The organism is Actinomycetota bacterium (assembly GCA_030650795.1).
In the GTDB taxonomy this organism is placed as follows: domain Bacteria; phylum Actinomycetota; class Actinomycetes; order S36-B12; family S36-B12; genus UBA11398.
This window is the reverse complement of the sequence record JAUSDJ010000040.1, coordinates 1-57671: the sequence shown is the minus strand read 5'-3', so window position 1 is coordinate 57671 and position 57671 is coordinate 1. Positions and strand designations below refer to the sequence as shown.

Here is a 57671-nt window from a genome sequence, read left to right as displayed (position 1 = left end):
TCTGGTTCAGGAGCAGTCCCTCGGATACAAGGTAGTTCGCTGCGTCATCGACATCCTCAGCTGCGCCTGCAGGCGTCACACTCTGCATGACCTCGATCGCTGTAGGGATGTCGTCGTACGCCACGATGACGTTCTCTCCTTTTCGATGGAACAAGTCCGGCGCAACAGCGAGGTAGCCGGCGTCGGCCAGGCGCTGGCACACGTCGACGATGTGGTCGGTGACGCCGAAGGCCTCCATGATGACGATGACGCCACCCTTGGGGGTGCCTTCTGGCTTGCGGATGGTCAGCGGTGCAGTCAAGGGGAGCTCCTTCTTCACGGATTGACAGTTGGCATGGCATTTGCGGCGTAGCGGCCACCGGCTGCAGCACCATACGGCGCAATGGCGTCGATTGCAGCCAGTTCATCCGCCGTGAGTTGGATTGTGGCGGCAGCGACGTTTTCATCGAGGTACTTGCGACGCTTGGTGCCAGGAATCGGCACTACATCGGAGCCTTGTGACTGCACCCAGGCGAGGGCGAACTGCGCTGGGGTGACTCCACGAGCCGCGGCGAGCGCACTGAGTTGCTCGACCAGCTTGAGGTTGGCTTGCATCTCCTCGCCTTGGAATCGGGGATTGCTGCGGCGCCAGTCACTGTCAACGAGCTCATCGGTGCTTTGGATGGTGCCGGTCAGGAGTCCTCGACCCAGTGGTGAGTAGGGCACCATCCCGATGCCCAGTTCGCGCGCGGTTGCGAGAAGTTCATTGTTCTCGATGTCGCGCGTGAAGAGCGACCATTCATATTGGCCCGCTGTCATGGGATGAACAGCGTGTGCTCTCCGCATGACATCCGGCGTTGCTTCGCTGATGCCGAGGTAGCGCACCTTGCCAGCCGCGACGAGCTCGGCCAATGCACCCCAGGTCTCTTCGATTGGCACGCGGCGATCGACTCGGTGGTAGTAGTACAGGTCGATCGTGTCGATGCCAAGACGCTTCAGACTGGCGTCACAGCTCTGGCGCACATACGCCGGATCTCCAGTGATCGTCATCTTGCCGTCGACCAGGTGATTGGCGAACTTCGTTGCCAGCGTCACTTCCGAACGATGAGTTTTCAGCACTTCGCCGATGAGTTCTTCATTGTGATGCGGGCCGTAGACGTCCGCGGTGTCCCAGAAGGTCACGCCAAGTTCGAGTGCGCGCAGCAAGGTGGCCGTTGACTCCTCGTTGTCGCGAGTGCCGTAGACGAAGCTCATGCCCATGCAGCCAAGGCCTTGAGCGGATACCTCGAGTGCTGCACTGCCAGAGCCAAGGGTGCGCGTGGGAAGTGACATGCGGTCCTTTCGAGATCAGCGAGGTGCCATGCGGATGGAGCCATCCAGGCGAATGGTCTCGCCGTTGAGCATCGGGTTGTCGATGATGTGCTCCACCAATGCCGCGTACTCCGACGGCTTGCCCAGACGGCTGGGATGGGGCACCTGGTCGCCAAGCGACTTGCGTGCTTCTTCGGGAAGCCCTGCGAGCATCGGCGTCTCGAAGGTTCCCGGAGCAATGGTCATTACGCGAATGAGGAACTGCGCGAGATCTCGAGCCAGCGGCAGAGTCATCCCGGCCACCCCAGCCTTCGATGCGGCGTATGCAGCCTGGCCGACTTGACCATCGAAGGCAGCAACGGAAGCCGTGTTGATGATGACGCCTCGTTCTTCGCCTTCGGGCTCGATCTTGACCATGCGCTCGGTGGCCAGGCGGACCATATTGAAGGTGCCGATCAGATTGATCGATACCACTCGTTCGAAATCCTCAAGTGGAGTCGCAGCGCCTTTGCGCAGCACGCGATTCGGCGTGGCGATTCCAGCGCAGTTCACGAGCAGTCGTAATGGTCCCATCAATTCGGCAGCATCCAGAGCCGCTGCCACTTGTGCCTCGTCACGCACATCTGCAGCAACGAAGGTTGCGGTGGAGCCAATTGCGAGTGCCTCGGCTGCGCCGGCGGATGAGGGCAGGTCGATCAACACGACATTGGCACCGCGGCCGCTGAGCATCTTCGCTGTGGCCAGCCCAAGTCCTGAACCCGCACCGGTGACGCAGGCGCTAATGCCTTGGATTTGCATACTTATAGTTCCTATTCTTCTGTCGGCCCAAGTTCGGCCCGGTCCGCGGCTTTTGATGGGATACTGGGGCACCTTAGCCGCGCGAACACAGGCACGTCATGTTGATGACCAAACCAGCCGACGCATTCTGCAGGCTCAAACTGGAGGCAAGTAGATGACCAGCACGTACTTCAATTCGAACGCGATTGACCTCGCGATGCTCATCATCCGCTTGGCAATTGGTCCCATGATCATCGCCCACGGGTACAACAAGATTTTTGGTGCGGGCGGCTTGACCGGCACGGCAAACTGGTTTGAGGGCTTGGGTCTGAAGCCAGGCTGGGTGCATGCGCGGGTCGCGGCGTTCACCGAGATCTCTGTTGGTATCGCCATCACCATTGGCTTGCTCACCAGCTTCGCTGCCGCAGGAATCATCGGCCTGATGGTCGTTGCCATGTTCACTGACCACCGCGGTAAGGGCTACTTCGTATTCAAGGGCGGCATGGAGTACGTGCTCTTCGTCGCGATGACAGCAGCAGCCCTGGCTTCGGCCGGACCAGGCAAATGGTCAATTGACCACGCGCTTGGTCTGGGCTGGTTCGGCGTGCGCTGGGCCGTGGGTGCCGTCGTGCTCGGTGTTGGCGCCGCGCTGCTCATGCTCGCAGCTTCGTACCGACCGGTGAAGAAGTAGCTAGTTCACGAACCAGGATTCAACAATGGCAGTGTCCGCCCCAAGGGCGCGCGCGGGTGACTTTGCCTTTCGCGCCCTTGGCATTTCTATAGATCGCACGCCGAACTCTGTCTCGACACGCCATCTGCCGTCGGCGAAGTACGGATCGTGATCAGGCTCTAGACCTGCCGTGGCCGCCGCGACATCCGCTAATGCAATGTCGATGAGATGCGTGCCACCGCGCAAGGCCAATGCCGCTGCCGCAACAGCAGCGTGAATACCGGTCAATGGATCAGCAAGTGCATCGGCTACCGGCACTGGCGTGCCGTCGATCCAGCGAACCAGCCCCGCGGCCATAGCAGTGTCGTCACCGAAGCCCACCCAATCCGCTTGCGGGCCGCTCGAGCCGTATGCGCTCAATTGGACCCACACGCCATGCTCTCGACTGGCAAGAAAGCGTTGTGGATCAAGCTCAATGGACGCGAGCCCACGAGGTCGCGCTGACGTGATCACGATGTCGGCGGTGTCCACCAAAGCGTGGAGGAGATCCAGGGAGTTCGGCTCGAAGGTGACCGATGGCTGGCCGGAGTGCAGGAGATCGTCGAAGAGGGGAAGACCTTGTCGGCCGCCGTCTGGACGACTCGCACTTTCCACGCGCATCACTCGAGCTCCGGCAAGTCCCAGCAGATTTCCGCACAAGGGCCCGGCCCACAATGTTGAAAGATCCAGAACGCGCATGTCTCGCAGCGAGCAATGGCGGGGGGATTCCGTGGAGCGGATGCGCATCAACTCGCGCGAATTGACCTCTCCCACGACAGCGGCTGGCAGTCCAAGCAGCCGGCAACGTTCGACAATCTCACCAGCCGTTCGCGCAGCCGCCCACTCATCAACAGCAGCCCAGTCGTTTGCGCTTGCATCTTCGACCAGGGCCGGAAGTATTTCGAAGTCCTCAGCCCGCGCTAGTGAGAGCGCGAGGTAGGCGTCTGCAGCGTGTACCGCGCGACAGTGATTCCCCAATGACCATGGTGCATTGGCTGCCCATTGAGATATCGCGGCGCGTTCGGCAAGCAGCATCTCCCCTTGAATGCCCAGCGGTCCCACAAGCGCATCAAGTGCCAGCAGCCCACCTTGCGCTGCCGTTGCTCCAAAACCTGTTGGTAGCAAAGGGCGTTCGGGATAGCCCGTGATAGCGACCGCACCACTGCGAGCCCAATCTGCGATCGGTGCGCTCTCGCTCGCGCTTGCAATCGTCCTGTCGACTTCGAGAAGTTGGAGCAGCGACCGCGACCACTCTTGCGCACTAATCGATGGCGAGGATGTCATCGATTAGCCCCCAATCGTGGGCTTCCTGCGCCGACAGGATGCTTGCGCTCAACACCAACCACAGGGTTCGCCAGCGTCCAATGCGACGCGGAATGCTGACGCACCCACCTGCGCCGGGTAGCAGCCCCATCTGGAGTTCGGGCAGCAAGAAAGTCGTGTTGGGATCTGCCGAAACCTGACCCGCGAAGGCAGCAATCTCAACGCCCGCGCCAACGCATGGGCCGTGCATGAGCACTCGGGTGCGGTCGGCGATCTGCGAGAGCTGCCAGCCCGGATGCTGAGTCAGGCGCACCGTCCACGCAGTTGCTGGGTCTGGAGTTGTACCGAACTCTCGAAGGTCGCCGCCATTGCTGAAGCAAGGCCCCGCTCCGCTGACTTGCACTTGCAGCTGAGGGTCAGCGATGGCGATTGCAAATGCATCAACCAGAGCGGCTCGCATCGGGGAATCAATCGCGTTGAGTCGAAGCTTTCGCGTCAATCGAACGCTCAGCATTTCGCCGTCAAGCTCAGTCTCGACCCTTGCGGATTCACCTGCCGGGGTCGGCTTGCGCGTGCCCCGCGAGGCGAGCCATTGCGCGAATTCTGGACCAGCCAGCAATGTGGAGTAAGCAGCTGCTTCCGCAGCTATGGCATCGGCCACTGACAACTGCGCGGTCTGCCGCAAGAGTGAGGCAAGCACAAGAACTGCTCTTGGACGCAGTGCACTTGCTTGGGTCAGTTCAGCAATTGCGACATCCAGATCGGACACGGTGATCACCCGGTGATCTTCGGTTTGCTCCGTTGAGAGCACGAGGTCGAGTCGCTCGGCGGCCTCCAGGACCAATGCCGACGGGGCTTGGGTCGTCAGGCCGATCAGCAGGCAGACACGAGAATCCAGAGCCGCGAGTTCTGTCGGGATAGCCGCGTCCAAGTCCACGAAGCGCAGAACTTCAGAAACCCCGCCCTCGAGGGTGATGCGCGGGTACCAGTCGCGGGCGGCGATGAGCTCGGCGAGCGATAGCGGCACAACGCAAGGTTAGGCGCACGGCGTTGTCAGTTGCGTTTGGAGCGGCGGCGGTCGTCGATCTGGCGACCACCACCCCTTTCGCATTTCTCGGCAATGTCCATGGGTGCGCCCGATATACGGCGTAGATATTTCTAGGCGAATCGCGACATATCCGACTTCGGGCATAACGAATTGGTAACAACGGTTACTCCAACAGTTGGGCGAACTACTGTGCAGGCACGCGGTGTCACGGAATCCCTGTGGCCCACGAATCCGTACCCACTCAACTCACCCACAGAGGATTCTGAATGACCAACAACCCACAACGACGAGGCCGAAGTGCGATCGTCATCGGCGGTGTCAGTGCTGCTGTCGCCTTCTCCTTTGCTGCCAGCATGGCAACCGCCGCACCAACACCAGCGCCATCCAAGCCGGCTGCATCGAACAACGCTGCTTGTGCGCCGAGCGAGGGCATAACCCCCACCTCGATCACCCTCGGATACTTTGTACCGAAGACAGGTCCGGCCGCCTCGAACTTTGCCGGCGGCGAGCAGGCCGCTCGCCTGCGCGTGGCACAGGAGAACGCCAAGGGCGGGATCAATGGCCGCAAGATCAACCTGATCGCCTACGACGATCAGGCGAACGCGGCAACGCAGATCACGGTTGCCAACAAGGCACTTGAGAGCGATCACATCTTCGGCTTGATCATGACCTCGGCCAACGATGCCGCATTCCCGACCTTCAAGGCGCAGAACGTTCCCGTCACTGGCTTCAACGTGCTGGCGATGGCAACTGACCGCAACACCTTCTCTGTGGTGGGCCCGACCTCGCCAACAATCATCAGCACCGCCATTGCTGAGCGACTCAAGCAGGCCGGCGTGACCAATGTGGCGCTGATCGCACACAACACTCCGAGCGCTGCGGCCGGAATGATCAACACTTCAAAGGCGCTCGCTGCCAGTGGCACAGGGGTGAAGCAGGCTCTGTTGATCACTGACGAGCCACAGGGTGCGCATGACGCAACCTCTACTGCGCTGCGAGTACGCAACTCGGGTGCCGATGGCGCCTACATGTCGATGTTCGTCGACGGAGTCGTCTCCATCGCACAGGCGTTCAAGCAGCAGGGAGTCAACCTGAAGGGCTCAGTAGGCGCCGGTCTGGTCGATCCAGCAGTGATCGCCAAGGCAGCTGGTCCTCTCGAGGGCATGATCGGCACCACCTACGGCACTATTCCGGCAGGTGTTCCAGGTGCAGCAGGAATGCGCACCTACATCAACGGCATGAAGGCGGCAGGGCTCAACCCCTACAGCCCAACTGCCCCGATCGCCTTTGCTGCCGCGGATCTCATGATCCATGGCCTGAAGCTCGCCGGTAAGTGCCCAACTCGGGCATCCTTCATCGACAACCTGCGCAAGGTGACGAAGTACAACTCGGCAGGCATGATGCCGCAAGCAGTGTCCTTCCAGCCTGGCGTGACTCCGATGGGCTCGCCAGCCAACTGCTCCTGGTACGTGGTGATCAAGAACGGTGTTCCTGTTCCTGACCCCAAGGCCACCTGTGGCAAGTTGGTTGACGCCACGACGGGCCAGGTCGTCGGCTAGTCATATTCACAACGGCAAATGGCGGGCATCGTATTGATGCCCGCCATTTGCATGAATGAAGTTCTTTGGCTAGTAACAGTCGCATAACGCGTGGTGGGCATTGGGAGTTTTCCAATGCCCACAAGTGTTGTCACAGTTGTTCACTGCATTACAAGTTGATCAAGAACAGCCGCAAACCGTAGGCATTTCATCCAACGCGACTTAGCGTTGTTCATACGCAAGAGATTGCGTTGGGTTCATCCCTCTCTAATCCAGTGGGCGTCGAGTGCCAGGCCTTGTCTTGACGCCCACTGCTCCACGTCTCCTCTTGCCCACCCGATGTGGCAACAGGGTGGACCATGATCGAACATGTGCCAGTGAGATTCTCCGCAGCATGCGCTTCGACTGCTGTTGGCGCACTTCTGTTGGCCGGCTGTGGCGCCGCCGCTGAGCCCGATAGCGCTGAGCCGTCAGTAACGCCTATTAATACGTGTGCGCCGGTATCGGGCGTGACAGCTGATTCGGTCACCATTGCTGTGGTCTTCCCGCAGTCAGGCCCGGCTGCGGCGGTCTTCAAGAACTTTGGTGTGGCTGCACAACTGCGAGTTGACGAGCTCAATCGCAAGGAAGGCGTCAATGGCCGGCGCATCATTCTTCGGCTGTATGACGACCGCAATAGTTCCCAGACTCAGAAGCAGGTGGGCAAGCAACTGCTCTCCGATGGGGTCTTCGGGGTAATCGCTGCCTCCCAACAGCAGTCGATGTACCCAGAGTTGGCGCAAGCCGGGGTTCCGGTCACCGGTTTTCCCAACTTGCCCCCGTATGGCACCGATCTCAATGTCTTTGGAGCATTCGGTGCTTTCTCAACGACCTATGCATCGACAGCGGCCGCTCAGCGATTCAAGAGAGCGAAGGCCAGATCCGTTGCCGTCGTGACGGCGAATGCTCCAGGTGCACTTTCGGCGGCAGATGGATTCATCGCGAGCCTGCTTGCAACGAACCTGACTCAGGCGGGTTCGACTTACGTGATCAACCCGAACACGAAGAATCTGGCCCTCGTGGCCGCACAGATCAAGAGTTCTGGTGCAAAGGGCGTGAATGTCATCTCCCTCGTGGGATCGGGCACTTCGCTGCTGAAGTCCTTGAAGAGTCAAAATGCGACGCCAGTGATGACTCTCATCAACGGCCTGGTAAATCCGAAGGATGTGCTCCAGGCCGATGGTGCTTTGGACGGAGCGGTCGGAGCTCCTTATGGATTCGTTCCGCTGCAGTTGGATCACGCTGAGGTCAAGAGGTATGTGGCCGGGATGGCCGCCAAGGGAGTGGACCCCTATTCACTGCTGGCGCCAATTGGCTATGTCTCGTCCGATTTGATGGCAACCGGCCTGGCCGGTGCCGGCGAATGTCCCAATCGCGCTGACTTCATTCGCATCCTGCGCGGTGTCAGTGACTATCTGGGAGCTGGCTTGCTGCCTGGCAAGGTCTCCTTCACCCCTGGAGTAACGCCCGATGGCGATCCGCAGAAGTGCACCTGGTTCCTGACGGTTCGCGGCGAATCGATCCTTCCCGACGACAACGCAACCTGTGGAGTACTGATCAACAGCGACTCAAAGTGATGAATCGGCTCCGGAAATCACCGCACTTCACATTCGTGAACAATAAGGTGTAATCAAATGCGCCATTCCCCTTGACGGGCACTTCCACCCTGCCTAGGCTCGCGACTCAACATCTCGATGGAAATCCGGACAAATGGCCTCGCTACCGCGGCGTCATGCGTGCGGGTGTCCTCAAGGAGCTCTGACGCAACCCGTCCACCTCCGATGCACGGCACGATCAGCCGCACCAATTGCTGATAGCCACCTCGTAATCTCCGGCTCTGGCCCTCGCCAGAGATGGATTCGTTCGGCCCTGACCAGGAGGAACCCAGGTGCTCAGTTTTGCTGTTGCTGGCCTTGCCGTCGGCGCGCTTTATGCGATGTCGGCCATGGCATTGGTCATTACCTATAACGCGTCTCGCGTCTTCAACTTCGCTCAAGGCGGCATGGCCTTCTTCTTGGCCTACTGCTTCTACTACATGAGCAACTCCGATACCGGAATGGGTTTGAACCTGTGGCTGGCGGCAGCCATCGTGGTGCTGATCATCGGACCGCTGCTCGGCCTGTTCCTGTGGTGGCTGCTGCTGGGCAAGCTGGGCAACTTGGCCCCGCTGACCAAGGTCGGCGTCATGATCGGTCTGCAGGTCGCACTCGTTGCGATCACGACCCTGATCTTCGGTCACGATCCCGTGTACTTGGTTTATGGACCGGTCGGCGAACCGTCGGTCATCTTCAACGTCTTCGACGTGAATGTGTCCAATGAGCAGTTCATCATCATCGTGGCTGCTGCGATCGTGGCCCTGGGTGGCTACTGGGTTCTCAACCGCACCATGGCGGGTCTGGTCACCCGCGGTTCGGTCGACTCCGAGCTGATGACGGTTCTCACTGGCACCAACCCCAAGTTTGTCGTTGCTGCCACCTGGATGATTGGCACCGGGATCGCTGGCCTCGCTGGCCTGATGGTGCTTCCCAAGGTGGGCTTGAGCTCCGGCGGCTTCGCCAACCTCATCGCGGCCTCGATGGCCGGTGCGGTGATCGGCAAGTTCACCAACCTCTGGCGCGCATTCTTCGGCGCCTTGATTCTGGGCATCACGCAGGAAGTTCTCGTTCTCTACTTGCCTAGCGATGGTTTGCTCGGCACGGCGCTGCGCCCCAGCCTCCCCTTCCTCTTCATGGTCGGTGCTGTCTTGGTCTACAGCCAGCAGAAGGACGTCAAGGCGGACTCGCAGAAGGTCGAAGTCGCGGCAGTCAACAACGCCTACGAAGTTTCGCTCTCCAAATACCTCAACATCATGCGTAATCCGAAGGGTCACTGGGACCGCTACGTGGGCTACGCCGTGTTGGCCGTGGTACTTGTCGGTATTCCGATCCTGTTCAACGAGTACTGGACAGGCCTGCTGGCCGTCGGCTTCTGCTACACGGTGATCTTCCTGTCCTACCGACTGGTCACGGGTGAGGCAGGCATCATCAGCCTCTCACAGATCAGCTTCGCGGGAATTGGTGTCATCGCTGCGGCTTACGTCGTCAATCACGACACCTGGTTCGGTGCCGCAAACACGACGCCAATTTTGTTTGCCATGCTCGTCGGTGGCATCGTGGCTGGTGTGGTTGGCACGGTCGTTGGTCTGCTCTGCCTGAACCTTGGGCCCTTGTATGCAGCAATCGTCACCTTCGCTTTCGCGCTGCTGGTCGATCAGGCGGTCTACACCCGAGATGAGTTCTCGAACTTCGGCTCGGGACTGCCGTTTGGGCGTCCTGTCCTGTTCGGCTTGACCTTCGATACGCCAAAGACCTTCTACTGGTTTGGTATGGTCGTGATGTTCGCGGTGATGTTCGTGCTCTGGGCCTTGCGTCGCTCCACGACGGGCCTGGTGTTCGCAACCATTCGTGCCAGCCGTGTTCGCGCGGCAACTCTCGGTTTCGACATCTACATCGCACGCGTGGGGGTGTTCGCCCTCGGTGCAGCGGTTGCTGGTATCGGCGGAACCATGGTCGCGAGTTTCCAACTCGTGGCCTTCCCCAACGGCTTCATCATGCAAATCGGACTTGTCTGGTTCGCGCTGGCGGTTGCTCAGGGCACCAGTTCGATGGGTGGTCTTGCCGCAGGCGGTATGACTTTGTTGCTGGCCCCAGCGATCTTCTCGGAGTTCCTGCCCGAGCGACTCGCAGACCTTCCGGTCCTGCTGTTCGGTCTGGTGGCCATCAACATGGTGGTCGATCCGATCGGCATCAACCCGAACCTTCGAGCGCAGTTCCGCCATCTTGCTATCAAGATAAGCGGCGGCACTGTGCACTCTGCGTCATTTGAAGAACCAGAAGAAGAAGAAGCCAATACCAACGTTTCAGCGGGAGTGTGAAGTCATGTCGACAGAAACAATGAAAGCGACTCCCACACTGCGAGCTGAGAACGTCAGCATCCGCTTCGGTGGCGTGCAAGCCTTGGATTCAGTGAGCGTGAGTGCGTTGCCCGGCGAGATCACGGCATTGATCGGTCCGAACGGTGCCGGTAAGAGCACGATGCTCGGCTGCATTTCGGGGACCCTCGACCAGAACCAGGGTCACATCTTCATAGGCGACCATGACGTCAGCAAAGCTTCAGCGCAGAAGCGCGCTGCCATGAACATGGCGCGTACCTTCCAGTCGCCGCAGTTGGTGACTGAGCTGACTGTCCGCCAGCACGTGGTGCTCGCTAGGCGTGCGGGCGCAGAGGTGCGATCTGGCAAGCTCATGACCTCGCTGCGTTTCGTTCTGGCCCTGATCCCGTTCATCTCGCGCGGCATCTCAAAGGAAGAACTCGCCAGTGCGGATGAACTCATCGATGAACTTGGTTTGGGACACGATCGCGACAAGGGCCCTTCGGATCTGACCCTTGGCAAGCGCCGACTCCTTGAGGTCGCGCTCTGCTTGGCGACAGGTGCCGAGATCATGCTCTTCGACGAGCCGTCGGCAGGCCTGGACCGTGCAGAGACCGAGCACCTTGGTCGGTTGATCCAGCACTTGGCCAGCGAGCGCAATATCACCATCGTCCTGGTCGAGCACGATCTGGACTTGGTGTTCAGCATCAGCAGCAAGGTCTTCGTACTCGACTTCGGCAAGCTGATCGACAGCGGTACGCCAGCTGAGATGCGTGCTAGCAAGGCTGTACAGACCGCTTACCTTGGAACAGTGGAGGACTAAATGTCAGAGGCGATGATTGAGGTTAAGAACCTCACGCTCAAGTATGGCGATGCGCTTGCAGTGGAGGATGTTTCCTTCTCCCTGGCCAAGGGTGAATGTCTCACGATTCTTGGTGCCAACGGCGCGGGCAAGAGCAGCATCGGCAAGTCTCTTGCTGGTCTGCTCCCGCCATCCAGTGGCTCCATCATGATGGCCGGTGACGAGATCTCATCCTTGGATCCGTACCTGATCGCTCAGCGCGGCCTCTCATATCTGCCTGAAGGCCGGGCGATCTTCCCGACCCTCTCGGTGGAGGAGAATCTTCAGCTCGGTGCACGCAAGTTGGCAGAGGATCCCAAGTTGGCCGTCGAGAACGCCTACGAACTTTTCTCTCGCCTCGGCGAGCGCCGCAAGCAGCAGGCTCGCACTCTCTCCGGTGGCGAGCAGCAGATGTTGGCGGTTGCCAAGGCACTGATCACCGAGCCTGATGTGCTCGTGGTCGACGAGCTCTCGCTCGGCCTGGCACCGATTGTCATTGCTGATATCTACGCCGCACTCGCTGCGGCTCGTGTGAAGAACAACGTGACGATCGTGCTCATCGAGCAGTACATCGACCGCGCCTTGTCCTTCGCGGACCGCGCCGTGTTGATGGTCCACGGTCACGAGGTCTGGAATGGACCGGCCGACAGCAACGCTGACAGCATCGTGCGCAGCTTCCTCAGTGGAGAAGCCGCCTAGTTCACGCATCGATGAAGGCCTCCGTGCGTTTGCACGGAGGCCTTCATCGTTTTTCTGGTTTCCTCAAATCGTTCGACGATTGCACCTACGATGCCAAACACGTTTGATTCCGGACTTTCCTACATCCGCGCCTGATCATTGGCCTGTTTGAGTGTGAGGTATCCATGAAAATGCTCGATGGCATTCGCGTCCTTGATCTCACCATGTGGGCGTTCTGCCCTTCGGCTGGAGCAGTGCTCGCTGAATGGGGAGCAGATGTCATTCACATTGAGAATCCGCGCTCTCCTGATCCAATGCGGCTCTTCGCTGGTGGCTCGCTGGAACCAAGTGGAGCTCACTGGTTCTTCAAGCATTACAACCGCGGCAAGCGTGCGATGACCTTGGACTTGGCTAGTGATGAAGGCCGCGAAGCCCTCTACGCATTGGTGCGCGAGTCCGACGTGTTCCTGACCAGCTTCCTTCCCAAGACTCGGCAGAAGCTCGGTTTCGACGTTGACCAATTGCGCGCGATCAACCCCAACATCATCTATGCCAAGGGCACAGGTGCCGGTCCGCTTGGGCCCGAAAGCCATCGAGGTGGCTACGACGGTGCGTCGTGGTGGGCACGTGGTTCGCTCGCGTCGGCAGCTATGGAAGTCACGCGCACAAACTCGCCTCCAAGCATGGTTGGTCATGGTGACGGGATGTCGGGCTTGGTCTTTGCCGGCGGCATCTCGGCCGCGCTCTTCAAGCGCGAGCGTTCTGGTGAGGCTGTCGTCGTCGACTCGTCGTTGATGGGGACGGCAGCGTGGTTCAACGCGCCGGCAATTATCGGATCCGGGCTTGGGCCTGATCGGGGAATGCTCGGAAAGTACATCCCTCGAGAAATGGGGCACTGGACTGGCGCGTACTACCGGGCGCAGGATGACCGTTACATCTTGTTCGCCTTCCTGGGTGATCACCAGGACGAGTTCGTCGATCTTTGCCAACTAATCGGGCGACCCGAGCTTGTGCAGGATCCTCGATTCACGACCAACGTCGAGCGGGCAGCCAACACTCTTGAACTGATGGCGATCCTTGACGAGGTCTTCGCCACAAAGCCGCTTGCGGAATGGAAGACAATTCTGCTGCCCTCGAAGGGTGTGTGGGCTCCCGTCCAAACCGTTTTGGAAATGTACGACGATCCTCAGGTACAGGCCAACCGAATGATTCGGATGGTGCCTGATGCAAAGGAAGTCCAGCCGATTGTGATGCCGCCCGTCATGTTCAATGAGGATGCAGGTCCCTGCAATCCGGCTCCAGACTTCAGCGAGCACACCGAAGAGATCCTGCGCGACATCGCTGGGTACGACACAACACGGATTGCTGCTCTACGCGCGGCGGGTGCGATCGTCTAAGTGCACACATGAGCGAACTGAAGAGCGAGCGTCTGCTCACCGGAAAATTCATCCTGCTGCTGGCAGCGGCCTTTGGCGTATTCCTTGCCAACGGCATCATCACGCCTGTCTTGCCGGTCTTCGTCAAGGACGATCTTGGTGGTGGCGACGTCGCAGTTGGCGTGGTTGTTGCTGTGCAGGCAATCTCGGCAATCGCGATTCGTCCTTGGCTGACTCCGAAGTTCAACGAATGGGGAGTCAAGCCGATTCTCATCGGCTCGATCGTCGCGAGCGGACTTTCCTTTGCGCTCAGTGGCTTCGTACCAAATGTGTTCTGCCTGATCATTCTTCGCTTGTTCTTTGGTGCTGGAATGGCGGCGTTGTTCATCGGAGCCCTCACCGCGGTCACCAGTCTGGTTTCACCCGTCAGATCAGGTGAGGCCATTAGCTTGTTCTCGGTTGCGCCGTACTTGAGCATGGGCATCGGCCCGATTGTTGGCCAGGCGATCTTCCACGCCTATGGTTACATCCCAACATTCCTGCTCGCGGGTGGAGTTGCGCTGCTGGGTGTGATTCCCATTCTCTTCTACAAGGCAATGCCCGTCGAGCCGCTGCCTGAAGTTGAGGGGGTCACGCTCAAGCGCTTCTACAAGCCAGCCGTCTGGCCGGGCGTGGTCATTGCTCTCGGTATCGTCGGCATGCTGTCCTTCGGGGCCTTCATGCCACTGTTCGCTCTGCAGATTCCCGGGCTCGAAATCCAGATCTGCTTCTTGATTCTGTCGGTCGCAGTCCTGCTCATGCGTACTCTTGGCAGCCGGCTTCCTGATCGGATGGGACCCAAGAAGACCGGCATTTTCTCCACCACCGCTTTGATCATCGGTATGGCAGGACTGGCCACCACGATGGGTCCCTACTGGGCCTATCTTGCAATTCTGCCCTTCGCGATCGGCCAGGCCTTGCAGTATCCAGGTCTGCTCTCGCTCACTCTTGACGGGATATCGGAACACGATCGCCCGGTTGCCATCTCTACGTTCACCTTGTTCTTTGACCTCTCTCAGGGCTTTGGCGGTTTGATCGTCGGTGTCATTGCTGCAATCGGCGGGTACCGTTCAGTCTTCGCGGCTGCTGCTGTTGCAGCCTTCATCGGCTTGATGATCTTGCTCGCTATCGTGATCCCCAGGTACGAGGCCGCAAGAAAAGCCCGCACCATCGTGACCGCCTGAACCCTGAATTGGGAGTATGACTGTGCGTATCCGCACGCGTTCGACTGCAGCCAGACAGGTAGAGCCACTCGTTACCTTGAAGTTCTTCCTTATTCTGGTTGCTGGCTTTGCCTTCTTCATGGGCGTTGGCATGACTCTGCCGATCCTGCCGGTATTCGTGCATCACGAGCTTGGTGGAACCGATGTAGAAATCGGACTTGTCGTTGCTGTTCAAGCGATTTCAGCAATCCTGGTGCGACCGTGGATCACCCCCCGCATCAATAAGTACGGCGCAGTGCCGGTCATCCTGAGTGGAGCATCGCTGGGGGCATTGAGCATTGCGCTGATGCCGCTGTCCCCGAGTGTGGCAATCCTCATCGTTCTTCGACTGATGCTCGGTGCGGCGCAAGCCGCGATGATGGTCGCGATGCTGTCATCGGTGATGGCATGGGTGAGTGAATTCCGTCGAGCCGAAGCTGCCAGTGTTTTTTCGATTGCTCCATACATTGGCTTGGCTATCGGTCCGGTCGTTGGTCAGTTGATCTACAACTCAGCTGGCTACGAAGCGGCTTTTGGAACAGCCGGAGTCATCGCCTTCCTGGGGGCGTTGCCGGTCTTTACTCTTCGCAAGTCTGATATCCGCATCGCTGATCAGAGTCTTCTCACAGGTGAGAACAAGCCGCCCAGTTTCTACTTGCCGGCAATTCTTCCGGGAGTCGTCTTGGCACTTGGAATCGTTGGCATGGTGGGAATGAACGCCTTCCTTCCGCTCTACGCCCCGACTCTTGGTTACTACCAAGTGCAGTGGTTGTTCTTCTTCTACTCCGCAATCGTGCTGTCCGTTCGGCTCTTTGGTCGCCGGGTTCCCGATCGCGTCGGCCCGCGCGTGACCGGTATTTCAGCCACTGTTTCGATTGTGGTCGGCTTGAGCATCATGGCGATCACGCCTGGCTGGCTCGGGCTGTACCTGGCCATGGTCCCGCTGGCCGTTGGCATCGCATTGCAATACCCCGGATTGATGGCTCTGGTGCTCAGCAATGTTGATGACCGCACCAGGCCCTCGGCGATCTCCACCTTCACGATGTTCTTCGACATCGCTCAGGGGATCGGCGGACTTGTTGTTGGCCTGGCGGCAGCCTTCGGCGGCTACCGCGCGGTGTTCGGCGCCGGCGCCATCTGCTCGATGATTGGCCTTGCTGTGCTTGTGGGTTTGGTGCTTCCTCGATACACCCGAGTGACCGCCGCCAGCTCGTGAATTGCCCGATATCAAACCAGGCCAACTGCTACGTTAAATAACGCCTATGGGTGATCATCGGCAGTTCACGTGGACAGGACAACAGTGACCAATCCAGTCGGAGTACCGCTTGCCCGCGGTATTACTCAGCCTCTTGACGAGTTATGGGCACGCCGACCCAACTCCGTTCGTCGTACCGCGACACTCAGTGCCACACCTGGTCCGCAGTGGTCAGGGTTTGCCGTTGAAGGCGTCGCACGCGATGCGGCCTTCGGCGCCGACGGCGAGCTCCTCAGCTCTCGTAGTGGTCGCTTGAGCGCTCAGGTCGATCCAATGGGCAATCTCGAAAGCATCGAGGTCACTGACGAGTACGGAACTCGATCGCTCACAGAGGCCTTGCGCGGCAAGTCGATAGGTGCAGGATTCAGAGCCCAGCTCTCGCGCCTGGAACCTCCGATTGCCGACTCATCGCTGGTCGGCGCGTTGCTTGATGACCTCTCGGGTATTCGACACATCGCAGGCTATGGACGCATCGTCTCCGAGCCGCAGATTCCAGGCATGCTCGCAAATTCGCCTCAGGTTGGCACTTGTGCCGGATGGATGGCTGGCGGCGTGGCGGCCATGGCCTCCAGCGTGAGCATTCTTGGCGACCTCCCGCCTGCGATGACGATCAAGGAACTGGTCGCGCGCGAGGGTGACTGGCATGACGAAATCGAGTTGCCTGCAGGTTCCATGCAGCGTCGTCGACTGCTCGATGTCATTCCTCAGAGCGACGGCACGACCGAGCTCAATATGTGGTTTCGCGACTCTTTGCACAAGGCCATCGATGACGACGCTGCCCTGCACGAATATGTCGTGCGCGCCCAACTGGATGCCGACGGCCTGCTTGCCGATGCAAAGGCCGAGCCACGTACTCTTCCTATGGGTGATTGTCCGCTTGCAGCCGAGCATGTTGGGCTGCTTGAGGGGCGATCAGGCAGTCAGATCGATGAAGGAGTTCGAGCGCATTTGCGAAGTGAGCTCGGATGCACCCATCTCAACGACGCCATGCGTTTTCTTCGTTCCGCCACGCCAATGCTGAATCAGTTAAGTGAAAGTGAGGCCCACCATGGATGACCTACTAGCCGAGTTGCGCACCTGGCTTGGTGACGCTCTGCCCAAGTGGAAGGCGAAGTGGAACGGGGATACCTCGTGGGATGCCTTGTGCGATTGGCAGCGGATGATGGCTGAAGGCAAGTGGGCCACAGCGAGTTGGCCACTCAAGTACGGCGGCCGCGGACTGGGCACCATGGATGTCCTTGCGATCGAGGATGTCGTTGCGGCTTCGGGCGCTCCGCAGATCCCCGGAATGATCGGCTTGAAGAACGTGGCTCCCACGCTGATGAAGTTCGGCAATGAGGAGCAGCAAAAGTCGGTAGCTCGCATTGGCAGCACCGATGAGGTGTGGTGTCAGGGATTCAGCGAGCCAGGCGCAGGTTCAGATCTTGCCTCGCTGCGCACTCGTGCTGTGATCGATGGCGATGAGTTCGTCATCAACGGGCAGAAGGTCTGGACATCGAATGGCATGCACGCAAGCCACATGCAACTGCTCGCGCGTACTGACCCCGATGCGCCCAAGCACAAGGGCATCTCAGCCATCACCTTGTCGATGAAGACTCCTGGCGTTGAAGTGCGACCGATCAAGCAGATCAATGGTGGTGCTGAATTCGCTGAAGTGTTCTTCACCGACGTTCGCGTGCCGGTTGCGAACCTTCTTGGGCCATTGCACGAGGGCTGGATGGTCACGATGACCACCCTTGGTCACGAACGTGCCGGTGTAGCCGTGTTCGCTGGCCGTCTTGAGCAACGGATTCGAGGACTGATCGAAGAAGTGGCAAAGAGAGACGTGCGAGTCTCGCCGGTGGTTTCCGATGAACTTGCCGAAATGTACGTCGAAGCTCGTGTGCTCGGTGCAATGGCACGTCAGATGCTGAACAAGATTGCGCAGGGCGGAACTCCGGGTTCTGAGCAGTCTGTGATCAAGATGGTGTGGAGCGAGCTCAGCCAGCGCGTTGACACCGTCGTGATGGGCCTTGCTGGAATTGAAGGCGTCACCGGCGAGAACAACAGCGCCACCCTCGGATATCTGAGCGCCCGCTCGGCGACTATCGCCGCCGGCACCTCGGACATCGTGAAGAACATCATCGGTGACCGCGTTCTCGGTCTTCCTCGCGACTAATTGCAACAAGGAAAGGTTCTACAGTGAAGAACGCAACGACAACAGAAGCAGAACGTGCCGAATTCCGGGCCAGTGTTCGTGACTACTTGACCAATGCATCACCTGAGACCCGAGTGCGCGCTGTCATCGACAGCGGAACAGGTCTGGACGCCAGCACCTGGAAGGGCCTGGCTGCCGATCTTGGTGTCGCTGGTCTGCTGATTCCAGAAGAGTTCGGCGGTCAAGGCATGGGAATGGCCGAAATGGCGGTCGCCCTGGAGGAAGCCGCCCGCGCACTCGCGGTAGTACCGCTGCTCTCCTCCAGCGTGCTGTCGACCTTGGCCATCCAGCTCACTGGCGACGAAGAAGCCTTCAAGAAGTACTTGCCAGGCTTGGCTGACGGCAGCGAGATCATGGCCTTCGCCGGCCTCGACGGAGCAGGCACTCACACTCTTGCTCGCGATGAGACATATTGGGGGCTCTACGGCACAAAGACTGCCGTGTTGAACGCGGGTATTGCCTCGCGATTCCTCGTTGTTGCCAGCACACCGGATGGCACTGGCCTGTTCGTTGTAGACGGAGATGCGGGTGGCGTGGTCGTCAACCCTCAGGACGCACTCGACCTCACCCGGCCAACCGCACTTGTCACCTTTGAAGGCACCGAGGGGACCCGCATCGGCGGTGACTTCACCGATGGGCTGAAGTCACTTCGCTCCTTTGGACGCATCGCAACCAGTGCTGAACTGCTGGGAATGTCGGAGCGGCTGATGGAGATCTCTGTCGATTACGCGAAAACTCGCGAGCAGTTTGGCAAGCCGATCGGCGCCTTCCAGGCGATCAAGCACCGTTGCTCAGAAATGTTCGCACATGTTGAATCAATGCGCGCTGCAGTGGCTGCAGCTTCGTTGGTTCAGCCAGAAGACACTGCGGCCTTGCACGAGCAGGCTCTCGTCGTGAAGGCTTACTGCGCTCGTTTCGCGCCGTGGGTCGCCGAGGCAACGATTCAGGTGCACGGTGGAATCGGTTTCACCTGGGAGCATGTCGCACACCTCTACCTGCGGCGCGTGAAGACAGATGAGGTGCTGTTCGGCGATGCTCTCTCCTGTCGTGATGAATTGCAGCAGATTCTGGGGTTGACCGCATGAGCGAGGCCTACATTGTTGACATTGTTCGCACCCCGGTCGCCAAGATGCGACGCGACGGTAGTGCTCTCACCTCGGTGCACCCTGCAGATCTGATGGCAGTTCCATTGCGCGCGCTTGTGGAACGTAATGGCTTTGATCCTGCGCTTGTCGATGATGTGATCGGCGGCTGCGTTACGCAGATCGGGCGCCAGAGCAACAACATCACGCGCAGTGCTGTGCTGTCGGCGGGCTTCCCGCAGTCGGTGCCAGCCACAACCGTTGATCGCCAGTGTGGGTCCTCCATGCAGTCTGTGGTGTTCGGCGCTCAGGGAGTGCAAGCGGGCGCCTATGACCTCGTCATTGGTGCTGGCGTTGAGTCGATGAGCACAACGACCATGTTCAGCAACAAGAATGGCGAAGATCCATTCGGGCCAGCTGTCTCTGCTCGATACGCCGGCGGCGGCCTGGTGGATCAGGGGATCTCAGCGGAGCTGGTGGCGGCTCGTTGGGGTCTGTCGCGCGAGGCCATGGACGCCTACTCACTGCAATCGCACCAGCGCGCTGCAGCCGCACAACTGGCTGGCCTGCTTGCCAAGCAGATCGTGCCTGTCACCCTCGCCGATGGCACCGTGGTGTCAGCTGACGACGGCATTCGCGCAGATAGCACCCTGGAAGGCCTTGCCGCGTTGAAGCCAGCCTTCATGAACGACGAGGCGAAATTGCGCTTCCCGGAAATCGAATGGTCAGTTACTGCTGGCAATGCTTCGCAGATCAGCGATGGCGCCTCCGCTGTCATGATTGTCAGCGAGCAGATGCTCAAGACTTTGGGCCTGACCCCGCGGGCGCGTATCGTTGCCTCGTCCGTCATTGGCGATGACCCTCTTGAGATGCTCTCGGCCATCATTCCGGTTACGAACAAGACCCTGACCAAGGCCGGATTGAAGTTGTCGGACATCGACGCATTCGAGGTGAACGAAGCCTTCGCTGCGCCTGCGCTTGCTTGGCTGAAGGACATCGGCGCTGACATCGAGAAGGTCAATCAGAACGGTGGAGCCATCGCTCTTGGCCATCCTCTGGGTGCGTCCGGTGGACGTCTGATGGCTTCGTTGCTGACGACCTTGGAAGCAACGGGCGGACGCTACGGGTTTCAGACCATGTGCGAGGCCGGCGGCCTTGCAAATGGTCTGATTATCGAGCGTCTGTAAGCGCTAATTTCGCATGTGAAGTGTCGCTCACTTTGTGGGATCGCATAGCCAGCACAGGCAATTTTACCGTAGGGTGACCACCTTGCGAATGGCCCTGCGATTACCCTCGTCTGCCTTCCAGCAGATCCGTGCCGGACACCCTCTGTGAGCACGAATCTGAAGTCTGTCCCCATGTTGAAATACAAGGAGTTGCTGTGAATCTGCTGACGCTGTTGGAAATGGTTACCGGCGGGTATGACGACCGAATCGCGGTCGGCAGCCTGAACGACGGCACAAGCTATGCCCAACTTCGCGCAGCCGCCGCGCGCGGTGGTGCGCTGATCCAGGCGTCGGGCGCAAAGAGCGTGATCTTCTGTGGTGAGAATGGCCCGTCATTCCCAATCGCGTTGTTCGCGGCCTCCTTCGCCGGCCTGCAATTCCTGCCCCTGAACTACCGCCTTGCTGAGGAGTACATCCACAAGGCCATCATGGGCATGCCTGCGCCCTACATTGTTACCGACAACCCGAGCTTGGTGCCCGAAGGCGCAGCTCAGGTCGTGGTGACCTTCGAGGATTGGCTGGCCGTGACCAGCGCCGGTGATGTGCCCGTATTCGACTCCGAGCCGGATCCTGAAGATATCGCGATTCTGCTGCAGACCAGTGGCACGACTTCTGCGCCGAAGAGTGCAGTGCTGCGGCACAAGCACCTGGTCGCCTATGTGCTCGGCTCAGTTGACTTCGCAAGTGCTGATCCCTCGGACGCGATGATCGTTTCGGTGCCGCCGTATCACATCGCAGCAGTCGCCAACCTGCTCTCCAATCTCTACGCAGGCCGTCGCGTGGTCTATCTCGATCGCTTCACCCCAGAGAACTGGCTCGACACGGTGGAGCGCGAAGGTGTCACCAACGCGATGGTCGTGCCCACGATGCTCTCGCGCATCGTGGAGCACATGGAAGCAACCGGTCGCCAAGCCCCGCCAACTCTGCGCGGCTTGAGCTACGGGGGTGCGCGCATTGCGCAGGCAACACTCGAGCGTGCCCTCGGCTTGTTCCCCAACGTTGGCTTCGTCAACGCCTACGGACTGACGGAGACCGCGTCTTCGGTCGCTGTCTTTGGCCCAGAGGATCACCGCGAGTCCTTCAACAGCACCGACCCTGAAGTTCGTGCGCGTCTTGGGTCCGTCGGCAAGGTTCTGCCCCAGGTGCAGATGGAAGTTCGAGATGGCGACGATGAAGTGCTGCCGTTTGGTGAGCCGGGTGCAATCTGGGTCGCGGGCGAGCAGGTCTCCGGCGAGTACCTCGAGAGTGGTCGAGTGGTTGATGATGCGGGCTGGTTTAACACTCGTGACCGCGGATGGCTTGATTCTGGTGGCTTCCTGTTCATTGAGGGTCGCACCGATGACACCATCATTCGCGGCGGCGAGAACATGGCTCCGGCAGAAATCGAAGAGGTTATTCACCGACACCCGGCAGTGCTTGAGTGTGCAGTTGCTGGCGTGCCTGACGAGGAGTGGGGGCAGCGCATCGCTGCCTTCGTTGTCGTACGCGAGGGCATGTCGGTGACTGAACAAGAGATCAAGGATTTTTGTCGCGAAAAACTGCGCTCATCCAAGACCCCCGACTATGTTCGCCTGCGTCACGATCTACTTCCGCAGACAGCGACGGGAAAGCTCCTGCGACGCAATCTCGTTGCTGAGTTTGCACTACATGTGGAAGATCAATAGCCGCGCACGTCAACAAGGAGATCACCTTGGCCATCGACCTCGACATTCTCACGGTGCGCATAGCACCTCAGGATGATCCGGAGACCAGCTTCTTCTGGGCCAGCGGTGAGGACGGCAAACTGCGGTTCAAGCATTGTCAGGATTGCGGCTACTACTCGCATCCGCCAACGCCTCGTTGCCCAAGGTGCCTGTCGGCAAACATGCAGCCCGATCCCGTATCGGGCAAGGCGACCGTGCTGACCTACACGGTCAACATCCAGCAGTGGGTACCCGGGCAAGCGCCGTACATCATTGCCATCGTCACCATGGAAGAGCAGGACGACCTTCGCTTGACGACCTTGCTGGCTGGTGTCGATCTGGAAGATCCCAACATCATCGGGATGAAAGTCGAGGTGCGTTTTCTCGCTCGCGACGACGTTTGGTACCCCACATTCGTGCCAGAAGGGTCACCAGCATGAGCAATCCCGAGCGTCTTTCATTCATCAGCGGCATTGGTCGCTCTGCATCGGGTCGCCGCCTTGGTCGCACAGCAATGGATCTCACCCTCGACGCTGCGCTGGAAGCAATTGCAGATGCCGGTCTGACGCGCGATGACATCGACGGCGTGGCTACCTACCCCGGCGGGGACGCAATCATGTCTCGCGGCTTCGGTGGTCCCTCAGCCGTCGCAGTACAGGATGCGCTGCGCCTGGATATCAACTTCCTCTACGGCTCGGGCGAGGGCTCAGCACAGTTGGGTTCCATCATCGAAGCATCGATGGCCATTGCCGCAGGTCTGGCAAAGCACGTGCTGGTCTTTCGAACAGTGACTGAATCCACCATGCAGGGCATAGCCGGGCGCAATCCTGCCGGTGGCATGACTCGTGCTGGCGGCTTCCTTTCGCAGTTCGGTGCAGTGTCCGCAACGAACTGGTTTGCTCAGGTCGCGCAGCTGCACATGCACAAGTACGGAACAACCAAGGAGCAGCTCGGTCAAATCGCGCTCACCTGCCGTACCAATGCCGGCGTCAACCCTCGTGCGGTCTACCGCGACCCCATCACGATGGACGACTACCTGAATGCACGAATGATCTCGACCCCCTTGTGCCTGCTCGACTGCGACGTTCCTGTCGATGGTTCAACGGCGATGGTGGTCTCGCATGTTGATTACGCCAAGGATGCGCCTAAGCCGTCCGGATTCATCAATGCAGTGGGCACTGCACAGTACGGTCGCCCGTCCTGGGATCAGTACGCGGACATGACATCGATGATGGCTCAAGGTGTTGCCAAGCAGATGTGGTCGCGCACTGATTTGAAGCCTGCCGATGTGGATGTTGCCGAGTTGTACGACGGCTTCAGCATCATCACCTTGGCGTGGATAGAAGCACTTGGCTTCTGCGCGCAAGGTGAGGGTGGATCCTTCATTGAAGGCGGCCAGCGCATCGCACGCACTGGTGAGCTACCCATCAATACCCATGGTGGTCAATTGTCTGAAGGTCGACTGCACGGCTACGGCCATGTGTACGAGGCAGTTGCCCAGTTGCGAGGCGAGGCAGGGGAAAGACAGATCCCCAATGCCGAGGTTATTGTTGCGGCAAACGGTGGTGGCCCCATCGCGGGTGCAATGTTGTTGACCAAGGAATTCTCAAGTTAAGCGTGGATAGGGGTTGTTCCGATGGGGCCACAGACACGATACGGATTCATCGGATTGGGGAGCATCGGGCTGCCAATGGCGCAGACGATTGCACGCGCGGGCCTGCCGCTGACGATCTGGGCTCGCCGCCCAGAAGTCACTGTCGACTTCCCCACCGATGTCACGCGTGCAACTACGCCTGCTGAACTGGGTGCCAACAGCGATGTCGTTGGGCTATGCGTATTTGATGCGGCTGCCGTTGATGATGTTCTGTTCGGTGAAGACGGCGTAGTCCAAGGCCTCAAGCCAGGGGCTGTGATCTTGGTGCACAGCACCGTGGCTCCGGAGTATGTACAGGACCTTGATGTACGACTCAAAGCCATGGGCTTGCGGCTCATTGATGCGCCAATCAGTGGCGGCCCGGTGACTGCAGCCGAAGGCGATCTCACGATCATGCTCGGGGGTTCTCCGGAAGATTGCGAGGAAGTCGATGCATTGATCAAGGTGATCGGCGCGAATTCGGTGCGTCTGGGTACGGTAGGTGCGGGTCAGAAGACCAAGCTCATGAACAACGCGATCTTCACCGCACAACTCGGATTGACCAACTCGATGCTTGAGATCGCAGATCAATTGGGCATCGATCGGGCCGCGGCACTGAAGACAGTTATGACCAGCTCGGGTCAGAGTTATGCGCTTGCGACCTTTGCCCGTGGCGGAACAGTCGACATGATGGCTCGCGGGGCGGCCCTGCCGGCCCTGGCAAAGGATGTGCGCATCCTGCAATCCCTCGTTGGCTCGGACCCTCAGGTTATTTCTGTCGCAGTTGATTTTGTGAAACTGATGGAAACAGGTCTCGTGACCGGCAACGATGAGCAAACCGCGTCTAAAGGAGACTCATGAAGCATCAGGGCAAGGTCGCGTTCATCACCGGCGGCGCAATCGGTTTCGGCTACGCATTTGCGGAGGCCCTTGCTGCCGAAGGAGCAGCTGTTGTCATCGCTGAGATCAACATGCCAGCCGCAGAGGAAGCTGTGGCCAAACTTCAATCGGCGGGCTACCGCGCACTAGCCGTGGATTGTGATGTCGCCAGTGCCGAAGCCGTAGATGCTGCTGTGGCCAAGACCATTGCGGAATTCGGTGGCGTTGACATCCTGATCAACAATGCTGGGCTGCATCTGACCAAGTACAACCTGCCGTTCTCCACCCTTGATCGCGCTGATGTCCGGGCACTCTTCGACGTCAACCTCATGGGTGTGGTGAATTGCAACCTGGCATGTCTTGAGTCCATGCGCAGCCGAGGCGGCGGCAACATCATCAGTTTGTCGTCGATGGCGAGCAACTCCTCGACATCGCCGTATGGTGTTTCAAAACTCGCGGTGCGCGGGCTCACGATTGCCTTCGCTCGCGAGTTCGCTGATGCTGGCATTCGGGTCAACGCGATCTCACCGGGATTGATGGCCACCCCGAGCGCGATGGCCGATCTACCCGAACCGATGATCACTTCAATCGTTAACGACATGCAGTCAATTCATCGACTTGGCTCGATCGCAGACATCGTCAACATGATGTTGTTCTTGATTTCTGAAGAAGGCAGTTTCATCACCGGTGAGACATACAGGGTCAGCGGCGGAGCCGCTTTGTCGATCTAGGAGATTTGGACTTCATGGCAGAACTGCAAGCGGCTGCAACAGTTGTGCTCGTACGCGATGGCAGTAACGGCATGGAGTTGCTCCTACTGAAGCGCCCCCAGCACGGGTCTTTCGCAAACGCCTGGGTATTCCCCGGTGGCCGCATTGAAGTTGCTGATGTCAAAGGCGAGGACGATGCCGAAGTTGATGTTGCTCGACACGCAGCCGAGCGGGAGACCTTGGAGGAGACCGGACTTGTGGTCAGTGCTGCCAATCTCAAGCATTTCTCGGTTTGGCTGCCGCCGCCTCAGGCTCCCAGGCGCTTTCATACCTGGTTCTTCATTGGTGCTGCACCTCAGGAAGACGAGATCAAGATCGCTCAGGGTGAGATTGTTGAGCATGCGTGGCTGACGCCAGCTGAAGCGATAGACCGCCATCAGCGTGGAGACATTGACCTCATGCCACCGACATTCGTGTCGATCAGTCGATTCACGGGATGCGCCTCGGTCACAGACGCCTTGGCCTCTGTGACCGCTGGTGAGGCTCCACTATTTGAAAGCTTCGTCGTCACTGTTGCCGAACGTCCGACCGTGGTTTGGAATGGTGATGCTGAGCATCCAACTTCCGAAAACACCAACGGCCGGCACCGTTTGCTAATGGGTGACCGGCCGTGGGTGTTTGAGCGCTTCAGCTGATTACAGCCCGCTCTTCTCGAGGATGTGGACGCCAGCAGTTGATCCGAGTCCGATGACATGGGCCAGACCGACCTTGGCTCCTTCAATCTGACGAGGACCGGCTTCACCGCGAAGGTGAGTTGCCACCTCCCAGACGTTCGCGATACCGGTGGCAGCGATGGGATGACCCTTCGACTGCAAGCCGCCAGAGACGTTCACCGGCATCTTGCCTGTGCGCCAGGTGGCGCCAGAGTTGAAGAAGTCGATCGCGTTGCCAGGTGCACAGAGCCCGAGGTTGTCGTAGTGCACCAGCTCTGCAGCAGCAAAGCAGTCGTGCAGTTCGGCGAGGTCGAGATCCTCCGGGCCAATGCCAGCCTGCTCGTAGGCGGCCTTTGAAGCATTGCGCGTAACCGTGTTGACATCGGCTAGTTCCTGATTGCCATCTGTCCACGGGTCGGTGGCGATGATCGATGCACTGACCTTGACCGCACGACGCTGCTGCTCCAGCGGCAGCGTACGCAGCTTGGTCTCGCTGACGAGGACTGCGGCCGCTGCACCATCACAGTTGGCCGAACACATCGACCGAGTGTGCGGGTAGGAGATCATTGGGTCGTTCATGATCTGCTCCAGGCTCATCGCAGTCTGGTACGCAGCATTCGGGTTCAGCGTTGAGTGTGAGTGGCTCTTCTCAGCGATGCGTGCGAACAGCTCGAAGTCCGCCCGTGGGTCGCTGTCGTTGTAGGCAAAGCCGATCTGCGCGAACAGTCCGGCCATGCCCGTGGTGCCGATGCGACCATCGAGCGGCATGATCGCGCCCTGACGTCCCTTCGGTGTCCAGTTCTCCGGCAGGGCTCCGGCAGAGTTGCCGGTCAGGAGCCCAGCACCTGAGATCTTCTCGACACCGACTGCAAGGGCGTAGTCAACCTCGCCGGCCTTGATCGCCATGACACCTGCACGCAGAGCCGTTGCTCCGGTTGCGCAGGCGTTCGAGACGTTGAACACGGGGATGCCGGTCTGGCCGATGTTCTTCTGCAGGCTTTGACCTTGAGTGCCACCCATCAGGTTGCCGTAGCCAAGGATCTGGATGTCCTTCATGGTGACATTGGCGTCCTTCATGGCTGCCAATGCTGCTTCTGAGGCCAGATCGAGGACGTCCTTGTCGGGATGCTTGCCGAACGGCGTCATGTGAATGCCAAGAATCCATACGTTTTCGCTCATGTTGAGTACCTCTCGTCCTTAAACCGGCTCGAAGCCGAAACCGATGGCCTCAACGCCGCCGGCGTCTGTGCCAAGTGGAAATGTGGTGAGTTGAACTTCCATGCCGCGCGTGATGTTCTCAGGCAGGGCTTCGACTCCTGTGATGTTCGTGGCGACATCCATTCCGCCGCAGTTGACAATCCCCGTCGTATACGGAACCTGGATGCCTTTGGCGGCGAACTGAACGATCGTGAAAGTCTTGAGGATTCCGGTGGTAGGTACTTCGTACTCAGCGAAGCTCTCATTGAAGCAGGCTGGGCAAGCGTTGTGGCGTCCGAAAACCTTGGCCTTGCACGCTGTGCACTCCTGCGCAACGAGATGTGGCTTTGGCTCCAGCACCAAATAATCGACGATGGGAATCGACAAGGGTCCTCCTCAGGCGTATTGGTCCCCTAGAACATAGGCATAAACAGCAGTCCTTGGGGGGCTATTCCCGCAATTGGTTACATCATTGCCCGTAATTGCTCCACCGTCGATAGTGGATCAATTCCAGCGGGGATGGTGATGTCCAAACTCGTGACTCCGGACTCGCGGTAGGCGGCCAGACGCTCGGCCACAAATGAAGCCGAACCGACCAGAGTCGCTTGATCCAGCCAGGCCTGTGGCACGGCGGCGGCGGCCTCTTCGCGCTTGCCGGTCAGGAAGAACTCCTGGATTGCCAGTGCTTCATCAACCCAACCCATGCGCTGAGCCAGATCGTTGTAGAAGTTCGCGTTGCGAGCTCCCATGCCGCCGACGTAGAGCGCGATGTGATTGCGCATGCCAGCAAGCAGAGCCTCGCGGTCCAGATTCTCCCCGATGGCAACGGTGGTATTGGCAACGATGTCCAGGGCAGGCAGTTCGGCAGATCGCTTCGCAAGACCAGGGGTGAGCGAGGCTCCGAATACTCGCTGGGCGTTCTCGGGCACCCAGAAGAAGGGCAGCCAGCCTTCAGCAATTTCTGCGGTGGTCTCAACAGACTTATCGCCAAGAGCCGCGAGATAGATCGGCACGACTGGGCGATCAGGCTTGTTGATCAGCTTCAGGGGCTTGCCCAAGCCGGTGCCGCCGGCTTCCTTGGTCAACGGCACACTCACTGTCTCACCGGTGTATTCCACGACCTCGCGAGCTACCACCTTGCGCACGATCTCCACGACTTCTTTGGTACGCGTCAGCGGCTTTGAGTAGGGCATGCCATGGAAGCCTTCGACGACCTGAGGCCCGGAGGCTCCCAAACCAAGGTGGAATCTGCCGCCACTGAGGTGGTCCAAACCGGCCGCGGTCATGCCCAGCACGGCCGGTGTGCGGCTGTATGCATTGAGAATCGCCGAGCCCAGCCCGATGGTCGAGGTCTTCCCCGCCAGATAGCCGAGCGCGGAAACCGCGTCAAAGCTGTAGGCCTCCTGCAGCCAGAGCAGATCAAGTCCTGCGGACTCGAGATCTTGGATCACTGGCGTCAGTGCAACGACATCCTGGGTGTAGCTCAGGGTGTAGGACAGTCGCATCGTGCTTCCTCTCGACGGGTGGGTCTGACTCTAAGTGCCTAGGCCGAGCGCGTTGCTCTCTCGCTCCGCTTTGCGCAGGGCCTTGGGGCGCAGCACCCAGGTGACAATTGCCGCGACGATGCATCCATAGGCAATCACGACAGTTATCGAGGACTTCTGCGCGACGGCACCGGCGATCAGCATGCCGATCGGCACCGTGCCACCGAACGCGGTCATCCAAAGCCCCATCAGGTGCCCGCGTCGCTCGAGCGGGACATGGGTCTGCGCTGAGGCGTTGAGAGAGATCACCACTATCTGGTAGGAGATACCCAGGATGTACACCAGCGCGTAGGCCATCCAGTCCAGGCGGGCGAACACGAGCAGAGCCAGCATCGACGTGACACCCATGAGCCCAACGGTGACAACAATGAAGGGATCTCGCCTTACGAGCACCGTGCTCAAGGCCAGCGCTCCTGACACGGCGCCGCCACCCAAGCAGGCGTACAGCCAGCCGTAGGCCGAGCTTTCGACGTTCATGCCGAAGTTCTGCGCAGCGATGGTTGGCATTTGATACAGGAATGTCAGGGTGAGCAGTGCCAGGGCGAACATGCTCAAGACGATCCGGCGGATGTAGGGATCGGTCTTGAGCATCATGATGCCGCCGCCGATGCCTGACTCACCATCAGCCAGCTTGCGGCGCGGTGGGAAGCGCACGAAGTAGACCGCCGACATGATGAAGATGAAGCACGCTGCATTGATTGCGATGACGCCGGAGGCCCCGATGATTGGAAAGAGCATGCCGCCAATGGCTGGGCCAATCACCCGCGCAAGGTTCATCTGCGTGGAGTTCAAGGAGACTGCTGCGCGCAGATCCTCTGGTGGGACCAGACTCGGGACTGACGAGCCCCAGGCCGGCCCGATGAGTGCGTTGCCCAGCCCCACTCCGAGCACACATGCGAAGACCCCAGGCAAGTTCAGCTGTGGTTGGTGCAATACGACAGCAAGGGTCAAGACGCACAACACCTGCCAGAACTGCAGCGTGAGAATGTATTTGCGCACATCGAGTCGGTCGGTGAGCCAACCGCCGACGGTGGGCAGGAAGAGCATCGGCCCGAGTTGAGCAAACGTGATGAGTCCAACGGCCAGAGGTGAATCGGTCTGGCTGTACACATAGGCACCAAGGACGACTGTCTGCATCCATACGCCGATTTGCGACAGGAATGAGCAGAGCAGGACATAGCGATAAGAGCGCACGGCAAGTGCAGACCGGGCGGTGCCAGTCTGTATTGGCCGTGCGCTCTTCACCTGTCCAGGTGCGTCAGGTGTCAACGCAGCAGCGGATCTCTTGGCATGCCGAGGATGCGCTCTGCAATCACGTTTCGACTGATCTCGGAAGTGCCACCAGCAATGGTCAGGCAGCGGTTGAAGATGTACTGAGTGGTGATGTCTGAGTGTTCGCCGTCAACACCAGCATCCCCCAGCAACTTCATCGCCAATTCAGTTGAACCCTGTGCGAGTTCAGATACGAGCACCTTGGTGATGTTGCCCTCGGCGCCTGGTCCTGAGCCGATGACGGCGCGAGCAGCTGCGCGCAGGTTGAGCAGTCGAATGACCTGATCTTGTGCGATGAGCTTGCCCACCTCGCGGTCATGCCCGCGGTCAGAGCCAACGCCGCCGGGCAGGATCTCAATGAGGAGGTCACCGCCGATGCCATTGCCGCCGCCACCGCCGATGGTGACGCGCTCGTTGCCCAGAGTCGCGCGAGCAACGGCCCAGCCGTTGTTCACGTCTCCGACGACATCCGCGTCCGGAACGAAGACACCATCAAAGAAGACCTCATTGAACATGGCCTGGCCAGTGTTCTCGCGAAGCGGGCGAACCGAGACGCCAGGGGCATCCATCTTGATGACCATTGCCGTGACGCCCTTGTGCTTTGGCGCGTCAGGATCGGTGCGCACAGTCGCCATGCCGAACTGGCAGTGCTGAGCGCCTGAGGTCCAGACCTTCTGACCATCAACGATCCAGCCGCCATCGACCTTGACGCCCTTGGTTGCTACGGCAGCAGCGTCAGAACCTGCGCCCGGCTCAGAGAACAACTGGCACCACATGGTCTCGCCAAGAAGTGCCGGGCGCAACCAGCGCTCGACCTGCTCGGTGGTTGCCAGCTGCGACAGGGTCAGGCCGACCCATCCGGTGATGCCCATGTTCGGGATCTTGATATCGGCGAACTCTTCTTCGATGACCAGTTGCTCGATGGCCTTGGCCTCGCGACCCCAGGGCTTGCCCCAGTGCGGCACCAAGTAACCGGTCTCCAGCAGTACCCGACGACGGTCATCTTCGGCCGCCGCGGAGTACGCAGCGATCGCCGACTGTGCCTCAGCGCGGAAGGATTCAGCCTCCGGTGGCAGTTCCAGTGCGTACACGCGGTGATGACCACCTGCACTGAGCTTGGTGAGTTCTTCAGCTGCATCGTCGGCACTGCCGAACAGCACAGCCAAGGCTGCCGAGCGCTTGAAGTACAGGTGCGCGTCGTGCTCCCAGGTGAAGCCGATGCCACCGTGGATCTGAATGTTCTTGCGGGCGTTGAACTCATAGGCCGGCAATGACAGCGCTGCTGCAGATGCTGCGGCCATCGGGCCATGCTCTGGATCAGTGCCAGTGCGTGCTGCATCCCATGCCAGGGCCGTTGCCATTTCGGTCTGGATGATCATGTTCGCGCAGTGGTGCTTGATGGCCTGGAAAGTCGAGATCGTGCGACCGAACTGCTCACGAATCTTCGCATAGGCAACAGACATCTCGGTGGTGACGCGTGCGCCACCGGCAGCTTCAGCTGATGCAAGTACCCGGCCAAGGCGAAGCGCGATCGCGGCGCCTCCAACAATCAAGTTCTCGCTGGCAACCTCAACATCGACCAGTTCAACGCGCGAATTGCGACGGGTGGAGTCAATGCTCTTGTTGGCGGTCATGGTGACGCCGCCTGCATTGGCAGGGATCACTATGAGGTCGTCGCCGACACCCAACGCAAGATGCGTAGCCAGATGCGCGGAAGTGACACAAGCCGCAGTGCCACTGACCTTGCCACCAGCCAGAGTCAGCCTTGTGTGCACGCCGATGCCGGCGATGGAGGAACCATCGGCAAATCCAGGAAGCAGCGCCTTGTGCTGAACATCGGTGCCAGCAGTGGCGATGGTGGCCGAAGTGACAACCGTCGGAAGAAATGCTCCTGGCGCAACTGCGCGCCCAAGTTCTTCAACGACGATGGCGAGCTCTTCAAGTCCGAAGCCCTGTCCGCCAACGCTCTCTGGAAGATGAATGCCAAACAGGCCGTTGTCTTGCAGGGCAGACCAGAAGGCCGGAAGCACCTCTGCGTCAGCATCCAAAGTCGCGCGGGCGGCGCCCAAGGCATCATGGTCGGCCATCAGCGAGCGAGCGACGTCCGCGAGCGAGCGGTGCTCTTCGGTGAGCGCTAAAGACATGGCTGTTCCTTTCAAAAGTTCAGGATCTGATTGACAGAAATCTTAGTCGAATTATCGAACTCTTTAGCCCAAATCTCAGTTCTCGGTCTTCGTACCGGACTTGAAAACAAGGACGCGGCACAGACATCGAGTCCGTGCCGCGTCCTTGAAGCGCGAGCGAAAAGCTGATCAGCCGATCAGGTAACCGCACCGGCGATCTTGAACTCAATCTGACGCTCAAAAGAGATGCCGAGTTCGGTCATGATCTCGTCGGTGTGCTCGGCGAACTGCGGTGCTCGGGTGAGGGTGGGGTTGTGCTCGTCGAAGAGCACCGGAGCCGCAATGAGCTCGCGTTCCACGCCCTCGGCGTCAACAACCTTGGCCACTAGGCCGTTGGCACGCAGCGACTCGTCCTGGCTGATGTCCCAGAAGTCCGAGACGATCGCCCACTGGCCGTCCTGCTTGCTGAGGATCTCCATGAGCTCGGGGCGAGTTTTGGACAAGAAGAGCTCGGCGACCAACTGGCGTCCGTCATAGCCGTTCGCCACGATGGAGTCCGCCGTCTGGAAGCGCTCGTCGGCCTTCCAATCAGGCTTGTCGAAGACATCGCAGAAGCCCGGCCAATACGCGCCTGGCTGGAGCATGGTCAGCATGATGAACTTGCCGTCGCTGGTGCGGTAAGCGCCGGTGAGCGGGTTGCCCGGCGTTCCGGCAACCGGCATTGTTGGAGGCGGTGCGGCCTGTCCGGTGAGCATGGCCAAGTTGGAGCCAAAGGAGGTCGACCAGGCCCCGACGCCCAGCAGCGACACGTCCACGACTGGGGATTCACCGGTCGTCGCCCGCTTGTAGAGGGCAGCCGCCACGCCACCGGCAATGGCCATCCCGCCTGGGTTGTCGCCGTAGGCGCCAGTAGGCATCGCGGTCAATTCGGTTGCATCGGCCCAGGTGGTGGCACGAGCAGCGCCGCTGCGTGCCCAAAAGCCGGTGGAGTCGTACCCACCCTTTGCGCGCTCAGGTCCCTTGTTGCCGAAGGCGGTGCCACGCATATAAATGATGTTGGGGTTGATCGCCTTGATCTGGTCGACGTCGATGCCCATCTTGATTCGGGCGCCAGGAAGGAAGTTCGTCAGGAAGACATCGCTCTTTTCGACCAGTTCACGCAGGATTTCCTGGGCCTCTGGCTTGCTGAGATCCAGGCCGATGCTGCGCTTTCCGCGGTTAGGGCCCTCCATGATCGGGTAAAAGGTGGATCCGGGAACCAGGGCATCCAGGCCCATGACCCGTACAAGTCCACGCTGCGCATCGCCGGTAACAGCGTGCTCGACCTTGATGACCTCTGCACCCCAGTCAGATAAGATGGCACCTGCTGCAGGGACGAAAGTGAACTGCGCGATCTCAAGAACGCGCACCCCTTCCATTGGACCGCTCATGAACACTCCTTTGTAATCCTGATCAACGAGCGCTCACCGTAATGCTTGCGGTAGATAATTGACCAGACTTTCGGAGACTGCGCGGGGCGCGCGCAAAAAAATTCGAAATATCCCTTGTCGACGGATATCGCAAGTATTACGGTACTTAATTAACAGATCGTCGATGAACCAGAGATCGTTGATATCTGTATCTGCCCATACCAAAACACATCCTTCGGGATTTGAGGAGTACGAATGCTTCCTAAGGACGCACAAATTGTGAGCGTTGACGACCACGTCATCGAGCACCCCAATGTTTGGCAAGACCGGCTTCCGGCCAAGTTCAAGGAAGCTGGCCCGAACCTCATTCGCGATGCAGTCAATGGTGACTACTGGCGCTTCGAGGGCGAGAAGGCTGGAAACTTCGCGCTCAATGCCGTCGCTGGCCGGGCCAAGGAAGACATCGCGATGGACCCACGCTCGTACGACGAGATGCGCGATGGCTGCCATGACATCGAGGAGCGCATCAAGGACATGGACGTCGAAGGCGTCTGGGCCCAGTTGAACTTCCCGAACATGCCCGGCTTTGCGGGCACCACACTCGTCAACGCCAAGGACAAGGAGCTCGGGCTGGCCTGCATTCAGGCGTACAACGACTTCATCATCGATGAGTGGTGTGCTGCCTACCCCGAGCGCCAGATTCCGCTTGTGGTTGTGCCCTGGTGGGATGTGGACCTGACGGTCAAGGAGATCCACCGCACTGCAGACAAGGGTGCCAAGAGTTTCAGTTTCGTGGAACTTCCGCACAAGCTCGGCTTGCCTTCATGGCACACCGATCACTGGAACCCCATGCTGCAGGCAGCACAGGATCGCGACTTGCCGATCTCGATCCATTTCGGATCCGGCGGCGCACCGCTCGGTGTGTCCGAGGAAGGCATGAGCACCAACTTCACTGTTGGCATCTCGCTCTTCGGACTCAACTCGGCGATGGCCACAGCAGAGCTCCTGCTCTCGCCTGTGTTCCATAACTACCCGGGTGCGAAGTTCGTGCTTTCCGAAGGCGGTATCGGTTGGGTTCCCTACATGCTCGAGCGCATCGACTATGTATGGGACCGTCACCGCTGGTACAACGATGTGAACCGCGACGTCAAGCCCTCCACACTGTGGAAGACCAACATGTTTGCACCGTTCATCTATGACGATGCAGGCATCTTCTCCCGCCACCTCATCGGCGTCGAGAACATCATGTTCGAGTCGGATTACCCGCACTCAGACAGCAACTGGCCGCACACCCGCAAGATGCTCGAAGAGTCACTTGCCAACGTGCCTGACGATGAGGCTCGCCTCATCGCAGAAGGCAATGCACGTCGCGTGTACAACTTCCCACGCACGAGCTGAGTCCTTACCTGATGTAAGTGGAGTGCCCGGAACTTTGTTCCGGGCACTCCACTTTTTTACGTGTGTTGGTACAACTTTCCTTTTCTTTTCAAACAGGTTGCAGGAAGTAGGCGAAGTGCCTACCGTCCTAAGCCAGCGCCCACTTTGTACAGATTCCCGAACGGAGTTTTCCTTTGTCTGAGGCACAACCACTAGCAGGTCGCGTCACGATCATCACCGGAGCTGGCCGAGGCATCGGTCGTGGGCACGCTCTTGCATTTGCCCGCCTGGGTTCGGCTGTTGTAGTCAACGATTTTGGCGGCGCCGGTGATGGCAGCGGCGGCTCGCATGAGCCAGCAGAAGATGTCGTAGCTGAGATTCGCGCATTCGGGGGCCAGGCAGTTGCCCAGTTTGGCGATGTCTCTGATCCCAAATGCGCCGATGAGATGGTCGCTCTAGCGCTTAGTGAGTTCGGGGACATCCATGCTCTCGTCAACAATGCGGGCAACTTGCGCGACAAGACGATCGTCAACATGGAGGTCGAAGATTTTGAATCGGTGATCAATGTGCATCTGAAGGGAACTTTCCTCACGACTCGTGCCGTTGGTCGTTACTGGCGCGACGCAGTCAAGGAAGGCAAGGCCGTTGCACCGCGCATTGTGAACACCACCTCTGGCAGCGGACTGTTCGGCAACTTCGGGCAAGGCAACTATTCGCCAGCAAAGGCTGGCATTGCTGCGTTCACGATTGTCACGTCACTTGAGTTTGCAAAGTTCGGTGCGATGGCAAACTGTATTGCGCCTGTTGCGAAGACTCGCTTGCTTGGCACCGTTGGCACCTCGATGGAGTTGAAGGAGGGCTATGACCCCTTCAATCCCGACTACATCTCCAATGCGGTCAGTTGGCTCGGCGGACCGGACTGCAATGTGACGGGTCGGGCCTTCAGCGTTGTTGGCGGCTACATCGGCGTCGGCGAAGGCTGGCAGATCGGCGATCAAGTCTTCAACGAGAACGGACCGCTGACCTACGACATGATCAACGAGCAGCTGCCTCGCGCAGTGGCCAACTCCAAGCCGAATGCAAACCCTGGTGCATCGCACCCCTACTCAATGCGGGACTAACCATGCCACTTGATTTTTCTGCAATCGGTCAGACGACAGAGCCCACGCCAATCAGCTGGGACTCTGATCGGGCACTCATCTATGCCCTAGGTGTAGGGGCCGGCCAGGAGGACGCACTCAAAGAGTTGGAGTTCACTACTGAGAACTCCGATGGTCACCCTCAGCAAGTGCTGCCGACCTTCGCTGTCGTGATGGGTGCAGGCGCCGCTCGTGGCCCTGGCATCAGCTACGGCGATATCGATCGCAGCAAACTGCTCCATGGCCAGCAGGCGATTCGACTTTTCCAGCCAATCCCAGTTGCCGGAGTTGGCCTGCAGTCCTCTCGCCTGACAGGCATGTACGACAAGGGCAGTGGCGCATTGGTCACGATGACCACGACCATCACTGATGTTGATGGCAATGTGCTCGTTGAGTCATCGAATGGTTCCTTCATTCGTGGCGAAGGCGGTTTCGGTGGCGATGGCGGTCCCAAGGATGATTGGGATCTTCCTGATCGTCCGGCCGATCATGTGGTCACTCAGCAGACACGAAATGACCAGGCCTTGATCTACCGACTTTCTGGCGATCGCAATCCCTTGCACAACGACCCAGTATTTGCAGCCCGCGGTGGATTTGGCGTGCCAATCCTGCATGGCCTGTGCAGCTTTGGATTCGTGGGTCGGGCAATCCTGCACGCAGTCGCTGGTTCAGATGTGACGCGCTTCAATGCCATGTCGGTTCGTTTCTCCAAGCCGGTCATGCCCGGACAGGCGCTCACCACCCATATGTGGGTCGATGGCTCCCGGGTGCAGTTCCGCACTCTCGTTGATGATGCAGTGGTACTGGATCGCGGTGTGGCAGAGGTGAAGAGCGCTTGAGCGGAAAATCAGTTCCGTCAGCTTCACCTGAAACACGTCCATATTGGGAGCACACCGCACAGGGTGAGATCTGGATGCCCAAATGCGACGATCACGGCTGGGTGTTTCCGCCGCGTCCGCATTGCCCCACCTGTGGCAAGAGGCCACTTGAATGGAAGCAATTGTCGGGCCGGGGAACGATCGCGTCTTTCATCATTTCGCATCGTGCTGGTGTTGGTTATCAAGATGAAGTCCCGTACTTCATCATCATCGTGGATACCGAAGAAGGCCCGCGAATGGTCGGCAATCTCTATGGCGTGCCCGTGACTCCCCAAAGCGTGAGCATTGGTATGCCAGTCGAAGTGTTCTTCGAAGATCGCGAAGGTGTGAATGTGCCGCAATGGCGTCCAGTTGGATCGACGGTGACCCTATGAAGCCCGACGACATTGTCATTGTCGGTGCCTCGGAGTCTGAGAACATCGGCATCGTGCCGGATGTTTCGGCTATGGGCTTGGCCATCGACTCCGCATTGCGTGCCCTGGACGACGCTGGCCTGACACCACAAGACGTGGATGGGATTGCCGGCACTTTGCATCCAGCAGAGCTCGCGCTGCAATTGGGAACTCGTCCTCGCTATGCAGACGGAACCAATGTTGGTGGCTGTTCATACATGCTGCATGTGCGTCATGCAGTTGCCGCATTGCGCGCCGGCATGGCATCCGTGATCGTCATCATGCATGGCGAATCCGGGCGATCACGCGTTGGCGTACCGATGATGTCAATGGATATGACGGCAGCGCCCGGACAATTCGAGCGCATCTATGGCGTTGCTGGAACCTTCTCGATGTTCACGCTTCCGGTGATGGCCTATCTGAATAAGTATGGACTTGATGAAAGTGCACTCGCTGAAGTCTCCGTTGCGCAATCGAAGTGGGCAGCGCAACAGCCGCGTGCATTGCGGCAGAAGATCGTCACTGTTGACGACGTCCTCAACTCCAGCATGATCGCCTGGCCATTTCGCGTACTTGAATGCTGTCCGTTGACTGATGGTGGCGGTTCGCTCGTGCTCACAACCGCGTCCAGGGCTGCGGACATGGATTTGAAATACGCACCCGTAGTGGTAGCTGGCACTGGTTCTTTGGTCGAAGGTGCCGGGTCTTCGTTCATGGAAGATCTCACGAGTTTCCGGGCTTTCCGTGAATCCTCGGCCGAAGCATTTCGCACAGCCGAGATGACCGTTGACGACATCGATCATTTGATGATCTATGACGCCTACGCACACCTTCCGCTCTACGGCCTTGAAGACCTTGGCTTTGTTGGCAAGGGCGAAGCAGCAGCATTCATCAAGAGTGGCGCGACAAGTCCTGGTGGCTCTTTGCCGATGAACACCAATGGTGGCGGCATCATGTACACGCACACCGGTATGTACGGCATGTTCGCCTTGCAAGAGGGCGTGCGACAGATGCGTGGGACTTCGCCAGCTCAGGTCGAAGGTATCCAGACCAGCTTCGTCCAAGGTGTCGGCGGTATGTTTGCGGCAGCCGGATCGGTGATCCTGCGCAAGCAATAGGGAGCGACATGGCAAGCGAACTCGTTTCGGTCAGTGCGAGTTCGGCTTCCACGGCAAGTGCTGAACAAGTGTTTGCACTGCTGGCCGCTGGCGAAACCTGGCCTCAATGGTCGGCGATCAAGTCCTTCGCGCTGGAGAGCCCTGGCGCGGATTCCCCTGAAGGCGTTGGCGCAATTCGGCTGTGGAACTCAGGCCTCATGGCTGCGCGCGAGCAGGTTGTGGAGTTGCATTCGCCAACCAAGTTCGCGTACACGCTGTTATCGAGCAAATTGGTTGCTGTGCGAGACTACCGCGCAGATGTCGATGTGACGCCAACGGATTCCGGGTGCACCGTGGTCTGGTCTGCGGTATTTCGGCCGAAGCTTCCTGGCACCGGCTGGTTTTGGAAACTGGCACTGAGCAAGCTCAGTGCCAGTTTGGCCAAGGGTGTTGCGCAATACGCCGCTAAGGCTTAGTCCGCGGTCAGCAGGGCGCAAGCTGCAAAGCCGCCGACTGCGTTACTCACGACGCCGACTTCTGGCTTCTTGGGAAGTGCCCGATCGCCGGCGGTACCGCGCAACTGACGGGTGACTTCGATGAAGAAGTTGGCACCGTGACGTCGACCGACGTTGCATGCGCCGCCGTCAGTGTTGGTTGGCAGTGAGCCAGTGGCCGATGTGGCACCGGAACGGACGAACGAGCCGCTCTCGCCTTCGCCGCAGAAGCCCAGTGCTTCCAGCCACTGCATCGCGATGAAGCTGAATCCGTCATAGAGCCCAGCAGTATCGACATCCTTTGGCTTCAGGTCCGAACGGCTCCACATGCGCTTGGAAGCCATCCATGGCGAGGAGTGCGTCATGTCGCCCACCAGGCTGAAGTCCGCCTCCTTGGTTGTGCCGTTGGCCCAGGAGTCGAAGAACACCGGCTTCTGCTTCATATCGCGTGCCCGCTCTTCTGTGGTGAAGATCAGCGCGCTGGAGGAGTCAACGGGGTAGTCGCAGTCCAAGAGATGCAAAGGCTTTGCGATGTAGCGCGAGTTGAGGTAGTCATCCATCGTGAGCTCCTCGTGGAAGAAGGACTCAGTTGGGTTGGCCACTGCGAACTTGCGCTGCGCAATGGCGAAGGAACCGAAGTCCTCCTCGGTGGATCCGTACATTGCCATATGACGGGTCATGTACATGCCTGCCCAATGCGAACCCGTGAACGATCCGTAAGGCATGGAGAACTGCATGTTTCCGGGGATGCCGGCGCGTGCGCCACCGGCCAACAGGGCCGCGCCACCAGCAGCGCCATCCTTGTGCACAGTGCGCAGGGTCAGCACTGTCTCGGCGGAGCCTGACTCGATTGCGGCTATCGCGTGCATGGCGGCGACGCTGTAGGCAGCGCCGTCTACATTGCCCGAGTAGAAGGCCAGATCCGGGATCCCGAGCATCGCTGCGGTGTGCGTGGAAGAGACGAATTGGTGCGGGAAGCTGTGAACAACAACGCCGTCAATGTCAGTCGGCTTGAGGCCAGCGTCCTCCATTGCCGCAACGCTGGACTGTGCAGTCAACTTGTCCAGCGTATGTCCGGTACCTCGACTCACATCTGAGTAGCCGACGCCGACGATTGCAACGCGATTCTTCTTCGACATTAATAACTCCTGGGGTGTGTGGGCCTGCGATTGCCGGAACGCCCGACCATGCAAAACGATCCATGATTTGCGTCGAATACACGCAACTGCGTCTTAGTCAGCGGTCAACAGTGCGCAGGCGGCGAAGCCACCGACTGCATTGCTGACGACTCCAACCTTCGGGTTGTTCGGCAGGGCGCGATCACCTGCGGTGCCGCGCAGCTGACGGGTGACTTCGATGAAGAAGTTCGCACCGTGACGACGACCCACGTTGCACGCGCCGCCATCAGTGTTGGTGGGCAGCGATCCAGTGGCGGACGTGGCTCCCGAGCGCACGAATGCGCCGCTGCCGCCTTCTTCAGCGAAGCCAAGGGCTTCCAGCCACTGCATCGCGATGAAGCTGAATCCGTCATAGAGCCCAGCAGTCTGCACATCCTTTGGCTTCAAGTCCGAACGGCTCCACATGCGCCTGGACGCCATCCATGGTGATGAGTGGGTCATGTCCTCGACGAGGCTGAAGTCAGCCTCCTTCGTGGTGCCGTTGGCCCACGAGTCGAAGAACACTGGCTTCTGCTTCATGTCGCGTGCACGTTCTTCGGTCGTGAAGATCAGCGCGCTGGATGAGTCGACTGGGTAGTCGCAGTCCAAGAGGTGCAGCGGCTTTGCGATGTAGCGCGAGTTGAGGTAGTCATCCATCGTGAGTTCTTCATGGAAGAAGGACTCAGTTGGGTTGGCTACTGCGAACTTGCGCTGCGCAATCGCGAAGGAGCCAAAGTCCTCCTCGGTGGAGCCGTACATGGCCATATGGCGGGTCATGTACATGCCAGCCCAGTGCGGACCTGCAATGGAGCCGTAGGGCATGGCGAGCTGCATGTTGCCTGGAATGGTCTGCGGACCTCCACCACCCCTAAAGGTCTCCCCGCCTTGGCCGGCCTTGTGCACCGTGCGAAAAGTCAGAACGGTCTCGGCCGAGCCCGACTCGATGGCGGCAATCGCATGCATGGCAGCCACGCTGTAGGCAGCTCCATCGACATTGCCCGAGTAGAAGGCCAGATCAGGAATGCCGAGCATCGCTGCGGTGTGCGTGGAAGAGACGAATTGATTTGGGAAGCTGTGGGTCACCAACCCGTCGATGTCCGTTGGCTTGAGGCCGGCGTCCTCCATTGCGGCGACACCGGCCTGAGCGGTCAGTTTGGTCAGGCTGAGTCCGGTGGCGCGACCAACATCTGAGTAGCCAACGCCAACGATTGCAACGCGATTCTTCTTAGACATGCATAACTCCTGAAGTGTGGGCGCGCGTGCTAGGCAATTGGACGGAAGACCGGGAGCATGAAGCCTTCACCGAGTAGGTTGAAGGTCACGCCCACGCGATCACCGACGCGCACGCTGTCGGGATCCACATCAACGATGTTCGTGATCATCTTCAGACCGGGTTGGTCATCGAGTTCAACTACAGCAATCACAAAGGGGAGCTTGTCCTCGAAGTAGGGGTGGAAGGCTTGTGTTGCAATGCAGAACGTATAGACGGTGCCCGTGCCAGAGACGGCGGCTGAGCCCAAATCAAAACTCAGGCAGGCACTGCAGACCGGCTCGGGTGCATGCTGCAAGTGACCGCACGCATTGCAGCGCTGGATTACCAATTGGCCTTTGGCAGCGCCTTCCCAGAAGGGCTTGGTGAGCTCATTGGGCAGGGGCAGTGGGGCTGAAACCTCGGTAGTCATTCTTCTCCAGTCACTTATTCGTTGTCTTCGGGCCAAAGAGCGTCGTCAGCGAGTCCGCCCATGCCGCCAGGTCCGCCATCAATGGAAAGGGTCTGTCCGGTGATCCAACTGCTCAAGTCGCTGACGAAGAACAGCGCGCCATTTGCGATGTCAATTGGCCAACCGACTCTGCGCAGCGGCACGTGTGCGCCCATGCTGTCGGCATCCATCCCGAAGCGCTCCCATGATCGAAGCGCACCTTCGGAGGCAACTCCGCCGACTGCGATGGCGTTTGCGCGGATGCCTTTTGGACCCCACTCAGCAGCGATGACGCGAGTGAACATCTGGAGGCCAGCCTTGCCGGCGGAATATGCAGCGCCGCCCTTGACTCCGCTGACGCCAGCACCGGAAGACATCGAGACGATGGCCGCGTGCTCAGACTTCAACAGATGTGGCAGCGCCGCACGTGAACACAGGTAGGCGGACGTCAAATTGAGTTCGATTGAGTTGCGGAAGCGATCCGGCGCCATGTCCTTGGTTGGAAACATGTACGCGCCTCCGGCATTGTTGACGAGAATGTCCAACTGTCCGAACTCTGCGACGGTGGTATCAATGAGGTCTTGTACTTGATCGTCCTCGCGCACATCGGTCTGCTTGGCAATGACTCTGCGTCCTGTGTCAGCTGCGATAGATGCGGCAACTTCTTGCAGTCGATCAAGTTGGCGGCCAGCGACGACGATGTCAGCGCCGTTCTCGGCGAATAGGCGAGCCGTTGCCTTGCCTATGCCGGTGCCACCGCCCGTGATGATTGCAACGCGATTACTGAGATCGAACGTAGTCATTCGTCACTCTCCGGTGGGTTGGTCGTATGGCTTACCGTAAGAGTTTCGTCGGGGCCTGTCTGGCATTCAAAGAATCTCATTCTGCATAGAACCAATCCCAATGATTTCCATACCGTTACTCTCAAGAACGACGTATTCGATTCAACGAAGGACCTCAATTGCCCATCGATATTCCTCTTGTAGGACGAGTGCTGACGGCGCAGGTGAGCGGGCCGAGTGACCCGAACCGGCCTCGCCGGGTGGACTCGGTTCGGCGTACTAGCACTTTGAACATGGACTGGCCGAGTGGTCTGACTGGCGACGGACCGGGTCGGGTTCGCGGTCGCGCGCGAGATCTTCTGACCACGGCCAGCGGAACCAAGACACTCGCCGACGATGTCCTCGTGGCCGCTGTTGGCCAAGGTCGGGTCTACGAATCGCTCTTCACCTTTCCTGATCGACCTGCTCTCCAGACCCTCATTGGGCTTCACCGTCCTGCCAATTCGCGAAGTGCGGTCAGCGCACTGATTCCAGAAGAGCGCGAGGCCGGGACCCCGCTCTACTTGCTGCTCGACGATCTGCCAGCTATTGCTCTCGTCTCCGGTCAAGTGATGATCGAGTGGTTCACGCCGGAAGAAAGGAACAATCTGATGGGCAGCGGCCCTCGTCGTTCGGTCGTTGGCATCTGCTCCGGCTATACCCCGGGCTCTTCAGCCTTGGCCGCTGATGGCTCGGTGCGGACGATCCAGCAAGTGCAGGCGGTCGGGCCGTTGCTTTCGGAGTCCGATCCGATGGCCTGGCATCTGCTACAGCCGGAGACGACTGAACCGGAAATGCGCCGCGCCCGTCGCATCGACGTGTGGAAGGACGAGGTGCTGCACGTCGATGCCTTCTTCCAAGACAGCTGCACGACTCCTGGTGGAACGCGAGTTGCTGTGCACGAATACAACTTGGTAGCAACCGCGGATCTCGAAACTGGTGCGCTGTTGAGTGTGACGGCTGATCCTCGAGTGCTGCCCTTTGACAGTTGTCCCCCCGCTGCCGGCAATGTTGATCGCATGCTTGGAGTGCCACTCAACGAATTTCGCACGGCAGTGTTGGAGCGCTTACCGGGAACCCTTGGATGCACGCATCTCCGCGATGTGCTGAGAGCACTTGCTGAAGTTCCTGTGATGGCCCAGCACATTCAGTAGACTTGGGCCGCCGGTACTCGCAGAGACCGGACCAACCGAAAGGCTCCACGATGGCTGTCGAAGTGCCAGCTGATGTTCGCGTGCTCGGACCAGCAATTCCGACTCCGGTTCGGCGGCTAGGTTCGGTGCGCCGCACCTCAACCATCGATGCCATCTGGCCCGAAGGCGCTGGCACTCCGATGCATCTCTTCGGCCGCTCGCGCGATCTGCTCACTCCGAGCGATGGTTCAACTCCGGTAGTGCTCATCGAGGACTCCCTGGAAGCTGTAGTCGAGCCTGATCGCACTACGACATCCTTGAGCTCCATCCCAGCACGCGTTGATCTGCAGCCGCTGGTTGGCGTTAAAGGTGGTGGCGGTTCACGAGCCAGAGTTGTTCAGCAATTGCCAGAAGAAGTTGCGGCGGGGACTCCGCTCTATCTGCTCCTCGATGACCTTGCCGGTGCAACTTTGGTTTCAGGATTCGCATTCACGCATTGGCGCGACAAGGAGGAGGACTTCGACTTCAATTCGCCAGAAACCAAGGCGCGCAAGATTTCGTTGCAAGGAATCTGTGCTGGCTTCCAAAAGGGTGCAAGTGCACTTGGCGTTGATGGTAATCCGCCAGCCGTGCACGCAATCCAGCCGGTGCCAGATCTAGTCCGCGAAGATGATCCCTTTGCATGGCACGAACTCTTTCAGGTCGTTGAAGTGTCATCGCGTCGTTCACGTCGCATGGATGTCTGGCGTGAAGGTGATCAGTATGTGATTGACGCCTTCTTTCAGGATGCCGGCACCTCTCCAGGTGGACCGCGCATCGCTGTGCATGAATACACGATTCAAGCGACCGTCGATGCGACCACTGGCTTGGTTACTGCGATCCAAGCCTTGCCGCAGGTGCTGCCATTTCGCGAATGCCCGCTGGCATCGGTGAACGTCAGCCGCTTGGTTGGTCAGCCCTTGCGCGAGTTCAGGACAATTGTGAATGAGCAGTTGCCAGGCATCGATGGCTGCACGCACATGAATGACGCTTTACGAGCCCTTGCAGAAGTACCAGTGCTGGCGGCGCAGATTCGCTAGCTCGACTGTGCAATGGACTCTGGATCAGAGTTTGAGACGGACTCCGCTATGAGGGTTGGGTCAGGCGTATCACGCACCTTGTAGGCCTCTGGATCCTTGGGTGGATGCTTCATCGTGACTTCATCGGTGGTGGTGTCCAAGATTGCGTACGACAGCATCCCGTATGCGCCTGGCTCGCGAGTGAAGGTCAGTGATCCTGGGTTGATCACGAGGGTGCGTCCGATGCGCTCAACCATTGGCACATGGGTGTGTCCAAGAATCAAGTAGTCCGCGTCGAGTTCTTCGCAGCGTTGGAAAAGTGGATCTCCAGCATAAAGGTAGTGACCCTTTGGCGGCCAGGGAGTCGAGTGCACCATCAACAGCGACTTGCCGTTCACCGTGGTGCGAATTTCGTCAGGGGTATTACCGATGAAGTCCAGATTCGACTGGCGCACATGGGGTGCGGAACGCGCGCCCTTGCCATGGGGACCCATCAGGACCCATTCGTGATTGCCTTGGATGTAGCGAATGTTGTTGTCACGGATGATCTCTGCGACTTCGTTGCTCAGGCGATATTCGTAGTGCGCATCACCGGCGCACAGGATCTCATCGACGCCCTCGTCAATGAGTGCGCGCACTGTCAGCTGGAGGTGCTCATCCTGACAGTGAACGTCAGAAACGATCCCAAGCTTCACAGTGGTTACCTACTCAGTCAGCTGGTCCCTGATGAGTTCAAGGCCTGACGTCAGATTATGGGGTGAATGATTGTTTTGTGTACTTTCGCTGCGTTACTTCATCGGTGTTGGTGTCGAGGATCGCGTACTCGCCCAGAGCACCGAGTGCCTCTGAATAGGCGAGTGCACCGGGATTGATGACGAGTGTTCTGCCGAAGCGCTGCACCATCGGCACATGCGTGTGGCCGAGGATGAGGTAGTCGGCGTCGAGCTCATCGCAGCGCTGGAACAGTGGATCACCGGCGAAGAGGTAGTGGCCTTTTGGCGTCCATGGGCTTGCGTGCAGCATCAGCAGCGATTTGCCGTTCATCGTGGTGCGCAGGGACTCTGGGGCAGCGGCGACAAGTTCCAGATTCCCAGCCCGGACATGCATCGCTGTTCGAGCAGCAGTCCCATGCTCACTCATGAGATTCCACTCATGGTTGCCGGTGACGTAGCGAATATTGAATTCGCGAATGATGTCGACTACCTCATTGCTGAAGTGGTTGTCGTAGTGGGCGTCGCCTGCAAGCAGGATCTCGTCGACTCCTTCATCGATCAGCGCTTGCACGGTGAGCAGCAGGTGCTCGTCCTGACAATGAACGTCAGCGACGATCCCCAGTTTCACTATTGAACCTCATCACTCAACGTTCCCTTGATTGCCTCAAGCCCGGCCAATATAACGCTGTGCCTGAATCGATCGACGGCTTCGCGTCCTGCTTCATCCTTCAGGAGTCGGAGCCATTCGCGAGCCAGACTAGGTGATTCGGCGACGGCACGCTTTGTTTCAGATTGACTGCCGACCGCGTCAAGTTGGCGATTCACCAACGACGTTCCGTAGGCAAGTGTGTAGATCGTAGACAGGCCGAGCATCGCCTCACGCTCGCTGAAGCCGCCGTCGCGCAAGATCTGCAGGTATCCCTGCATGAGCCGCTCGCCATTCTTGGTCAGGCGCACTTCGGAGATCACTATGTCGATACCGGGATAGCGCTCATTAGAGATTTTGATGCGCCGCTGCAACTCGCCGAGGCGTTCCTGCCAGGTACCGAAGTCGGGATCTGGAACTTCAATTGGCGCCAGCACCTCTTCGACAAGCATCGAAAGCAGATCCTGCTTATTGGCCACGTGGTGATACAGCGCCATCGGGGTGACCCCGAGCACTCGGGCCAGCGAACGCATGCTGAGTTGGTCGAAGCCCTCGCTAGAGCCGAACTCCAGAGCCGCGCGCGCGATCTCGTCGCGGCTGAGTGTGGGATTGGCGGCGGGCTGGCGACGGCGGGAGGCCTGCTTGGTCGTGGCACCGACAGTCATAGTAGGAACAGTAGTACCCGACTCGTAAGTATTGCGATAACGGACCCAGTGGGGTGCGGTCCGACTTTCGGCGTCTTCGCTGGCTCATGCCTTGGGCGCAATATCCGCTGCAATATTTTTTCTAGAATAACTTGACCTTTTCAGGTATACAGCGTAAACCTGCCTCTAGAACAGTACAGGTGACCTGTCCCTCCCAGGCATCGAGTTCGGGTTCTTGACCGCACTTGTGCCCAGGATTCCTCCATCAGACGTGAAAGGCACATCCATGACCACCATGAGCACAATGCTTTGGGCCAACTCCGGAGACTCGCACTTCATCGAGCCAGCCGACCTCTGGTCCAAGGAGCTCCCCAAGTCCCTCTCCGATCTCGTTCCCCGTTCGGTCAAGGATGAAGATGGCTTGTGGGAGACCGTCTACGTCGATGGGCAGTCCTTCCGCCGACGTCTGCCTAAGCCCGCTCAGATCGAGTTCGGCAAGCTCGGTAGTCGCGCACCAGGATTTTCCGACTTCTCTCAGCGCATCCCCGATCAGGATGCTGAAGGTGTGTGGGCAGAACTCGTCTTCCCGTCGCTGGGGATGTGGGCAGCTTCCTTCAAGACTCGTGAGCTCCTGCGCGAAACCGCCCGAGTCACCAACGACTTCTCAGCCAGCGAGATCATCTCTCTGAATCCTCGCTTGCTCCCCACTGCACAGGTGTCGACATTGGATGTCAATGACGCAATCACGGAGATGCAGCGTTGCGCAGGTCTTGGCTTCAAGAGTGTCTTCTTGACCGTGAGCCCGCACCCGATGCAATTGGATTGGCAGCACGAGTACTGGGAGCCACTGTGGGCAGCCATGGAAGAGGCCAAGATGGTCATCGCTTTCCACATCGGCACTGAGCCAATTGACATGGCTGCAGGTGAGGTCATTGGTGTGACCTACCGCGGACCGGGTGGCGCAGTGATGAACTACACCGAGACCACCTTTTCCGGTCAGCGTGCCGTCATGAAGATGGTGGCTTCAGGCGCACTTGACCGTCACCCAGATCTGAAGGTCATGGTCTCTGAAGGTGGCGCTACGTGGGCGCCGTTCTTGGCCGACCGCATGGAAGAGGGCTACCGCCAGCATCACATGGCCGTGCGTCCCAAGCTGAATCGCTCGCCTCGCGAGATCATCTACTCGCAGGTCTACGCCTCCTTCCAACATGACCCGACTGCGGTTGCAGCAGTGCAGTACATGGGTTTCAACAACGCAATGTGGGGATCGGACTACCCGCACATGGAAGGCACGTACGGCCACACGCAAAAGACCTTGCATGAACTCTTCGACGATGTGCCGCAGGCAGTATCGGAGCGCATCCGCTTTGGGGCCTTTGAAGAACTGTTCCCCACGGCACCTAAGGCACCAGCCGAAATTCGTCACTAAATCCGCAGCGAAGAAGGTGGGCTGTCAGATCCGTCTGGCAGCCCACTGCGCTGTGAAGCCCGAATATTCGATTCATGCTAGAGAAGGAACCATGGCAGTAGAAGAAGAAAGCGTGATGAGCGAATCCCCGCAAGAGTTCTTGCAAGACATCACTCCCGGATATTGCGATGTGCAGTCCTTCGTGCCGGTCGAGGGTGGCTATGCCGGCCATTGCACTTGTGGCAGTTGGGATGTAGTGATGCCAACGCAGGAGGAGGCGCACGCACTCGCAGTTCAGCACACCATGGCTATTACCCTGAAGGAATTGGCCAAACGTGAAGCGCAAGCTGGGACTTCGGCGTAGAAATTGGGCATCGGGGAGGCAGATCAAAGCACGCCCCGGTGTGCCGATCGTTGGCCTAGCATTCGCTGCAGTTTTCGACCAGAATCCGCTATACGCCGTAGACCCTTGTCAGTACTTTTCGGCGAGGGTCTACTTGCGCGGCTGAGAACTGATCTGTGAACCACGGGAAGGGGCAAGACATGAGTGGAATGCTGCACGGACTCAAGGTCGTCGAATTAGGCGGCGGACTGTCCACTGCACATGTGGGCAATCTTCTGGCTGACTTTGGTGCCGAAGTCATCTCAATCGAAAGTCCTGGCGGCGCGCAGTTGCGCCGTGAGCCGGGCTTTCTGTTTCTCGCTCGCGGCAAGAAGAGCATCGTCCTTGACCTGAATGATCCAGTCGACGCTGAGGTTGCCCGCAAACTCATGGTTGACGCCGATGTTGTGGTGACCCAGCAGCGGGTAAGTGAGCGCGAGGCTTGGCGTCTTGATGCGATGACAGTCACCGCGTTGAACCCGCGCCTGATTTACGCGCAGATCACTGCCTTCGGGCTATCCGGTTCACTTGCAGACGTCAAGGTCGATGAGCCGCTCATTGCCGCCAAGCTCGGCCTCAATCAATCATTCGCTGGAGTCACGGATCGACCGGGACCTTCGTGGTCGACTACTCCGTGGGCCTCATGGAGTGGCGCGCAGGCAACTCTGCAGGGAATCTTTGCTGCAATGCGTGAGCGTGAGGCGAGCGGTGCCGGCCAGACCGTTAGCACCAGTCTGGGCCATTGCCTAGGTGGGCTTGACCCATGGATGCAGTCCAACGCTGCACTTGCGCAGATCTTTCCCGATGCCATTCAAGGTGGCGGAATGGTGTTGCGTGAAGATGGCGCACCCTTCCTCAGTTACTCGTACAAATTGCTCGTCGCGATCACCAAAGACGGGCACTGGCTGCAGTTCTCGCAGGTGCAACCGCGGCTGTTCAAGGATTTCATGGAGGCTTGTGGCCTGAACTGGATGTACACCGACGAGAAGTGGGCTGCGTTCATGACCATGTGCACGGACACCGTCATGATACCGCCGGATGCTTCAGGCGAGATGCGCTTCGAGTTCTGGAACATGCTCTACGACATCGTGCAGCAGAAGACTCTTGCGGAATGGGAGATCACTTTCGACGAGTGGCCCAATGTGTTTGCAGAAGTATTCCGCCGAGGAACAGATCTCCTGCATCACCGCCAACTCGAGGTGGAAGGGCAGTTGTCGACCATCACTGATCGTGAGCACGGCGAGGTGTTGCAGCCCGGAGCGTTGATCCGATTCAGCGACACTCCTGCGCAGCTGAGCGCGGATGCCCCGCGGCTCAATGAACATAGCGATGAATTGCGTGAGCGTGCCAAGGCACTCTCGCTGGATGCTCGCCCGGAGGTCACCGGAGCACCCAGCTCTCTGCCGCTGGCTGGTGTCACGATCATGGAATTGGGTACCTTCTACGCAGCTCCCTACGGTTCAACGATCCTCACTGATCTCGGTGCGCGCGTGATCAAGGTGGAAGCCCTTGATGGCGAGCCAATGCGTTTCCAGCAGGCATTCCCCGAAGCCGGTGCAATGAAGGTCTTGCAAGGCAAGGAGTCACTCGCCCTTGACCTCGGTTCCCCTGATGCCAAGAACGTTCTGGCCCGGATCGCGCAGGATGTCGACATCGTTATGTGCTCGTTCCGGGCTGGTGCCGCCGATCGCCTTGGTGTCGGATTCGGCGATCTGAAAAAGATGAATCCGAACATCATGTATCTGGACTGCCCTGGCTTCGGGGTGCTTCCGCCATACGGAGCGCGTCCGGCCTTTGCTCCGACAATTGCTGCGGGCAGCGGCATTGCAATGCGCAATGTTGGGAGCCAGATCCCTGAGACCATGCCCTCATCGCACGAAGAGTTGCGCAAGTACGGCGGCAAACTCGCAGCTGGTGGCACGACCTCGGCTGCTCAGCCCGATGGCGTTGCCGCTTTCGCTGTTGGCACGGCGCTCGCTATGGCTGCATATCTGCAGTCAGTTGGTATCGGTGGACAGCAGTTGCTTACCACGATGCTTCAGTCCTGCGGTCATTGTCTGGGCGAGACGATGGTCGAATTCAATGGTCGATGGGAGCCGTCAACGACAGATGGCGAGATTCTTGGATTCAGTGCTCTTGAGCGACTGTATGAGACGAGTGAGGGCTGGGTCACCTTGTCGGTCACCACTGATGCAGAGTGGAGTCGGCTTGCAACGGCGCTGAATGAGTTCGCAGATCTCAACAGCGATATTCGTTTTGCAAATGCTTCGTTAAGGGCCGAGCATGACGGTGCCTTGACGCAAGCACTCTCCGGCGCATTCGCAAAGAAGAGTGCTAACGAATGGGAGCGGGTAATGCTCAAGACTTGCGTTCCGCTGCTGGAGGTCAACCCCGCTGCGGCCGAGCACATCATCATTGGCGAACTCGGAGTCGAGCATGGCTGGGTCGCACGAGTGGAGAGTCCGATCGTCGGCGAGTACCCGCGGCTGTCCCCATACCAGCAGTTCTCACGATCGATCACAGTTGCGCTGCCGGGCAACACCAAGGGGCAGCACACTCGCAAAGTGCTCACCCAAGCCGGATTCACGGAGGACGAAATCCTCGGGTTCGCTGAGAAGGGGCTTGTGCAATTTGGCTAGTCGTGCCCCGGACCTCAGCGGCTAGCTGAAGGCGACGATGCCGCGCTCGCCGTAATCGGTGATCGCCGACTCATCGAAGCCGATCTCCTCCATGATGGCGCGCGTGTGCTGGCCCTTGGTTCCGCCTGCCGTGGCAACCGTGCGCGAGCGCGAGAAGCCAGCGTAAGGGCCAAGCCGCGAATACGCACCAATCATTGGATGCTCGACGGTCGCGAGCCAGCCGTGCTCCTCTGCGAGGGTGCCGACGTAGATCGTCTCCGGTCCGGCTTGCACGCACTCAAGACATCCGACATCGGCTGCGAGCAGAAGCTTCTGCCACTCGGCGGCTGAGCGTTGCTTGAAGATCGCGCATAGGCGCTGAACCAGCAGTTGATCATGTTCAGCTCGCAGGCTCGAGTTTTCAAATCTGGGTTCGCCGGCAAGATCATCGAATTGCGCGAGGGCCAAGGACAGATTGAGCCAGTCTGTGTTCGAAGGAGCCGCCAAGGACACCCAGCCGTCACTCGTCTCATACAGGTGCACGAGCGCATTCAGGCCGAGCACTTGATCATCGGTCGAACTCGGTTCCCATCGGCCCTCGAACTCCACCATCATCTCGCCCAGACAATGACCGCAAGACTGGAGCATCGTGGTGAGCAGGGACTGTCCGGGTACTCCCTTGGCCTGGAGGTACGCGGCCATTGCGAGCGCACTGCCAACAGCGAAGGAGGCAACGCCATCGGGCTGCGCCGACCCACCGCCACCGCCCGAACTCGCCTGCACGGCCATCAGGCGGATGGCGTCATTGTCGACTGGAACACCTTCAGGGATCTGGCTTCCGACATTGCGCATGGACATGCCGCTCCCTGCGGACATCGTGGGAGCGAATGCCGGGCGGCCGCCGTACGGCGGCAGGATGCCAAAGCCGGGGCAGTCCAGATACATCAGATTCGGATTGAGCTTGATGAGGTCATCGGCAGTGACACCAAGTCGTTCAGCAACACCCATGCGGAAGGAGCACATAACTATGTCGACCAGCGGGATCACCTTCGCCAGGATCGCCCGCGCCTCAGGCGAGCCAAGATTGAGACAAAGCGATTCCTTGCCCTGCAGAACCTTCATGCCGCCGGCCTCTGGAAAGGCCTGAGCGGTGCGCATCGGATCGCCCTCGATTGGCTCGATCTTGATTACACGCGCACCCAAATCGGTGAGCATGGTCGATCCGTGTGGAGCCGCGTAGTAGGTGCCCAGCTCCATGATGGTTACCCCTTTGAGTGGCAGGTCATTGGGCACATTGCCGGACTCGACTGTGCGCTCGAGCGCGAGCCCATCCGCGCGTGCACGAAGCTCATCGCCATGCTCATCGAGATGGGGGGCATCGGCGCCGAGTTGCGCCGGCGTTCCGCTCATCCGAATAAGCGGTCCGGGCATGAGCACATCACCGTGGCGACGATCCTTGATGGTGACGAGCTGTCCTTCCACTTCCATCTGTGGATGCCGCAACAAATCAGTACCGCGACGGAAGACCTCGGCGAAGACGTTCGGCCACTCGTCGAAGATCGCCTGCCATTCCTTCAGGGTCTTGCCCTTGACGATGTCCAGCAGCAGATCCCAGAACTCCATCTTCATCGCAGCATCTGCCGATGGCGGAAGCATGACGGTGTCAGTGCCCATGGTGACGAACTCGCTCCACTTTGGATCCTCGTACATCCAGCCCAAGCCACAGGCGAGCATGAAGTCGCGGAATAGCCGCGGCTGCACCTGAGAGAACTGCAGCCAGTGGCCGTCCTTGGTGATCGCCACGAGCAGCTTGTAGGTATAGCTGGAGTTCGGGCTTCCGTCAGCCGCGACGGGGGCCGACGCGGTGAACGCCTCGGGAAAGCGCTGAGTGAGGACGGCGTTTGCCTGTCCCCAAGGATCCTGGGCGCCGAGCGAGTGAGCAAGTGATGCATCGACGGTTTGCCCGAGTCCACTCGATTCGCGCTCACGCAGGGCGGCGAAGATCCCGTGCAGCAGAGTCTGCGAGGCACTCCAGGCAGCGAAAGGCACGGTGATGAAGTTCGGCCCCGATGCCAGGGTCAATCGCTGGTTCACTGAGTTGCCGCCGACCGTAGCCATGACGAGCGACTCGTGACCCTTGACGTCAGCAAGAGGCCCTTCAAGCCCCCACCCCGTTACCACGGCCATGACAACCCTGGGGTTGACTGACTGCACGCTCTGCGGATCCAATCCCCAGGCTTGCAGGGTCTTCTGCCGCACGGAGGTCACGACTACATCAGCCTGCGACATGAGCTTCAGTGCCTGCTCCGCCTGCGGCGGTTGATGGCAGTCAAGCACAACGCTCTTCTTGCCTCGGCCCATAAACAGGTAACCGGGCTCCTTTCGGAGGGCGATCCCGCGAGGCGGCTCAATGGTGATCACCTCAGCACCGAAGTCGGCGAACACATTGCCAACTTGGGCCACCGAGAGCCCGTCGCCCAGTTCGACAACTTTGAGTCCCTGGAGAACTCCACCCATTTCGTACCTCCACGTGTCCAAGCAATGAGCCCCGGACGCCGGCGGAGAGCTGCCTTACGGGGTATAGCCGTGTGTGGACGGTAGGTCCATCGGGACCATTGCGGGGTGCAATTCCACAAACTTCCGAACATTCCTTGAGTTGGAGCAACTTCTATGTTGGCAGGCCGACAAATTTGAGCTATAGACCTACAAAGAGCTTCCAAATTGTCGGAATGCTTGCTCGAAGCAGGAAGTTGGTTAACACTGTACAGACGTTCACCCTCGCCGGTACTGACCGCAGACCGGACGTTTGGAAGGAAAAGCAATGACGATCACGGTGCCTGTCGACCTGTTCCCAAAAGGTCCCGCCGTAGCTGCCCCCACCCGACGCCCCGGATCGGTGCGGCGCACATCAACAATCGACAGCACTTGGCCAGACGGCATGGAAGCAAACCGCACAGTGATCGGCCGCTCGCGCGACCTCTTCACCCCGCTTGGTGGCGCAGAGCCGATCGTCCTGGCTGAAGATGTGCTCATCGCAACCGTGGCGCCGGATCGGCAGATCGTGGCGATGGAGACGCAGCCTCCTCGTGAAGGTGTGCAGGTGCTCGTTGGCGCCCAGGGTGGCAGCAATTCGCGTGGCCGTGTGGTTGCCGCCGTTCCTGAAGAGGTGGAGGCGGGTACACCGCTCTATCTCCTTCTTGACGATCTGTCTGGCGCGACGCTTGTCGGCAGCGTCGCCTTCCGCTTCTGGGAATCCCAAGAGGCTCAGGATGAGCGCATGCGTCAGATGAAGAAATTGGTCGGCGTGCGCGTGATGGAAGGTATCTGCGCCGGTTTCCAACCGGGATCCTCAGCGTTGAATGCTGACGGATCCAACAAGTCGATGGGTGACACCAAGCCGGTACCGCCGATTAACAACGATGAGGATCCGTGGGCCTGGCACGAGCTGACCGACCCGCACGAGCCATCGCACCGGCGTTCGCGTCGCATTGACCTGTGGCTTGAAGATGGCGTTGTGCATATTGAGACCTTCTTCCAGGATTCGTACACCACGCCTGATGGTCACCGTGAGGCTGTGCATGAGTACGTCGTGACAGCGACGGCTGACCGGGTCACTGGTGAAGTCATCAGCATCGGCGCGGACCCTCGCGTGCTGCCGCATTACGAGTGCCCACTCGCAACAGTTGCCGTGTCACGAATGGTTGGTCAGCCACTGCGTGGCTTCCGCGACTCCGTCAACGAGAAGCTCCCAGGCATTGACGGCTGCACGCACATGAATGACACTCTCCGCTCGCTTGCTGAGGTGCCAGTACTGATCCCTCATCTGATGTAGCCGCAGCTCCCGCTACTCAGCGACGATGTTCATTGCAAGGAGGTATCGGCCAGCCATTGCATAGAAGCCGACGAGCAATGTCATGTCAGAGATCTCCTGAGGCGACCACTCGGCGGCAGTGCGATCCCACAACTCGTCTGTCGTTGTCAAAGCGTCAGCTGCCTCGCAGAAATCCAATGCGGCGCCCTCTGCCGAGCTGAAGTCATGGAAGTCACCGCACTTGAGCGCATTGAGTTCTGCGCGAGTAATTCCGGCCTTCAGAGACGCTGGTTCGTGCAGTGCTATCTGATAGCTGGAGCCTATGCGGTAGAGCGTGCGCAAGACGAGAATCTCGCGCATGCGATCGGACAGCCGAGAAGCGGAGTGTACTCTGCCGGACAGGCTTGCAAAGCCCTTGAACATCTCCGGATTGTTGTAGACAGCCCGCACGATCCGATTGTCGGTTGCCATCTCTTCAGGCAATTGTGCTTCGGGCAAACGTTGCACGGTGCGTCCTCTAGTTGTCGTTGTTGAGCTCGGCAATGAGTGGTCCAAGTTCCCATGCCAGCGGCTCACTTACTGTGAAGTAGGTGACGCCGTAGCGCTCATTGATCTTGCGTACGTGCTCAGCGAGTTCGCTCGTGTTGCCGATCAGCCCAAATGGCGACTCGAGCAATTCATCGACCATGAGGTTTCCGGCCGCTCGTCCTCCCGTTGGACCGACGGCTCGCTGCGAAGCGGTTTCCCGATTCTCACCCGGCACAGAGAAGGTGCCGAACAGGATGCGCACACCAATGGTGAGATCTTCGCGCTCGTAGCCGCCTGCTTCCCTAATCCAGTTCAATTGCTCTTCGAATGCAGCCTTGCGGGTATCCGACGTACCCGACATCTGGGTCAGATGCTAACGATCTGAGCATGTTTGGCGGCGTATGTCAGCATCCTCTTGCCACCACCACCTAGCATGATCGGCAGTGGATCCTGTATGGGTTTCGGCACGGAAGTGAAATCGTCGAGCGAGTAAAATTGGCCAGCGAATGTGACCGGCTCGCCGGTGAAGAGTCGCCGCAACACACTGATGCTCTCGAAGAGTCGACTCACGCGCGTGCCCGGTGGATCCCAAGTCGCAATACCAGTCTTCGTCAGGTCTTCTTCAAGCCAATCCGCGCCAATGCCCATGTCCACGCGCCCGGCGGACAAGACGTCCAAAGTCGCAATCTCTTTGGCCAGCAACGAAGGATTGCGGAAATCGTTGTTGAGTACCTTGATAGCTAGCCGAATAGTCGTGGTGATGCTTGACGCCGAAGCTAGAGCAATCATCGGAGCTAATTGGGGGAGACTCGGTCCGAGATGGTCGGGAACCGAGACGGAGTAGAAGCCCATCGCCTCTGCGCGCTGAACCTTCGCTACCCACCCCGTCGCATCCGGCGTGAAGGGCATTTGAATCGAGAATTTGAATCTGGGACTCAACTCGTCGCCCCGCCATCCACGTACAGGGTCTGACCGGTGGTGTAGCCTGCGCCATCGGAGCAGAAGTAAGCCATCGCCTCGTACTGCTCGCGGCTCGTTCCGAATCTCTTGATGGGATTGCTTCCCGTAATCGCATCGGCATTGGCGAGCTGGCTGCTGGCTGCCTCAAAGGCACTGATGCCCGGCTCAATGCAATTGACTGTGATGCCGAAATCGCCCACTTCCCTGGCCATTCCGCGCGTCATGTTCTCCACTGTGGACTTCGTGAGCCCGTACGAATTTCCGCCGCTCTTTGCTGCCATGGACGACACGTTTACGACGCGGCCCCACGAGTTCGTCTTCATCGCGGAGACTGCGGCACGCGTAGCGCGCAAGGTCCCGTTGACATTCACAGCCCAAGCGAGGTCCCAAACCTCATCGGGACACTCAAGAAGTCCCGCTTCGGCGAGCCCGCGCCACAGTCCGGCGTTATTGATGAGGATGTCCAAGCGGCCGAACTCCTGAACGGTGGCCCCAACGAGAGCATTCACCGAAGGCTGCGACGTGACATCGCACTCGATGCCGATGCACCTGGATCGGATCGCATTAGCCTGCTCGGCAGCACCAGTTGTGTCCTTCACATCGGCTACGACGACGTTCGCGCCGTCGGCTGCGAAATATCGCGCGTAGTCGCGCCCAAGTCCTCGTGCAGCTCCAGTGACGATGACGACTTTCCCGCTGAAACGATTCGAATCATTCATCCGCCAAGTATGTGATAGCCCAGCATCAATGGTCGGTCCTTGGTGAACAACGCCAAATGCTTCAGGCCCCTTTGGGATACCAAAGGGGCCTGAAGCTGATTCCACCCTTGTGCGGGTGACTTGCGTGCGGTGCTATTGGTTATGCTTCGTCGGCTGGTGGCGCAGGAACGTGAGGGAAGAGCTCGGCGAAGGCACCGATGCGGATCCGGTGGCTGGCCACTGCGTCGATGTCGTCGCACAGTTCGTGCAGGGTCTTCTGGGTGTGGCCGAAGGTGCCCTCCCAGTGCGGGTAATCGCTGCCGAACAGGCCGTTCTGGTAGCCCTGAGCCGTCAGTGCAGTTGTCGATGAGCGGTAGTCGTGCTG

General features: G+C 59.2%; 55 protein-coding genes (1 of these 55 running past the window's edge). 31 read left to right on the top strand and 24 right to left on the bottom strand.

All coding sequences use genetic code 11. The annotated features are described in order from the left end of the window. The 3 genes in view from Q7L55_12220 to Q7L55_12210 are tightly spaced (at most 15 nt apart) and all read right to left on the bottom strand, a layout consistent with a single transcriptional unit that may run on beyond the window. Positions 1 to 301 carry the 5' end (the start) of a dienelactone hydrolase family protein gene (locus tag Q7L55_12220; protein ID MDO8733315.1) on the bottom strand. Its footprint begins 380 nt before the window's first position, so only the first 301 of its 681 coding nucleotides appear in the window; it begins with the start codon at positions 299 to 301; its stop codon lies beyond the left edge, outside the window. 14 nt (positions 302 to 315) lie between these two features. Next, a complete protein-coding gene (locus tag Q7L55_12215) occupies positions 316 to 1311 on the bottom strand; it encodes an aldo/keto reductase (GenBank protein MDO8733314.1) in 996 nt (331 codons plus the stop codon). 15 nt (positions 1312 to 1326) lie between these two features. After that, positions 1327 to 2088, bottom strand: coding sequence for an SDR family NAD(P)-dependent oxidoreductase (locus Q7L55_12210; protein MDO8733313.1), 762 nt, complete (start codon positions 2086 to 2088; stop codon positions 1327 to 1329). Between the two features lie 154 nt (positions 2089 to 2242). Between Q7L55_12210 and Q7L55_12205 the strand changes: the two genes are divergently transcribed. Beyond that, a complete protein-coding gene (locus tag Q7L55_12205) occupies positions 2243 to 2758 on the top strand; it encodes a DoxX family protein (protein MDO8733312.1) in 516 nt (171 codons plus the stop codon). On the opposite strand, the gene Q7L55_12200 is transcribed toward Q7L55_12205, so the two are convergent. Continuing rightward, positions 2759 to 4060: a CoA transferase gene (locus tag Q7L55_12200; GenBank protein MDO8733311.1), complete on the bottom strand. Its 1302-nt coding sequence runs from the start codon at positions 4058 to 4060 to the stop codon at positions 2759 to 2761. It lies immediately after the preceding gene. After that, on the bottom strand, positions 4038 to 5066 hold the full coding sequence (locus tag Q7L55_12195; GenBank protein MDO8733310.1) for an enoyl-CoA hydratase/isomerase family protein: 1029 nt from the start codon (positions 5064 to 5066) through the stop codon (positions 4038 to 4040). The genes Q7L55_12200 and Q7L55_12195 overlap by 23 nt, the downstream gene beginning before the upstream one ends. A gap of 287 nt (positions 5067 to 5353) precedes the next feature. On the opposite strand from Q7L55_12195, the gene Q7L55_12190 reads away from it, so the two are divergent. The 18 genes from Q7L55_12190 to Q7L55_12105 all read left to right on the top strand — a co-directional run bounded on the left by Q7L55_12190 (position 5354) and on the right by Q7L55_12105 (position 26069). Then, positions 5354 to 6646, top strand: coding sequence for an ABC transporter substrate-binding protein (locus tag Q7L55_12190; GenBank protein ID MDO8733309.1), 1293 nt, complete (start codon positions 5354 to 5356; stop codon positions 6644 to 6646). Positions 6647 to 6984: 338 nt separating this feature from the next. After that, positions 6985 to 8241 (top strand): ABC transporter substrate-binding protein, encoded by a 1257-nt coding sequence (locus Q7L55_12185; protein MDO8733308.1) that lies wholly within the window; start codon positions 6985 to 6987, stop codon positions 8239 to 8241. Between the two features lie 311 nt (positions 8242 to 8552). Continuing rightward, positions 8553 to 10577, top strand: coding sequence for an ABC transporter permease (locus tag Q7L55_12180; protein MDO8733307.1), 2025 nt, complete (start codon positions 8553 to 8555; stop codon positions 10575 to 10577). Between the two features lie 4 nt (positions 10578 to 10581). After that, complete coding sequence (locus Q7L55_12175; GenBank protein ID MDO8733306.1) at positions 10582 to 11397, top strand: ATP-binding cassette domain-containing protein; 816 nt, start codon at positions 10582 to 10584, stop codon at positions 11395 to 11397. Next, positions 11398 to 12114, top strand: a complete 717-nt coding sequence (locus Q7L55_12170; protein MDO8733305.1) for an ABC transporter ATP-binding protein — start codon at positions 11398 to 11400, stop codon at positions 12112 to 12114. Between the two features lie 164 nt (positions 12115 to 12278). Next, positions 12279 to 13490, top strand: coding sequence for a CoA transferase (locus Q7L55_12165; GenBank protein ID MDO8733304.1), 1212 nt, complete (start codon positions 12279 to 12281; stop codon positions 13488 to 13490). Between the two features lie 8 nt (positions 13491 to 13498). Next, positions 13499 to 14692, top strand: a complete 1194-nt coding sequence (locus tag Q7L55_12160) for an MFS transporter (protein MDO8733303.1) — start codon at positions 13499 to 13501, stop codon at positions 14690 to 14692. A gap of 22 nt (positions 14693 to 14714) precedes the next feature. Then, the gene (locus Q7L55_12155) at positions 14715 to 15926 is read left to right on the top strand and encodes an MFS transporter (GenBank protein ID MDO8733302.1); all 1212 of its coding nucleotides are present in this window, start codon (positions 14715 to 14717) and stop codon (positions 15924 to 15926) included. An 84-nt stretch (positions 15927 to 16010) separates the two neighbouring features. Beyond that, positions 16011 to 17021 carry a DUF2889 domain-containing protein gene (locus Q7L55_12150; protein MDO8733301.1) on the top strand — a complete coding sequence of 337 codons (1011 nt, stop codon included), beginning with the start codon at positions 16011 to 16013 and terminating at the stop codon, positions 17019 to 17021. Further along, positions 17014 to 18123 carry an acyl-CoA dehydrogenase family protein gene (locus Q7L55_12145; protein MDO8733300.1) on the top strand — a complete coding sequence of 370 codons (1110 nt, stop codon included), beginning with the start codon at positions 17014 to 17016 and terminating at the stop codon, positions 18121 to 18123. The genes Q7L55_12150 and Q7L55_12145 overlap by 8 nt, the downstream gene beginning before the upstream one ends. A gap of 23 nt (positions 18124 to 18146) precedes the next feature. Further along, positions 18147 to 19247 (top strand): acyl-CoA dehydrogenase family protein, encoded by a 1101-nt coding sequence (locus Q7L55_12140; protein ID MDO8733299.1) that lies wholly within the window; start codon positions 18147 to 18149, stop codon positions 19245 to 19247. Then, complete coding sequence (locus tag Q7L55_12135; GenBank protein ID MDO8733298.1) at positions 19244 to 20431, top strand: acetyl-CoA C-acyltransferase; 1188 nt, start codon at positions 19244 to 19246, stop codon at positions 20429 to 20431. Before Q7L55_12140 ends, Q7L55_12135 begins: the two co-directional genes overlap by 4 nt. A gap of 194 nt (positions 20432 to 20625) precedes the next feature. Continuing rightward, a complete protein-coding gene (locus Q7L55_12130) occupies positions 20626 to 22134 on the top strand; it encodes a fatty acid--CoA ligase family protein (protein ID MDO8733297.1) in 1509 nt (502 codons plus the stop codon). Positions 22135 to 22160: 26 nt separating this feature from the next. Beyond that, complete coding sequence (locus tag Q7L55_12125) at positions 22161 to 22592, top strand: OB-fold domain-containing protein (GenBank protein MDO8733296.1); 432 nt, start codon at positions 22161 to 22163, stop codon at positions 22590 to 22592. Next, positions 22589 to 23767: a thiolase family protein gene (locus Q7L55_12120; protein MDO8733295.1), complete on the top strand. Its 1179-nt coding sequence runs from the start codon at positions 22589 to 22591 to the stop codon at positions 23765 to 23767. The genes Q7L55_12125 and Q7L55_12120 overlap by 4 nt, the downstream gene beginning before the upstream one ends. 21 nt (positions 23768 to 23788) lie before the next feature. Next, positions 23789 to 24646 (top strand): NAD(P)-dependent oxidoreductase, encoded by an 858-nt coding sequence (locus Q7L55_12115; GenBank protein MDO8733294.1) that lies wholly within the window; start codon positions 23789 to 23791, stop codon positions 24644 to 24646. Next, positions 24643 to 25395, top strand: a complete 753-nt coding sequence (locus Q7L55_12110; GenBank protein ID MDO8733293.1) for an SDR family oxidoreductase — start codon at positions 24643 to 24645, stop codon at positions 25393 to 25395. Before Q7L55_12115 ends, Q7L55_12110 begins: the two co-directional genes overlap by 4 nt. Before the next feature lie 14 nt (positions 25396 to 25409). Continuing rightward, a complete protein-coding gene (locus tag Q7L55_12105) occupies positions 25410 to 26069 on the top strand; it encodes an NUDIX hydrolase (GenBank protein ID MDO8733292.1) in 660 nt (219 codons plus the stop codon). On the opposite strand, the gene Q7L55_12100 is transcribed toward Q7L55_12105, so the two are convergent. The 6 genes from Q7L55_12100 to Q7L55_12075 form a co-directional block, all read right to left on the bottom strand. After that, a complete protein-coding gene (locus tag Q7L55_12100; protein MDO8733291.1) occupies positions 26070 to 27266 on the bottom strand; it encodes a thiolase family protein in 1197 nt (398 codons plus the stop codon). 18 nt (positions 27267 to 27284) lie between these two features. Continuing rightward, the gene (locus tag Q7L55_12095) at positions 27285 to 27671 is read right to left on the bottom strand and encodes an OB-fold domain-containing protein (GenBank protein ID MDO8733290.1); all 387 of its coding nucleotides are present in this window, start codon (positions 27669 to 27671) and stop codon (positions 27285 to 27287) included. 77 nt (positions 27672 to 27748) lie between these two features. Then, a complete protein-coding gene (locus Q7L55_12090) occupies positions 27749 to 28789 on the bottom strand; it encodes an LLM class F420-dependent oxidoreductase (protein MDO8733289.1) in 1041 nt (346 codons plus the stop codon). Between the two features lie 30 nt (positions 28790 to 28819). Beyond that, a complete protein-coding gene (locus Q7L55_12085; protein ID MDO8733288.1) occupies positions 28820 to 30097 on the bottom strand; it encodes an MFS transporter in 1278 nt (425 codons plus the stop codon). Continuing rightward, positions 30094 to 32244 (bottom strand): acyl-CoA dehydrogenase, encoded by a 2151-nt coding sequence (locus Q7L55_12080; protein ID MDO8733287.1) that lies wholly within the window; start codon positions 32242 to 32244, stop codon positions 30094 to 30096. The genes Q7L55_12085 and Q7L55_12080 overlap by 4 nt, the downstream gene beginning before the upstream one ends. Before the next feature lie 176 nt (positions 32245 to 32420). Beyond that, entirely contained in the window at positions 32421 to 33653 is a 1233-nt protein-coding gene (locus Q7L55_12075; protein MDO8733286.1) for a CoA transferase, read from the bottom strand. Between the two features lie 234 nt (positions 33654 to 33887). On the opposite strand from Q7L55_12075, the gene Q7L55_12070 reads away from it, so the two are divergent. The 6 genes from Q7L55_12070 (at position 33888) to Q7L55_12045 (ending at position 38991) form a co-directional block, all read left to right on the top strand. Further along, positions 33888 to 35030 carry an amidohydrolase family protein gene (locus tag Q7L55_12070; protein ID MDO8733285.1) on the top strand — a complete coding sequence of 381 codons (1143 nt, stop codon included), beginning with the start codon at positions 33888 to 33890 and terminating at the stop codon, positions 35028 to 35030. 173 nt (positions 35031 to 35203) lie between these two features. Beyond that, a complete protein-coding gene (locus Q7L55_12065; GenBank protein MDO8733284.1) occupies positions 35204 to 36130 on the top strand; it encodes an SDR family NAD(P)-dependent oxidoreductase in 927 nt (308 codons plus the stop codon). 2 nt (positions 36131 to 36132) lie between these two features. Then, positions 36133 to 36987 (top strand): MaoC/PaaZ C-terminal domain-containing protein, encoded by an 855-nt coding sequence (locus tag Q7L55_12060; protein ID MDO8733283.1) that lies wholly within the window; start codon positions 36133 to 36135, stop codon positions 36985 to 36987. Next, a complete protein-coding gene (locus Q7L55_12055; protein MDO8733282.1) occupies positions 36984 to 37400 on the top strand; it encodes an OB-fold domain-containing protein in 417 nt (138 codons plus the stop codon). Before Q7L55_12060 ends, Q7L55_12055 begins: the two co-directional genes overlap by 4 nt. Beyond that, positions 37397 to 38536 (top strand): thiolase, encoded by a 1140-nt coding sequence (locus Q7L55_12050; protein MDO8733281.1) that lies wholly within the window; start codon positions 37397 to 37399, stop codon positions 38534 to 38536. Before Q7L55_12055 ends, Q7L55_12050 begins: the two co-directional genes overlap by 4 nt. Before the next feature lie 8 nt (positions 38537 to 38544). Next, complete coding sequence (locus tag Q7L55_12045; GenBank protein MDO8733280.1) at positions 38545 to 38991, top strand: SRPBCC family protein; 447 nt, start codon at positions 38545 to 38547, stop codon at positions 38989 to 38991. On the opposite strand, the gene Q7L55_12040 is transcribed toward Q7L55_12045, so the two are convergent. From Q7L55_12040 to Q7L55_12025, 4 genes are all read right to left on the bottom strand, one after another. After that, positions 38988 to 40148, bottom strand: coding sequence for a thiolase family protein (locus tag Q7L55_12040; protein MDO8733279.1), 1161 nt, complete (start codon positions 40146 to 40148; stop codon positions 38988 to 38990). The two genes, Q7L55_12045 and Q7L55_12040, sit on opposite strands and share 4 nt — an antisense overlap. A 93-nt stretch (positions 40149 to 40241) precedes the next feature. Next, positions 40242 to 41399, bottom strand: a complete 1158-nt coding sequence (locus Q7L55_12035) for a thiolase family protein (protein ID MDO8733278.1) — start codon at positions 41397 to 41399, stop codon at positions 40242 to 40244. 29 nt (positions 41400 to 41428) lie between these two features. Continuing rightward, entirely contained in the window at positions 41429 to 41848 is a 420-nt protein-coding gene (locus tag Q7L55_12030) for an OB-fold domain-containing protein (protein MDO8733277.1), read from the bottom strand. Between the two features lie 14 nt (positions 41849 to 41862). Beyond that, positions 41863 to 42669: an SDR family oxidoreductase gene (locus Q7L55_12025; protein ID MDO8733276.1), complete on the bottom strand. Its 807-nt coding sequence runs from the start codon at positions 42667 to 42669 to the stop codon at positions 41863 to 41865. A 272-nt stretch (positions 42670 to 42941) separates the two neighbouring features. Here Q7L55_12025 and Q7L55_12020 point away from each other — a divergent pair, with 272 nt between their 5' ends. Beyond that, positions 42942 to 43841 (top strand): DUF2889 domain-containing protein, encoded by a 900-nt coding sequence (locus Q7L55_12020; protein ID MDO8733275.1) that lies wholly within the window; start codon positions 42942 to 42944, stop codon positions 43839 to 43841. Positions 43842 to 43891: 50 nt separating this feature from the next. Then, a complete protein-coding gene (locus tag Q7L55_12015) occupies positions 43892 to 44899 on the top strand; it encodes a DUF2889 domain-containing protein (GenBank protein ID MDO8733274.1) in 1008 nt (335 codons plus the stop codon). On the opposite strand, the gene Q7L55_12010 is transcribed toward Q7L55_12015, so the two are convergent. From Q7L55_12010 to Q7L55_12000, 3 genes are read right to left on the bottom strand one after another with little or no spacing between them, the layout of a single operon-like run. Next, on the bottom strand, positions 44896 to 45573 hold the full coding sequence (locus Q7L55_12010; protein ID MDO8733273.1) for a metallophosphoesterase family protein: 678 nt from the start codon (positions 45571 to 45573) through the stop codon (positions 44896 to 44898). The genes Q7L55_12015 and Q7L55_12010 overlap by 4 nt on opposite strands. A 55-nt stretch (positions 45574 to 45628) precedes the next feature. Beyond that, on the bottom strand, positions 45629 to 46219 hold the full coding sequence (locus Q7L55_12005; protein ID MDO8733272.1) for a YfcE family phosphodiesterase: 591 nt from the start codon (positions 46217 to 46219) through the stop codon (positions 45629 to 45631). Then, on the bottom strand, positions 46219 to 46902 hold the full coding sequence (locus Q7L55_12000) for a TetR/AcrR family transcriptional regulator C-terminal domain-containing protein (GenBank protein MDO8733271.1): 684 nt from the start codon (positions 46900 to 46902) through the stop codon (positions 46219 to 46221). The genes Q7L55_12005 and Q7L55_12000 overlap by 1 nt, the downstream gene beginning before the upstream one ends. A gap of 265 nt (positions 46903 to 47167) precedes the next feature. On the opposite strand from Q7L55_12000, the gene Q7L55_11995 reads away from it, so the two are divergent. From Q7L55_11995 to Q7L55_11985, 3 genes are all read left to right on the top strand, one after another. Next, complete coding sequence (locus Q7L55_11995) at positions 47168 to 48310, top strand: amidohydrolase family protein (GenBank protein ID MDO8733270.1); 1143 nt, start codon at positions 47168 to 47170, stop codon at positions 48308 to 48310. A gap of 91 nt (positions 48311 to 48401) precedes the next feature. Then, entirely contained in the window at positions 48402 to 48653 is a 252-nt protein-coding gene (locus Q7L55_11990; protein ID MDO8733269.1) for a hypothetical protein, read from the top strand. Between the two features lie 179 nt (positions 48654 to 48832). After that, on the top strand, positions 48833 to 51310 hold the full coding sequence (locus Q7L55_11985; protein MDO8733268.1) for a CoA transferase: 2478 nt from the start codon (positions 48833 to 48835) through the stop codon (positions 51308 to 51310). 21 nt (positions 51311 to 51331) lie between these two features. Here Q7L55_11985 and Q7L55_11980 read toward each other — a convergent pair whose 3' ends face one another. Further along, positions 51332 to 53806: a CoA transferase gene (locus Q7L55_11980; GenBank protein ID MDO8733267.1), complete on the bottom strand. Its 2475-nt coding sequence runs from the start codon at positions 53804 to 53806 to the stop codon at positions 51332 to 51334. Between the two features lie 304 nt (positions 53807 to 54110). Between Q7L55_11980 and Q7L55_11975 the strand changes: the two genes are divergently transcribed. Further along, positions 54111 to 55121, top strand: coding sequence for a DUF2889 domain-containing protein (locus Q7L55_11975; GenBank protein MDO8733266.1), 1011 nt, complete (start codon positions 54111 to 54113; stop codon positions 55119 to 55121). Positions 55122 to 55133: 12 nt separating this feature from the next. Here the strand turns inward: Q7L55_11975 and Q7L55_11970 are convergent, their stop codons facing one another. From Q7L55_11970 to Q7L55_11950, 5 genes are all read right to left on the bottom strand, one after another. Continuing rightward, positions 55134 to 55607, bottom strand: coding sequence for a carboxymuconolactone decarboxylase family protein (locus Q7L55_11970; protein MDO8733265.1), 474 nt, complete (start codon positions 55605 to 55607; stop codon positions 55134 to 55136). A 10-nt stretch (positions 55608 to 55617) separates the two neighbouring features. Beyond that, positions 55618 to 55989 carry a hypothetical protein gene (locus Q7L55_11965; protein ID MDO8733264.1) on the bottom strand — a complete coding sequence of 124 codons (372 nt, stop codon included), beginning with the start codon at positions 55987 to 55989 and terminating at the stop codon, positions 55618 to 55620. Positions 55990 to 55994: 5 nt separating this feature from the next. After that, entirely contained in the window at positions 55995 to 56537 is a 543-nt protein-coding gene (locus Q7L55_11960; GenBank protein ID MDO8733263.1) for an LLM class flavin-dependent oxidoreductase, read from the bottom strand. A gap of 26 nt (positions 56538 to 56563) precedes the next feature. Further along, a complete protein-coding gene (locus tag Q7L55_11955) occupies positions 56564 to 57307 on the bottom strand; it encodes an SDR family oxidoreductase (protein ID MDO8733262.1) in 744 nt (247 codons plus the stop codon). A 139-nt stretch (positions 57308 to 57446) separates the two neighbouring features. After that, on the bottom strand, positions 57447 to 57671 hold a 225-nt coding region (locus tag Q7L55_11950), incomplete at its 5' end, for an amidohydrolase (protein ID MDO8733261.1).

Bases quoted from the DNA above. Each gene is read 5' to 3' on its own strand.
- Q7L55_11990 (MDO8733269.1), top strand. From the start codon at position 48,402: ATGGCAGTAGAAGAAGAAAGCGTGATGAGCGAATCCCCGCAAGAGTTC.
- Q7L55_12190 (MDO8733309.1), top strand. From the start codon at position 5,354: ATGACCAACAACCCACAACGACGAGGCCGAAGTGCGATCGTCATCGGC.
- Q7L55_12045 (MDO8733280.1), top strand. From the start codon at position 38,545: ATGGCAAGCGAACTCGTTTCGGTCAGTGCGAGTTCGGCTTCCACGGCA.
- Q7L55_12090 (MDO8733289.1), bottom strand. From the start codon at position 28,789: ATGCGACTGTCCTACACCCTGAGCTACACCCAGGATGTCGTTGCACTG.
- Q7L55_12170 (MDO8733305.1), top strand. From the start codon at position 11,398: ATGTCAGAGGCGATGATTGAGGTTAAGAACCTCACGCTCAAGTATGGC.
- Q7L55_12030 (MDO8733277.1), bottom strand. From the start codon at position 41,848: ATGACTACCGAGGTTTCAGCCCCACTGCCCCTGCCCAATGAGCTCACC.
- Q7L55_12185 (MDO8733308.1), top strand. From the start codon at position 6,985: ATGATCGAACATGTGCCAGTGAGATTCTCCGCAGCATGCGCTTCGACT.
- Q7L55_12080 (MDO8733287.1), bottom strand. From the start codon at position 32,244: ATGTCTTTAGCGCTCACCGAAGAGCACCGCTCGCTCGCGGACGTCGCT.
- Q7L55_11960 (MDO8733263.1), bottom strand. From the start codon at position 56,537: ATGCCCTTCACGCCGGATGCGACGGGGTGGGTAGCGAAGGTTCAGCGC.
- Q7L55_12115 (MDO8733294.1), top strand. From the start codon at position 23,789: ATGGGGCCACAGACACGATACGGATTCATCGGATTGGGGAGCATCGGG.
- Q7L55_11965 (MDO8733264.1), bottom strand. From the start codon at position 55,989: ATGTCGGGTACGTCGGATACCCGCAAGGCTGCATTCGAAGAGCAATTG.
- Q7L55_11985 (MDO8733268.1), top strand. From the start codon at position 48,833: ATGAGTGGAATGCTGCACGGACTCAAGGTCGTCGAATTAGGCGGCGGA.
- Q7L55_11975 (MDO8733266.1), top strand. From the start codon at position 54,111: ATGACGATCACGGTGCCTGTCGACCTGTTCCCAAAAGGTCCCGCCGTA.
- Q7L55_12020 (MDO8733275.1), top strand. From the start codon at position 42,942: ATGGACTGGCCGAGTGGTCTGACTGGCGACGGACCGGGTCGGGTTCGC.
- Q7L55_12145 (MDO8733300.1), top strand. From the start codon at position 17,014: ATGGATGACCTACTAGCCGAGTTGCGCACCTGGCTTGGTGACGCTCTG.
- Q7L55_12200 (MDO8733311.1), bottom strand. From the start codon at position 4,060: ATGACATCCTCGCCATCGATTAGTGCGCAAGAGTGGTCGCGGTCGCTG.
- Q7L55_11955 (MDO8733262.1), bottom strand. From the start codon at position 57,307: ATGAATGATTCGAATCGTTTCAGCGGGAAAGTCGTCATCGTCACTGGA.
- Q7L55_12205 (MDO8733312.1), top strand. From the start codon at position 2,243: ATGACCAGCACGTACTTCAATTCGAACGCGATTGACCTCGCGATGCTC.
- Q7L55_11995 (MDO8733270.1), top strand. From the start codon at position 47,168: ATGACCACCATGAGCACAATGCTTTGGGCCAACTCCGGAGACTCGCAC.
- Q7L55_12215 (MDO8733314.1), bottom strand. From the start codon at position 1,311: ATGTCACTTCCCACGCGCACCCTTGGCTCTGGCAGTGCAGCACTCGAG.
- Q7L55_12015 (MDO8733274.1), top strand. From the start codon at position 43,892: ATGGCTGTCGAAGTGCCAGCTGATGTTCGCGTGCTCGGACCAGCAATT.
- Q7L55_12025 (MDO8733276.1), bottom strand. From the start codon at position 42,669: ATGACTACGTTCGATCTCAGTAATCGCGTTGCAATCATCACGGGCGGT.
- Q7L55_12210 (MDO8733313.1), bottom strand. From the start codon at position 2,088: ATGCAAATCCAAGGCATTAGCGCCTGCGTCACCGGTGCGGGTTCAGGA.
- Q7L55_12070 (MDO8733285.1), top strand. From the start codon at position 33,888: ATGCTTCCTAAGGACGCACAAATTGTGAGCGTTGACGACCACGTCATC.
- Q7L55_12105 (MDO8733292.1), top strand. From the start codon at position 25,410: ATGGCAGAACTGCAAGCGGCTGCAACAGTTGTGCTCGTACGCGATGGC.
- Q7L55_12060 (MDO8733283.1), top strand. From the start codon at position 36,133: ATGCCACTTGATTTTTCTGCAATCGGTCAGACGACAGAGCCCACGCCA.
- Q7L55_12075 (MDO8733286.1), bottom strand. From the start codon at position 33,653: ATGAGCGGTCCAATGGAAGGGGTGCGCGTTCTTGAGATCGCGCAGTTC.
- Q7L55_12000 (MDO8733271.1), bottom strand. From the start codon at position 46,902: ATGACTGTCGGTGCCACGACCAAGCAGGCCTCCCGCCGTCGCCAGCCC.
- Q7L55_12100 (MDO8733291.1), bottom strand. From the start codon at position 27,266: ATGAGCGAAAACGTATGGATTCTTGGCATTCACATGACGCCGTTCGGC.
- Q7L55_12160 (MDO8733303.1), top strand. From the start codon at position 13,499: ATGAGCGAACTGAAGAGCGAGCGTCTGCTCACCGGAAAATTCATCCTG.
- Q7L55_12135 (MDO8733298.1), top strand. From the start codon at position 19,244: ATGAGCGAGGCCTACATTGTTGACATTGTTCGCACCCCGGTCGCCAAG.
- Q7L55_12175 (MDO8733306.1), top strand. From the start codon at position 10,582: ATGTCGACAGAAACAATGAAAGCGACTCCCACACTGCGAGCTGAGAAC.
- Q7L55_12165 (MDO8733304.1), top strand. From the start codon at position 12,279: ATGAAAATGCTCGATGGCATTCGCGTCCTTGATCTCACCATGTGGGCG.
- Q7L55_12050 (MDO8733281.1), top strand. From the start codon at position 37,397: ATGAAGCCCGACGACATTGTCATTGTCGGTGCCTCGGAGTCTGAGAAC.
- Q7L55_12110 (MDO8733293.1), top strand. From the start codon at position 24,643: ATGAAGCATCAGGGCAAGGTCGCGTTCATCACCGGCGGCGCAATCGGT.
- Q7L55_12035 (MDO8733278.1), bottom strand. From the start codon at position 41,399: ATGTCTAAGAAGAATCGCGTTGCAATCGTTGGCGTTGGCTACTCAGAT.
- Q7L55_11980 (MDO8733267.1), bottom strand. From the start codon at position 53,806: ATGGGTGGAGTTCTCCAGGGACTCAAAGTTGTCGAACTGGGCGACGGG.
- Q7L55_12120 (MDO8733295.1), top strand. From the start codon at position 22,589: ATGAGCAATCCCGAGCGTCTTTCATTCATCAGCGGCATTGGTCGCTCT.
- Q7L55_12040 (MDO8733279.1), bottom strand. From the start codon at position 40,148: ATGTCGAAGAAGAATCGCGTTGCAATCGTCGGCGTCGGCTACTCAGAT.